The sequence below is a fragment of the Streptomyces sp. NPDC006296 genome, assembly GCF_040613235.1.
GTDB lineage: Bacteria > Actinomycetota > Actinomycetes > Streptomycetales > Streptomycetaceae > Streptomyces.
The window spans coordinates 56185-113018 of sequence record NZ_JBEXRT010000017.1 but is presented as its reverse complement, the minus strand read 5'-3'; the positions used below and the strand labels follow the sequence as shown (position 1 = coordinate 113018).

53 protein-coding genes, 4 tRNA genes and 1 pseudogene (2 of these 58 only partly in view) are annotated in these 56834 nt (G+C 71.7%); 22 read left to right on the top strand and 36 right to left on the bottom strand.

The window, feature by feature from the left end; genetic code table 11:
- The 8 genes from rpoB to ABZ172_RS14740 form a co-directional block, all read right to left on the bottom strand.
- Positions 1 to 1238 carry the beginning of a DNA-directed RNA polymerase subunit beta gene (gene rpoB / locus ABZ172_RS14775; protein ID WP_356883906.1) on the bottom strand. 2248 nt of this gene lie to the left of the window's left edge, so only the first 1238 of its 3486 coding nucleotides appear in the window; it begins with the start codon at positions 1236 to 1238; the stop codon falls past the left edge of the window.
- A gap of 611 nt (positions 1239 to 1849) precedes the next feature.
- The gene (gene rplL, locus ABZ172_RS14770; RefSeq protein ID WP_356883904.1) at positions 1850 to 2233 is read right to left on the bottom strand and encodes a 50S ribosomal protein L7/L12; all 384 of its coding nucleotides are present in this window, start codon (positions 2231 to 2233) and stop codon (positions 1850 to 1852) included.
- An 83-nt stretch (positions 2234 to 2316) separates the two neighbouring features.
- On the bottom strand, positions 2317 to 2874 hold the full coding sequence (rplJ, locus tag ABZ172_RS14765) for a 50S ribosomal protein L10 (RefSeq protein WP_147959041.1): 558 nt from the start codon (positions 2872 to 2874) through the stop codon (positions 2317 to 2319).
- Between the two features lie 391 nt (positions 2875 to 3265).
- A complete protein-coding gene (rplA, locus tag ABZ172_RS14760; RefSeq protein WP_014154604.1) occupies positions 3266 to 3988 on the bottom strand; it encodes a 50S ribosomal protein L1 in 723 nt (240 codons plus the stop codon).
- 82 nt (positions 3989 to 4070) lie between these two features.
- Positions 4071 to 4505 carry a 50S ribosomal protein L11 gene (gene rplK / locus ABZ172_RS14755; RefSeq protein WP_018550660.1) on the bottom strand — a complete coding sequence of 145 codons (435 nt, stop codon included), beginning with the start codon at positions 4503 to 4505 and terminating at the stop codon, positions 4071 to 4073.
- Positions 4506 to 4684: 179 nt separating this feature from the next.
- Positions 4685 to 5590, bottom strand: coding sequence for a transcription termination/antitermination protein NusG (nusG, locus tag ABZ172_RS14750; protein ID WP_356883901.1), 906 nt, complete (start codon positions 5588 to 5590; stop codon positions 4685 to 4687).
- Between the two features lie 74 nt (positions 5591 to 5664).
- Entirely contained in the window at positions 5665 to 5952 is a 288-nt protein-coding gene (gene secE, locus ABZ172_RS14745; RefSeq protein WP_356883899.1) for a preprotein translocase subunit SecE, read from the bottom strand.
- Between the two features lie 106 nt (positions 5953 to 6058).
- Positions 6059 to 6131: transfer RNA gene (locus ABZ172_RS14740), tRNA-Trp, on the bottom strand.
- Between the two features lie 214 nt (positions 6132 to 6345).
- On the opposite strand from ABZ172_RS14740, the gene ABZ172_RS14735 reads away from it, so the two are divergent.
- Both ABZ172_RS14735 and ABZ172_RS14730 read left to right on the top strand, forming a co-directional pair.
- Positions 6346 to 7572 (top strand): pyridoxal phosphate-dependent aminotransferase, encoded by a 1227-nt coding sequence (locus ABZ172_RS14735; RefSeq protein WP_356883897.1) that lies wholly within the window; start codon positions 6346 to 6348, stop codon positions 7570 to 7572.
- 129 nt (positions 7573 to 7701) lie between these two features.
- Positions 7702 to 8715 (top strand): adenosine deaminase, encoded by a 1014-nt coding sequence (locus tag ABZ172_RS14730; protein WP_356883895.1) that lies wholly within the window; start codon positions 7702 to 7704, stop codon positions 8713 to 8715.
- Between the two features lie 151 nt (positions 8716 to 8866).
- On the opposite strand, the pseudogene ABZ172_RS14725 reads toward ABZ172_RS14730, so the two are convergent.
- The 6 genes and pseudogenes from ABZ172_RS14725 to ABZ172_RS14700 form a co-directional block, all read right to left on the bottom strand.
- Positions 8867 to 9937 (bottom strand): annotated as a pseudogene (locus ABZ172_RS14725) (UDP-N-acetylmuramate dehydrogenase); the annotation flags it as partial.
- A 299-nt stretch (positions 9938 to 10236) separates the two neighbouring features.
- A complete protein-coding gene (locus tag ABZ172_RS14720; protein WP_356883893.1) occupies positions 10237 to 10665 on the bottom strand; it encodes a MaoC family dehydratase in 429 nt (142 codons plus the stop codon).
- On the bottom strand, positions 10665 to 11117 hold the full coding sequence (locus ABZ172_RS14715; RefSeq protein ID WP_356883891.1) for a MaoC family dehydratase N-terminal domain-containing protein: 453 nt from the start codon (positions 11115 to 11117) through the stop codon (positions 10665 to 10667). Before ABZ172_RS14715 ends, ABZ172_RS14720 begins: the two co-directional genes overlap by 1 nt.
- Before the next feature lie 112 nt (positions 11118 to 11229).
- The gene (rpmG, locus tag ABZ172_RS14710) at positions 11230 to 11394 is read right to left on the bottom strand and encodes a 50S ribosomal protein L33 (RefSeq protein ID WP_003956487.1); all 165 of its coding nucleotides are present in this window, start codon (positions 11392 to 11394) and stop codon (positions 11230 to 11232) included.
- Positions 11395 to 11483: 89 nt separating this feature from the next.
- Positions 11484 to 11556: transfer RNA gene (locus ABZ172_RS14705), tRNA-Met, on the bottom strand.
- A 45-nt stretch (positions 11557 to 11601) separates the two neighbouring features.
- A tRNA-Thr gene (locus ABZ172_RS14700) sits at positions 11602 to 11674 on the bottom strand.
- A gap of 466 nt (positions 11675 to 12140) precedes the next feature.
- On the opposite strand from ABZ172_RS14700, the gene ABZ172_RS14695 reads away from it, so the two are divergent.
- From ABZ172_RS14695 to ABZ172_RS14675, 5 genes are all read left to right on the top strand, one after another.
- Complete coding sequence (locus tag ABZ172_RS14695) at positions 12141 to 13418, top strand: hydrolase (protein ID WP_356883889.1); 1278 nt, start codon at positions 12141 to 12143, stop codon at positions 13416 to 13418.
- Positions 13419 to 13452: 34 nt separating this feature from the next.
- A complete protein-coding gene (locus ABZ172_RS14690; RefSeq protein ID WP_356883887.1) occupies positions 13453 to 14109 on the top strand; it encodes an SDR family oxidoreductase in 657 nt (218 codons plus the stop codon).
- A 232-nt stretch (positions 14110 to 14341) separates the two neighbouring features.
- Complete coding sequence (locus ABZ172_RS14685) at positions 14342 to 15565, top strand: MFS transporter (RefSeq protein ID WP_356883885.1); 1224 nt, start codon at positions 14342 to 14344, stop codon at positions 15563 to 15565.
- Positions 15566 to 15648: 83 nt separating this feature from the next.
- Positions 15649 to 15906, top strand: a complete 258-nt coding sequence (locus ABZ172_RS14680; protein WP_356883883.1) for a hypothetical protein — start codon at positions 15649 to 15651, stop codon at positions 15904 to 15906.
- Positions 15903 to 16076 (top strand): hypothetical protein, encoded by a 174-nt coding sequence (locus ABZ172_RS14675; RefSeq protein ID WP_356883881.1) that lies wholly within the window; start codon positions 15903 to 15905, stop codon positions 16074 to 16076. The genes ABZ172_RS14680 and ABZ172_RS14675 overlap by 4 nt, the downstream gene beginning before the upstream one ends.
- A 134-nt stretch (positions 16077 to 16210) precedes the next feature.
- On the opposite strand, the gene ABZ172_RS14670 is transcribed toward ABZ172_RS14675, so the two are convergent.
- A tRNA-Tyr gene (locus ABZ172_RS14670) sits at positions 16211 to 16292 on the bottom strand.
- 165 nt (positions 16293 to 16457) lie between these two features.
- On the opposite strand from ABZ172_RS14670, the gene ABZ172_RS14665 reads away from it, so the two are divergent.
- Positions 16458 to 16946 carry a YajQ family cyclic di-GMP-binding protein gene (locus ABZ172_RS14665; RefSeq protein ID WP_014154639.1) on the top strand — a complete coding sequence of 163 codons (489 nt, stop codon included), beginning with the start codon at positions 16458 to 16460 and terminating at the stop codon, positions 16944 to 16946.
- Positions 16947 to 17044: 98 nt separating this feature from the next.
- Here ABZ172_RS14665 and ABZ172_RS14660 read toward each other — a convergent pair whose 3' ends face one another.
- From ABZ172_RS14660 to ABZ172_RS14595, 14 genes are all read right to left on the bottom strand, one after another.
- On the bottom strand, positions 17045 to 17317 hold the full coding sequence (locus ABZ172_RS14660; protein WP_356883878.1) for a GlsB/YeaQ/YmgE family stress response membrane protein: 273 nt from the start codon (positions 17315 to 17317) through the stop codon (positions 17045 to 17047).
- Between the two features lie 144 nt (positions 17318 to 17461).
- Positions 17462 to 17854: a YccF domain-containing protein gene (locus ABZ172_RS14655; protein WP_356883876.1), complete on the bottom strand. Its 393-nt coding sequence runs from the start codon at positions 17852 to 17854 to the stop codon at positions 17462 to 17464.
- Positions 17851 to 18714: a zinc metalloprotease HtpX gene (gene htpX / locus ABZ172_RS14650; RefSeq protein ID WP_356883874.1), complete on the bottom strand. Its 864-nt coding sequence runs from the start codon at positions 18712 to 18714 to the stop codon at positions 17851 to 17853. The genes ABZ172_RS14655 and htpX overlap by 4 nt, the downstream gene beginning before the upstream one ends.
- 241 nt (positions 18715 to 18955) lie before the next feature.
- Entirely contained in the window at positions 18956 to 19420 is a 465-nt protein-coding gene (gene mscL / locus ABZ172_RS14645; protein ID WP_356883872.1) for a large conductance mechanosensitive channel protein MscL, read from the bottom strand.
- Between the two features lie 119 nt (positions 19421 to 19539).
- Positions 19540 to 21075, bottom strand: coding sequence for an NADH-quinone oxidoreductase subunit N (locus ABZ172_RS14640; RefSeq protein WP_356883870.1), 1536 nt, complete (start codon positions 21073 to 21075; stop codon positions 19540 to 19542).
- The gene (locus ABZ172_RS14635) at positions 21072 to 22643 is read right to left on the bottom strand and encodes an NADH-quinone oxidoreductase subunit M (protein WP_356883939.1); all 1572 of its coding nucleotides are present in this window, start codon (positions 22641 to 22643) and stop codon (positions 21072 to 21074) included. The genes ABZ172_RS14640 and ABZ172_RS14635 overlap by 4 nt, the downstream gene beginning before the upstream one ends.
- A gap of 27 nt (positions 22644 to 22670) precedes the next feature.
- Entirely contained in the window at positions 22671 to 24671 is a 2001-nt protein-coding gene (locus ABZ172_RS14630) for an NADH-quinone oxidoreductase subunit L (RefSeq protein ID WP_356883868.1), read from the bottom strand.
- The gene (gene nuoK / locus ABZ172_RS14625) at positions 24668 to 25090 is read right to left on the bottom strand and encodes an NADH-quinone oxidoreductase subunit NuoK (RefSeq protein WP_356883866.1); all 423 of its coding nucleotides are present in this window, start codon (positions 25088 to 25090) and stop codon (positions 24668 to 24670) included. The genes ABZ172_RS14630 and nuoK overlap by 4 nt, the downstream gene beginning before the upstream one ends.
- On the bottom strand, positions 25090 to 25830 hold the full coding sequence (locus ABZ172_RS14620; RefSeq protein ID WP_356883864.1) for an NADH-quinone oxidoreductase subunit J: 741 nt from the start codon (positions 25828 to 25830) through the stop codon (positions 25090 to 25092). Before ABZ172_RS14620 ends, nuoK begins: the two co-directional genes overlap by 1 nt.
- On the bottom strand, positions 25827 to 26501 hold the full coding sequence (locus tag ABZ172_RS14615; protein WP_356883862.1) for an NADH-quinone oxidoreductase subunit I: 675 nt from the start codon (positions 26499 to 26501) through the stop codon (positions 25827 to 25829). Before ABZ172_RS14615 ends, ABZ172_RS14620 begins: the two co-directional genes overlap by 4 nt.
- Positions 26501 to 27469, bottom strand: a complete 969-nt coding sequence (locus ABZ172_RS14610; protein WP_356883860.1) for a complex I subunit 1 family protein — start codon at positions 27467 to 27469, stop codon at positions 26501 to 26503. Before ABZ172_RS14610 ends, ABZ172_RS14615 begins: the two co-directional genes overlap by 1 nt.
- On the bottom strand, positions 27466 to 29322 hold the full coding sequence (locus tag ABZ172_RS14605; RefSeq protein ID WP_356883858.1) for an NADH-quinone oxidoreductase subunit C: 1857 nt from the start codon (positions 29320 to 29322) through the stop codon (positions 27466 to 27468). Before ABZ172_RS14605 ends, ABZ172_RS14610 begins: the two co-directional genes overlap by 4 nt.
- Positions 29319 to 29954, bottom strand: coding sequence for an NADH-quinone oxidoreductase subunit B family protein (locus ABZ172_RS14600; RefSeq protein ID WP_356883856.1), 636 nt, complete (start codon positions 29952 to 29954; stop codon positions 29319 to 29321). Before ABZ172_RS14600 ends, ABZ172_RS14605 begins: the two co-directional genes overlap by 4 nt.
- A complete protein-coding gene (locus ABZ172_RS14595) occupies positions 29945 to 30346 on the bottom strand; it encodes an NADH-quinone oxidoreductase subunit A (protein WP_356883852.1) in 402 nt (133 codons plus the stop codon). The genes ABZ172_RS14600 and ABZ172_RS14595 overlap by 10 nt, the downstream gene beginning before the upstream one ends.
- A gap of 204 nt (positions 30347 to 30550) precedes the next feature.
- Between ABZ172_RS14595 and ABZ172_RS14590 the strand changes: the two genes are divergently transcribed.
- From ABZ172_RS14590 to ABZ172_RS14570, 5 genes are all read left to right on the top strand, one after another.
- Positions 30551 to 31750 carry a sensor domain-containing protein gene (locus ABZ172_RS14590; protein ID WP_356883850.1) on the top strand — a complete coding sequence of 400 codons (1200 nt, stop codon included), beginning with the start codon at positions 30551 to 30553 and terminating at the stop codon, positions 31748 to 31750.
- A gap of 375 nt (positions 31751 to 32125) precedes the next feature.
- Positions 32126 to 33478 carry a sensor domain-containing protein gene (locus ABZ172_RS14585; RefSeq protein ID WP_356883848.1) on the top strand — a complete coding sequence of 451 codons (1353 nt, stop codon included), beginning with the start codon at positions 32126 to 32128 and terminating at the stop codon, positions 33476 to 33478.
- Positions 33479 to 33861: 383 nt separating this feature from the next.
- Positions 33862 to 34521, top strand: coding sequence for a response regulator transcription factor (locus ABZ172_RS14580; protein ID WP_356883937.1), 660 nt, complete (start codon positions 33862 to 33864; stop codon positions 34519 to 34521).
- Positions 34522 to 34791: 270 nt separating this feature from the next.
- On the top strand, positions 34792 to 36747 hold the full coding sequence (locus ABZ172_RS14575; protein ID WP_356883846.1) for a 2-oxoacid:acceptor oxidoreductase subunit alpha: 1956 nt from the start codon (positions 34792 to 34794) through the stop codon (positions 36745 to 36747).
- Positions 36740 to 37804: a 2-oxoacid:ferredoxin oxidoreductase subunit beta gene (locus tag ABZ172_RS14570; protein WP_356883844.1), complete on the top strand. Its 1065-nt coding sequence runs from the start codon at positions 36740 to 36742 to the stop codon at positions 37802 to 37804. The genes ABZ172_RS14575 and ABZ172_RS14570 overlap by 8 nt, the downstream gene beginning before the upstream one ends.
- A gap of 7 nt (positions 37805 to 37811) precedes the next feature.
- Here ABZ172_RS14570 and ABZ172_RS14565 read toward each other — a convergent pair whose 3' ends face one another.
- Positions 37812 to 38219: a helix-turn-helix domain-containing protein gene (locus ABZ172_RS14565; RefSeq protein ID WP_356883842.1), complete on the bottom strand. Its 408-nt coding sequence runs from the start codon at positions 38217 to 38219 to the stop codon at positions 37812 to 37814.
- A gap of 137 nt (positions 38220 to 38356) precedes the next feature.
- On the opposite strand from ABZ172_RS14565, the gene ABZ172_RS14560 reads away from it, so the two are divergent.
- The 5 genes from ABZ172_RS14560 (at position 38357) to ABZ172_RS14540 (ending at position 42632) form a co-directional block, all read left to right on the top strand.
- Complete coding sequence (locus ABZ172_RS14560; RefSeq protein ID WP_356883840.1) at positions 38357 to 39217, top strand: SDR family oxidoreductase; 861 nt, start codon at positions 38357 to 38359, stop codon at positions 39215 to 39217.
- Positions 39218 to 39367: 150 nt separating this feature from the next.
- Complete coding sequence (rarD, locus tag ABZ172_RS14555; RefSeq protein ID WP_356883838.1) at positions 39368 to 40357, top strand: EamA family transporter RarD; 990 nt, start codon at positions 39368 to 39370, stop codon at positions 40355 to 40357.
- 193 nt (positions 40358 to 40550) lie between these two features.
- Positions 40551 to 41000: a hypothetical protein gene (locus ABZ172_RS14550; protein WP_356883836.1), complete on the top strand. Its 450-nt coding sequence runs from the start codon at positions 40551 to 40553 to the stop codon at positions 40998 to 41000.
- 109 nt (positions 41001 to 41109) lie between these two features.
- Positions 41110 to 41559: a VOC family protein gene (locus tag ABZ172_RS14545; protein ID WP_356883834.1), complete on the top strand. Its 450-nt coding sequence runs from the start codon at positions 41110 to 41112 to the stop codon at positions 41557 to 41559.
- A 263-nt stretch (positions 41560 to 41822) separates the two neighbouring features.
- A complete protein-coding gene (locus ABZ172_RS14540) occupies positions 41823 to 42632 on the top strand; it encodes an HAD family hydrolase (RefSeq protein WP_356883832.1) in 810 nt (269 codons plus the stop codon).
- Between the two features lie 156 nt (positions 42633 to 42788).
- On the opposite strand, the gene ABZ172_RS14535 is transcribed toward ABZ172_RS14540, so the two are convergent.
- The 3 genes from ABZ172_RS14535 to ABZ172_RS14525 form a co-directional block, all read right to left on the bottom strand.
- Positions 42789 to 43433 (bottom strand): TetR/AcrR family transcriptional regulator, encoded by a 645-nt coding sequence (locus tag ABZ172_RS14535; protein WP_356883830.1) that lies wholly within the window; start codon positions 43431 to 43433, stop codon positions 42789 to 42791.
- Positions 43434 to 43810: 377 nt separating this feature from the next.
- Positions 43811 to 45055 carry a DUF2092 domain-containing protein gene (locus ABZ172_RS14530; protein WP_356883828.1) on the bottom strand — a complete coding sequence of 415 codons (1245 nt, stop codon included), beginning with the start codon at positions 45053 to 45055 and terminating at the stop codon, positions 43811 to 43813.
- A gap of 256 nt (positions 45056 to 45311) precedes the next feature.
- Complete coding sequence (locus ABZ172_RS14525) at positions 45312 to 46322, bottom strand: polyprenyl synthetase family protein (protein WP_356883826.1); 1011 nt, start codon at positions 46320 to 46322, stop codon at positions 45312 to 45314.
- 156 nt (positions 46323 to 46478) lie between these two features.
- Between ABZ172_RS14525 and ABZ172_RS14520 the strand changes: the two genes are divergently transcribed.
- The 4 genes from ABZ172_RS14520 to ABZ172_RS14505 all read left to right on the top strand — a co-directional run bounded on the left by ABZ172_RS14520 (position 46479) and on the right by ABZ172_RS14505 (position 52029).
- Positions 46479 to 47978: an oligopeptide:H+ symporter gene (locus ABZ172_RS14520; protein WP_356883824.1), complete on the top strand. Its 1500-nt coding sequence runs from the start codon at positions 46479 to 46481 to the stop codon at positions 47976 to 47978.
- Between the two features lie 9 nt (positions 47979 to 47987).
- Positions 47988 to 50012 carry a CocE/NonD family hydrolase gene (locus tag ABZ172_RS14515; protein ID WP_356883822.1) on the top strand — a complete coding sequence of 675 codons (2025 nt, stop codon included), beginning with the start codon at positions 47988 to 47990 and terminating at the stop codon, positions 50010 to 50012.
- A 110-nt stretch (positions 50013 to 50122) separates the two neighbouring features.
- Positions 50123 to 51349, top strand: coding sequence for a fumarylacetoacetase (fahA, locus tag ABZ172_RS14510; protein WP_356883820.1), 1227 nt, complete (start codon positions 50123 to 50125; stop codon positions 51347 to 51349).
- The gene (locus ABZ172_RS14505) at positions 51346 to 52029 is read left to right on the top strand and encodes a GPP34 family phosphoprotein (RefSeq protein ID WP_356883818.1); all 684 of its coding nucleotides are present in this window, start codon (positions 51346 to 51348) and stop codon (positions 52027 to 52029) included. Before fahA ends, ABZ172_RS14505 begins: the two co-directional genes overlap by 4 nt.
- 47 nt (positions 52030 to 52076) lie before the next feature.
- Here the strand turns inward: ABZ172_RS14505 and recQ are convergent, their stop codons facing one another.
- From recQ to ABZ172_RS14490, 3 genes are all read right to left on the bottom strand, one after another.
- Positions 52077 to 54089 (bottom strand): DNA helicase RecQ, encoded by a 2013-nt coding sequence (recQ, locus tag ABZ172_RS14500; RefSeq protein ID WP_356883816.1) that lies wholly within the window; start codon positions 54087 to 54089, stop codon positions 52077 to 52079.
- Between the two features lie 148 nt (positions 54090 to 54237).
- Positions 54238 to 55902 (bottom strand): NADH-quinone oxidoreductase subunit NuoN, encoded by a 1665-nt coding sequence (nuoN, locus tag ABZ172_RS14495; RefSeq protein WP_356883814.1) that lies wholly within the window; start codon positions 55900 to 55902, stop codon positions 54238 to 54240.
- On the bottom strand, positions 55899 to 56834 hold the 3' portion of the coding sequence (locus ABZ172_RS14490) for an NADH-quinone oxidoreductase subunit M (RefSeq protein ID WP_356883812.1). It continues 675 nt past the right edge of the window; 936 of the gene's 1611 nt are visible here — the last part of the coding sequence; its start codon lies beyond the right edge, outside the window — the gene reads right to left on this strand; its stop codon occupies positions 55899 to 55901. Before ABZ172_RS14490 ends, nuoN begins: the two co-directional genes overlap by 4 nt.

Here is a 56834-nt window from a genome sequence, read left to right as displayed (position 1 = left end):
ATGGAGGCGACGACCGGCCGGATGTTGATCAGGGTCTGCGGCGTGATCGCCTCGACGTCCTGGGTGGTCATGCGCTCGCGCACGACACGCTCCATACGGGCGAGACCCGTGCGGACCTGGTTCTGGATCAGCTCACCGACGTTGCGGATACGGCGGTTGCCGAAGTGGTCGATGTCGTCGGTCTCGACCATGATCGAGCGGCCGGACTCGCCGACCGTCTCGGTCTCGCCGGCGTGCAGCTTCACCAGGTACTTGATGGTGGCGATGATGTCGTCGCTGGTGAGGACACCGGCGTCGAGCGGCTCGTCGGCGCCGAGCTTCTTGTTCACCTTGTAGCGGCCGACCTTCGCGAGGTCGTAGCGCTTGGGGTTGAAGTAGAGGTTCTCGAGCAGCGTCTGAGCGGCCTCGCGCGTGGGCGGCTCGCCCGGACGCAGCTTGCGGTAGATGTCGAGCAGCGCGTCGTCCTGGCCCTGGGTGTGGTCCTTCTCCAGGGTGGCGCGCATGGACTCGTACTCGCCGAACTCCTCGAGGATCTGCTCGGTGGTCCAGCCGAGCGCCTTCAGGAGGACGGTGACGGACTGCTTGCGCTTGCGGTCGATGCGGACACCGACCATGTCGCGCTTGTCGATCTCCATCTCCAGCCAGGCACCCCGGGACGGGATGATCTTGGCGGAGAAGATGTCCTTGTCGGACGTCTTGTCGATGGAGGAGTCGAAGTAGACACCCGGCGAACGCACGAGCTGCGACACGACGACACGCTCGGTGCCGTTGATGACGAAGGTGCCCTTGTTGGTCATGAGCGGGAAGTCGCCCATGAAGACCGTCTGGGACTTGATCTCGCCGGTCTCGTTGTTGGTGAACTCGGCGGTGACGAAGAGCGGGGCCGCGAAGGTGAAGTCGCGCTCCTTGCACTCGTCGATCGAGTTCTTCGGGGGCTCGAAGCGGTGGTCGCGGAACGTGAGCGACATCGACCCGGAGAAGTCCTCGATCGGAGAGATCTCCTCGAAGATCTCCTCCAGGCCGGACTTGGTGGGGACGTCTCGTCCGCTGTCCAGAGCAGCCTCGACGCGAGCCTTCCAGGCGGCGTTGCCGAGGAGCCAGTCGAAGCTCTCGGTCTGCAGCGCGAGGAGGTTCGGAACCTCGAGGGGCTCCTTGATCTTTGCAAAAGAGATGCGCAGCGGGGCGGTGCTGGCACCGTTGTTCGTATTCGAGGTCGAGGCGTTGCGCGAGGCGGCCAAGAGGGGGTCCTTCCGAGGGCTCGGACTCACTACGCGCGTACCGGCCCCAAGCCGCACACGGAGACAGAGATCCCAAGGTCAGGGACGGTCCGGCCATCGGTGCTAAGCGTGGGCATGCCCCTGGTGACGGGCAGGAGGCAGCTAACAGGCAGCGCAAAGGGTCAGTGTAGCCAAGCGGCACACTGATGTCCAGTCGGGGTTCTCAGAGACCCACGTTGCTCTCAACAGCTGTTCTCAACACCTATGAATAGCCCTCGCGCGGGGTGCGCTCTTCTTTACTGCCCTCTTCGCTCTCGATCCATGCCTCGGATGCGGATCGAGATGACGACGCGTCCTGAGAATTGCGCGCCGCGTGCGGTTCGTCAAGGCCCCGAGGGCCCCGGCGGACGGCCGGCGGTCTTCACCTGCGCCCGGAGGACGCCGGTTGACGCCTCGTGGCGCCCCCGGAGAAACGCACGGCGAAGATCACCCTACTCGTCGCACGGCGAAGATCAAGGCAGCCTCTCGGGGCATGCCGAAGGGCGACCACCCGGATGGGTGATCGCCCTCGGCTGAGGTCACTCGGCGCCTACGGCGTGAGCGTCCTCGGGTGAGTCAGACGACTCGTGAGGTCACTTGACCTCGACGGAGGCGCCGGCGCCCTTGAGGGACTCGGCAGCCTTCTCGGCGGCCTCCTTGGCGACCTTCTCGAGGACGGGCTTCGGGGCGCCGTCGACGAGGTCCTTGGCCTCCTTGAGACCCAGCGAGGTCAGCTCACGCACGACCTTGATGACCTGGATCTTCTTGTCACCGGCGGCGGTGAGGACGACGTCGAACTCGTCCTGCTCCTCGACGGCCTCGGCGGCCGGGCCGGCGCCCGCGGGACCGGCGACGGCGACCGCGGCGGCGGCGGTGACGTCGAACTTCTCCTCGAACGCCTTAACGAACTCGGAGAGCTCGATGAGGGTGAGCTCCTCGAACTGGGCGAGCAGGTCTTCCTGGCTGAGCTTCGCCATGATGGCGTCCTTCCACTATTCGGCAGGTGCCGGATGTATATGTCGGCGGGCGTACGTGGAGCCCGCTGGACCGCTGAGCGAAATTACTCGGCAGCCTCGGCGGGAGCCGGAGTACCGGCACCGCCCTGCTCGGCCTTCTTGGCGCGAAGCGCTTCCGCGGTGCGGACGAACTTCGACGGCAGAGCCTGGAAGAGCTGCGCAGTCTGCGTCTGCTTGCCCTTCATGGCACCGGCCAGCTTGGCGAGCAGAACCTCGCGGGACTCGAGGTCCGCGAGCTTCTTGATCTCATCGGCGGACAGCGCCTTACCGTCAAGGACACCGCCCTTGATGATGAGGTTCGGGTTGTCCTTGGCGAAGTCACGAAGACCCTTCGCCGACTCCACCGGGTCACCGGTGATGAAGGCAACCGCCGTCGGGCCTGCGAACAGGTCGTCCAGCGTGTCGATCCCGGCCTCGTTGGCCGCAATCTTGGTCAGCGTGTTCTTCACCACGGCGTACTGGGCGTTCTCACCGAGCGAACGACGCAGCGTCTTGAGCTGCGCCACGGTGAGACCCCGGTACTCGGTCAGCACGGCGGCGTTCGAGCTGCGGAACTGGTCCGTCAGCTCGGCTACCGCGGCAGCCTTGTCGGGCCTTGCCATGAGCGTCGGCCTCCTTCCGGGTGATGAGGACCGCTCAGAAGGGGCCGGGAAAGACGAAACGCCCCGGCACAAGTGCCAGGGCGCGGCTCGACCGGACGAAGTCCGGGAGCGTTCCACAGTCACCTGCGCAGGTCGTCCGGTCTAGCGGAACCTTCGGTCACCGTCCCCCTTGCGAGAACACGGCGACGACCAGCGGTCTTTGGCTTCTTCACGAGAGTACGCGACCGGGGCCGCCGGGAGCAAATCCGTCCCGGTCCGGCCCCCGCGAGAGGTTTGGACCCCTCGCCGGCGGGTCACGCCCGGCGTACGAGGACGGGCCCCGCAGCCTTCCGAAGAAGGCTGCGGGGCCCGTCCCGCTGCCGTGACGCGGCTACCTGCTGAGCACGGGGGCTCAGACGGCGGCCGGGTCCTCCTCGACGAGGAGGTTGCGCACGCGGTTGGCGTCCAGCGGGATGCCGGGGCCCATCGTCGTGCTCATGGTCGCCTTCTTGATGAAGCGACCCTTCGCGGCGGACGGCTTCAGGCGGAGGATCTCCTCCAGGGCCGCGCCGTAGTTCTCGACCAGCTTCGTGTCATCGAAAGAGGTCTTTCCGATGATGAAGTGCAGGTTCGAGTGCTTGTCGACGCGGAACTCGATCTTTCCGCCCTTGATGTCGTTGACGGCCTTCACGACATCGGGGGTGACGGTGCCGGTCTTCGGGTTCGGCATCAGACCACGCGGACCGAGCACGCGGCCCAGGCGGCCGACCTTGCCCATGAGGTCCGGCGTGGCGACGACGGCGTCGAAGTCCAGACGGCCCTTCGCCACCTCGTCGATGAGCTCGTCGGCGCCGACGATGTCGGCGCCCGCGGCTTCCGCGGCCGCAGCACGGTCACCGGTCGCGAAGACCAGGACCCGGGCGGTCTTGCCGGTGCCGTGCGGGAGGTTCACGGTGCCACGGACCATCTGGTCGGCCTTGCGAGGGTCGACACCCAGGCAGAACGCGACCTCGACGGTGCCGTCGAACTTGGTGGCGGCGGTGTCCTTGGCGAGACGGACGGCCTCGAGCGGGGCGTAGGTGCGCTCCCGGTCGATCTTCGCGTCCGCAGCGCGGAGGTTCTTGCTGCGCTTCACATCTACTCCTGTGGTTTTCAGAGTGTGGAGTCGTGGTGCGGACCAGCGCTTGGTCCTACCACTGTGGGGCTACGGGGCTGACTCAGCCTTCGACCGTGATGCCCATGGAACGGGCGGTGCCAGCGATGATCTTCGACGCGGCGTCGAGGTCGTTGGCGTTCAGGTCGGGGAGCTTGGTCGTGGCGATCTCGCGGACCTGGTCGGCCGTGAGCTTGGCGACCTTGGTCTTGTGCGGCTCGCCGGAGCCCTTGTCCACACCCGCGGCCTTGAGGATCAGCTTGGCGGCCGGCGGAGTCTTGGTGATGAAGGTGAAGGAGCGGTCCTCGTAGACCGTGATCTCCACCGGCACGACCATGCCACGCTGCGACTCGGTCGCGGCGTTGTAGGCCTTGCAGAACTCCATGATGTTGACGCCGTGCTGGCCCAGTGCGGGGCCGACCGGCGGGGCCGGGTTGGCCGCACCGGCGTTGATCTGGAGCTTGATAAGCCCCGTGACCTTCTTCTTCTTGGGAGGCATTGCTCTCTCCGGGTCCTAGTGAGAGTGTTTCGCCGCCGTTCCGGTCATCCGGACGGAGGCATACCGCGCAACGATAACGGGTATAGCTGCGCGACCAAAAACCGAGCAGGTCAGACCGGCTGCGAAGCCGGTCTGACCTGCTCGGTAGGCATGTGTCCAGGAACTGGCGGTGAAGCCGGTCAGTTCTTCTGGATCTGGTCGAAGCTGAGCTCGACCGGGGTCTCGCGACCGAAGATCTCGACGAGGCCCTTGACCTTCTTCGAGTCGGGGTTGATCTCGTTGATCGTGGCCTGGAGGGTCGCGAAGGGGCCGTCGGTGACGGTGACCGAGTCGCCCACCTCGAAGTCCAGGACCTGCACCTCGACCTTGCGGGCCGGTGCCGGCTTGCCCTCGGCCTCGGCCGCCTCGCGGGCCGCCTTCTCCTCGGCCTCGGGGGCGAGCATCTTGACGATCTCGTCCAGGGTCAGCGGGTACGGGTCGTAGGCGTTGCCCACGAAGCCGGTGACGCCCGGCGTGTTCCGCACGACGCCCCAGGACTCGTTCGTCAGGTCCATGCGTACCAGGACGTATCCCGGGAGCTTGTTCTGCCGGACGTTCTTCCGCTCACCGTTCTTGATCTGGACGATCTCTTCTTCAGGCACCTCGGCCTGGTAGATGAAGTCCTCGACGTTGAGCGAGACGGCGCGCTGCTCCAGGTTGGCCTTCACGCGCTTCTCGTAACCGGCGTACGTGTGGATGACGTACCACTCGCCGGGGAGTCCGCGCAGCTCGTCGCGCAGGGCGGCGACGGCGTCGACGGGGGCGGCCGGCTCGGCCTCCTCCTCGGACCCGTCGGCCTCGGCGTCCTCGTCGGCCTCGGACTCGGCTTCGTCGTCGGCGGCGTCGGACTCCGCGGTCTCAGCGGCCTCGTCGGACTCGGCGCGCACGGCGTCCTGCTCGGCGGGCTCGCCCGCGGCGGCGTCAGCAGCGTCGACCTGGTCCGGGGCCACGGCGTCCGCCGCCTCGACGATGTCGAGCTCGTCCTCGGCGGACTCGACGGCGCTCGCCTTGCGCTCGGCGTCGTCGTTCAGGTTCGGGTCAGACACGATGGCTGCTTCTTCCTGGATACATATGGGTGGAACATGCGAAAGGGGCGCCGAAGAGGCGCCCTCCGCGGGGATCAGCCGAAGACGTACTTGATGACCCGCGCAAATCCGAAGTCAATCACGGTGACGAGACCGATCATGACGACCACGAACATGATCACGACGGTCGTGTACGTGGTCAGCTGGCTGCGCGTGGGCCAGACGACCTTGCGGAGCTCGGCGACGATCTGGCGGTAGAACAGCGCGAGACGGCCCAGGGGGCCCTTCTTTCCGCGCTTGCCGCCCTTCCGGGCCTTCTTCTTCGACTCGGGGGCTTCGTCCTCGGCATCAGGCATGTCGATGGAGCCCACGGCGTCCGTCACGCTACTCACCTGATTCCGGGTCATGGCCGTGCCGCGCCCGGTGGAGCCGCACGGCGGTGCATTGAAGTACGTACATGCGCACACATCCTGGCGAAGGAGTGTGTAGCAGGGCCGGAGGGACTTGAACCCCCAACCGCTGGTTTTGGAGACCAGTGCTCTACCAATTGAGCTACGACCCTTTGTGGTTTCCACCAACCTACCGCATCCTCCCCGGTGAGCCGGGTGGGAAAACGGTGCGGCTGATGAAGGCCAACGACAGGTGAGTGTACGTGCTCAGCGGCGCCGCGTCGAACAGACCACAACCGACCGGTCCTGTCCGCATGCTGTCCGAGTCCTGTCCGGTCCTTGAAACCCCTGTGCTCGGGGCTTTTCCGGTCTGCAAGCATGGGGGGCATGAGCGCTGCAACTTCTCCGTCCGAGCGCCGGGTCTCGGCCCGCATCGGTGCCATCTCCGAGTCCGCCACCCTCGCCGTCGACGCCAAGGCGAAGGCCCTCAAGGCCGCCGGGCGTCCGGTGATCGGCTTCGGCGCCGGTGAACCCGACTTCCCGACCCCCGGATACATCGTCGACGCCGCGGTCGAGGCCTGCCGCAACCCGAAGTACCACCGCTACACCCCGGCCGGCGGGCTCCCCGAGCTCAAGGCCGCCATCGCGGAGAAGACCCTGCGCGACTCCGGCTACGAGGTCGACGCGTCCCAGATCCTGGTGACCAACGGCGGCAAGCAGGCCATCTACGAGGCCTTCGCCGCGATCCTCGACCCGGGCGACGAGGTCATCGTGCCCGCTCCCTACTGGACCACCTACCCGGAGTCCATCCGTCTCGCCGGCGGTGTCCCGGTCGAGGTCGTCGCCGACGAGACCACCGGCTACCGGGTCTCGGTCGAGCAGCTGGAGGCGGCGCGCACCGAGCGCACCAAGGTCGTCCTGTTCGTCTCCCCGTCGAACCCGACCGGCGCCGTCTACAGCGAGGCCGACACCGAGGCCATCGGGCGCTGGGCCGTGGAGCACGGCCTCTGGGTGATGACCGACGAGATCTACGAGCACCTGGTCTACGGCGGGGCGGCCGCCGCCTCGCTCCCCGCGGTCGTGCCCGAGCTGCGCGACAAGTGCATCGTGGTCAACGGCGTCGCCAAGACGTACGCCATGACCGGCTGGCGGGTCGGCTGGATCATCGGCCCCAAGGACATCGTGAAGGCCGCGACCAACCTGCAGTCGCACGCCACCTCCAACGTCAGCAACGTCGCGCAGGTCGCTGCGCTGGCCGCCGTGTCGGGCCCGCTGGACGCGGTCGCCGAGATGCGGACCGCCTTCGACCGCCGCCGCCGGACGATCGTGCGCATGCTCAACGAGATCGACGGCGTGTTCTGCCCCGAGCCCGAGGGCGCGTTCTACGCCTACCCGTCGGTGAAGGAGCTGCTCGGCAAGGAGATCCGGGGCAAGCGCCCGGCGGACTCCGCCGAGCTCGCGGCGCTCATCCTGGACGAGGCCGAGGTCGCCGTGGTCCCGGGTGAGGCGTTCGGCACCCCGGGTTACCTGCGGCTGTCCTACGCGCTGGGCGACGACGACCTCGTCGAGGGCGTCTCGCGGCTCCAGAAGCTGCTGGGCGAGGCCCGCGACTGACGCGAGGCCCGCGCACGCGAACGAGAGGACGCCCCCCGGCCGCGGCCGGGGGGCGTCTTTTCGTTCGAGGGGTAACTCACACGGGGATCCCGCTTCCGCGACACCCTCCGCATGCGGCAAGATCTTCCGATGGAGCGTGACGTACGGCGGTTGCCCAAGGCCCATCTGCACCTGCACTTCACCGGTTCGATGCGGCCCACCACCCTGCTCGAACTGGCGGACAAGTACGGGGTGCGCCTGCCCGAGGCGCTGACCGGCGGTGAGCCGCCCAGACTGCGGGCCACCGACGAGCGCGGCTGGTTCCGCTTCCAGCGCCTGTACGACATCGCGCGGTCCTGCCTCCGCTCGCCGGAGGACATCCAGCGGCTGGTGCTGGAGACCGCCATGGAGGACGTCGCGGACGGCTCCGGGTGGCTGGAGATCCAGGTCGACCCCACCTCGTACGCCCCGCTGCTCGGCGGGCTGATCCCGGCGATCGAGATCATCCTGGACGCCGTGGACCGTGCGGCCCGGGAGACCGGGCTCGGGATCCGGGTGGTCATCGCGGCGAACCGGATGAAGCACCCGCTGGACGCCCGGACGCTGGCCAGGCTCGCCGTGCGGTACGCGGACCGGGGGGTCATCGGTTTCGGTCTCTCCAACGACGAGCGCCGCGGGATGGCCCGTGACTTCGACCGCGCCTTCGCCATCGCCCGCGAGGGCGGTCTGATCGCCGCTCCGCACGGCGGCGAGCTCTCCGGCCCGTCCAGCGTCCGGGACTGCCTGGACGACCTCGACGCGGCCCGGATCGGGCACGGTGTCCGGGCGGCGGAGGATCCCCGGCTGCTGAGCAGGCTCGCGGAGCGGGGCGTGACCTGCGAGGTCTGCCCGGCCTCCAACGTGGCGCTCGGCGTCTACGAGAAGCCCGCCGATGTACCCCTGCGCACTCTGTTCGAGGCCGGCGTGCCGATGGCGCTGGGCGCGGACGACCCGCTGCTCTTCGGTTCCCGGCTGGCCGCGCAGTACGACCTCGTCCGCCGGCACCACGGCTTCACCGACGAGGAACTCGCCGAGCTGGCCCGGCAGTCGGTGCGGGGGTCGGTGGCGCCGGCCGAGGTGCGGGAGAAGCTGCTGGGCGGCATCGACGCGTGGCTGACCGTCTGACGCCGCCCGGCGGGGCGTGCGCGAGGGCTACAGGCCGGGCCTGGCCTGCCCCGTAGCCCCTGGTCCGGGGCGTCCCGGGCCGCCTGGCTCCGGCGGGGCGGCACCGCTCCGGCAGGGCCCGGCCGCGTCCACGGTGCCCCGGGCCGCGCTCCTACAGGCTGACGCCGACCGTCACCGGTTCGTTGACGAGCGTGACCCCGAAGGCCTCGTGGACCCCGGCGACGACCTCGCGGGCCAGCGCCAGCAGGTCCTCCGTGGTCGCGCCGCCCCGGTTGGTGAGGGCGAGCGTGTGCTTCGTGGAGATGCGGGCGGGGCCCGTGCCGTAGCCCTTGGTGAAGCCCGCCTTGTCGATGAGCCAGGCCGCCGAGGTCTTCGTCCGGCCGTCGCCCGCGGGGAAGGCCGGGGGCGGCACGTCCGCGCCGAGGCGCTCGGCCGCGCGGACGAGGAAGGCCGCGTGCTGGGCCTCGTCGAGGATCGGGTTGGTGAAGAAGGACCCGGCCGACCAGGTGTCGTGGTCCTCCGGGTCGAGCACCATGCCCTTGCCCGCCCGCAGCCGCAGGACGGTCTCCCGGGCGGAGGCGAGGGGCACCCGGTCACCCTGCTCGACGCCCATGGCCCGGGCGGTCTCGGGGTAGCGCAGGGGCGCGGACATCCCGTCCGCGTTCTCCAGGGCGAACCGCACGCGGAGCACGACGTAGCGCTCGGGGTCGGTCTTGAAGCGGCTGTGCCGGTAGGAGAAGGCGCAGTCCTCGGCGGTGAGGGTGACGGTCTCCCGGGTGTGCCGGTCGTAGGCGACGACCTCGGTGATGACCGAGGAGACCTCCTGCCCGTAGGCGCCGACGTTCTGGATCGGTGTCGCCCCGGCGGATCCGGGGATCCCGGCGAGGCATTCGATCCCGGCCAGTCCCGCCTCGACCGTGCGGGCGACGGCGTCGGTCCAGACCTCGCCGGCGGCCAGTTCGAGCGAGGTGCCGGAGAGTTCGTGGCCCGTGGTCGCGATGCGCAGGGCCGTCCCGTCGAAGCCCTTGTCGCCGATGACGAGGTTGGAGCCGCCACCGATGACCAGGAGCGGGGTGCCGCTGTCGTCGGCCTCGCGCACGGCGGCGATCACCTCCGCGTCGGTGGTGGCCGTCACGAGGCGGCCGGCCGGGCCGCCGAGCCGGAAGGTGGTCAGGGGGGCGAGGGGGGCGTCGTGGAGTTCCTGCACGGGGACAAGAGTACGGTCCGCGGCCGTGCGGGCCCGGCGGGGCCACGGAGCGCACCGCCGGGACCGCGGCCGGGCGGGCACCCGTCGGGGCGTACCGCGCCGGTGGGGTCCCGGAGCGCGGGAGCCTCGGACGGGACGTGCCGAGCCGGGTGGGGCCCCGGAACGCCCCGTCGAAACCGCGGCCGCATGCGCATGCGCATGCGCATGCGGCGGGGCGTACCGCGCCGGGGTGGGGCCCGGGAACGCGCGGAGGGCGCCCTCCCGGGGAGAGCGCCCTGCGGCCGTGTGCCTGCGGCGGTGCGCAGGGCCGGGTGTCAGGCCAGGCGGACGACGGCGCGGGCCATGCCCAGCACCTTCTTGCCGTCGCTCATCGCCGTCAGGTCGACCCGCACGAGGTGGTCGTCCAGCTTCGCGGCGACCTTGCCGCTGACCTCGATCAGGGCCCCGGTGTCGTCGTCGGGCACGATGACCGGCTTGGTGAAGCGGACGCCGTACTCGACGACCGCGCCCGGGTCGCCGGCCCAGTCGGTGACCACCCTGATCGCCTCGGCCATGGTGAACATGCCGTGTGCGATCACGTCCGGCAGACCGACCTCGCGCGCGAACCTCTCGTTCCAGTGGATCGGGTTGAAGTCCCCGGAGGCGCCCGCGTACTGCACCAGGGTCGCCCGCTGCACGGGGAACGACTGCGCGGGCAGTTCCGTACCGACCTCGACCGCTCCGTATGCGATGGTCGCCGTCATCACGCCTCCTCGGCGGCGCGCGCCACCAGCTTCGTCCACGCGGTCACGACGTGCTCACCGGTCTCGTCGCGCACCTCGCCCCGGATGTCCAGGAAGTCGTTGCCCGCCATCGACTTGATGGCCTCGATGGTCGAGGTGACCGTCAGCCGGTCCCCCGCACGCACCGGGCGCACATGCGCGAACTTCTGGTCCCCGTGCACCACCCGGCTGTAGTCCAGCCCCAGCTGCGGGTCCTGGATCACCTGGCCCGCGGCCTTGAACGTGATCGAGAACACGAAGGTGGGCGGGGCGATCACGTCCGGGTGCCCCAACGCCTTGGCGGCTTCCGGGTCGACGTAGGCGGGGTTGGTGTCACCCACCGCCTCCGCGAACTCCCGGATCTTCTCCCGGCCGACCTCGTACGCCGGGGTGGGCGGATAGGTCCGCCCCACGAAGGACTGGTCGAGCGCCATGAGCCCGGTACCTCCTGGTGAAATGTCGAATAGGCCGAAGAACGGCCCGAGCCACCACATAAAACGACACGAGGCCGCCCCCAGTGGGGACGGCCTCGTGTACGAGCCTGTTTCAGCGCGTTTCGCGGTGCGCGGTGTGCGAGTTGCAGCGCGGGCAGTGCTTCTTCATCTCAAGACGGTCCGGGTTGTTACGCCGGTTCTTCTTGGTGATGTAGTTCCGCTCCTTGCACTCCACGCAGGCCAGCGTGATCTTCGGGCGGACGTCGGTGGCAGCCACGTGAGTGCTCCTTGGACGGACGGATGGACGGATGAACGCATAAAAGAGTAGCCGATCGAAGGACCGACCCCACAATCGGCTACCGTTAGTAGCGGTGACCGGACTTGAACCGGTGACACAGCGATTATGAGCCGCTTGCTCTACCGACTGAGCTACACCGCTTTGATGCCGGGATCCCCCGCCGAAGCGGAGTCACCCGATCACCAGAGCCCCAATGCGGAATCGAACCGCAGACCTTCTCCTTACCATGGAGACGCTCTACCGACTGAGCTATTGGGGCGAGCGAGGAAGACATTACACGGTCGGTCGCCGATCGCCCAAATCCGTTTCCACCGCCTCCTCCGGGCCCTCCCGGACCCCCGGACGGGCCTTGCGGCCGGCTCTCTCCCGGGGCCCCTGATCAGGCCCTTGATCAGCCCGTACGCCGACTCCGCCGACCGCCTCACGGGCCTCGCCGGCACCCTTCCGCACACCCGCCCCGCGGGGCCGTATTCGTACGACTAATCCGGCGCCTCCCGGAGCCGGCCGGACCCGCGCCCGGGTTCCTCCGGGCGTCCCCGCCGGGCACGCGACGACGGCCCGGCGTCCCGCCGCGCCGCCGGAGCGTCCGGACACGTTCCGTGTGCGGGGCCGCCCCGCCGTGCGGCACCCCGCCCCCGGCGCCGCGCTGGTCCACGCGGGGCGCCGGGACAGCCCGTAAGCTCGGCGCACTCTGCATGAACGTGTATTCCTCCAGGAGCGGCGCGATGCCCGAAGGTACCGGTGACGCGTCCTCGCTCCTCCTCCGCGGAGCACGGCTGGCCGACGGACGCGTCGTCGACGTGCGGACCGCCGGACCGCTCATCGAGTCGGTCGGGACGGCGGGCAGCCTGACCGCCCGGGGAACCGGCCTGGACCTGCGCGGTCACCTCCTGCTGCCCGCCCCGGCCGAGCCCCACGCCCACGCGGACACCGCGCTCACCGGGACGGCGATGGCCGGCGCGGCGGTGGCGGACGGGGCGGGCGGCGGTACGGCGGGCACCGGCGGGGGCCCGCCGTCGTACCGGCCCGAGGACGTCCGGCGCCGCGCCACCGAGGCCGCCCTCCTCCAGCTGAGCCACGGGGCCACTGCGCTGCGCGCCCATGTGCGGGTCGGCGGCGCGGCGGGCCTGGGTGCGCTGGACGGGGTCCTGGCGGCCGGCCGTTCCCTGCGCGGGCTGACCGAACTGACCATCGTGGCCGTCCCCGGGGTCCTCACCGGTGTCGCGGGCGCCGACGGCCTCGCCGCGCTCCGGGACGCCGTGGAGAGGGGAGCGCACGTGGTCGGCGGCCGCCCGGACACCGACCCCGATCCGGCCGGCCACGCCGAGGCGGTGCTGCGCCTCGCGGCCGGCCTCGGCCGTCCGGTCGACCTGCACACGGACGGCGACGACCCGGACCGCGTGGATCTGTGGGCGGCCATGGCCGGCGGGTTCGGCCACGGCGTCTGCCTCGGCCCCTGTGCGGGCCTCTCGCGGCTTCCCGTGGGCCGGGCCGCCCGCACCGCCGAGCGGCTCGCCGCCGCGGCCGTGACCGTCGTCTGCCTCCCCCAGGGCGGCTGCTCCTGCTCCGGGCTCCGCGGGACCCCGCCCGTGGAGCTGCTGCGCGCCGCCGGTGTCCGGGTGACCGCGGGCGGCGGGGCGCTGCGCGACCGCTCCAACCCCGTCGGGCGCGGGGACCCCCTGGAGGCGGCGTACCTGCTGGCCTCGCAGCAGGGCCTCGCCCCCGAGAGCGCCTACGAGGCCGTCTCGGGCGCCGCCAGGGCCGCGCTGGGCCTGCCCGCGGTGCGTGTCGAGGCCGGGTTCCCCGCCGAGCTCCTCGCCGTACGCGGCGACACGCTGGCCGGGGCGCTGTCCCTGGCGTACAGCAGGATCGTCGTACACCGGGGACGTGTGGTGGCGCGGACCAGCGCCGTGCGGGAGTACCGCGACGCCGGGGCCGCGGCGGCCGCCCTCGACCTCCCTCGCCAGGGGCGGGTCGGTTCGGGCCGCGAGGGCGGGCCCTGAGCGGGAGCGGGCGCCTCGGCGTACGGTCGGGAGCATGCGCATTGTCATTGCAGGTGGACATGGTCAGATCGCGCTGCGGCTGGAGCGGCTGCTCGCCGCGCGCGGTGACGAGGCGGTGGGCGTCATCCGCAACCCGCAGCAGAGCGAGGAACTGCGGGCGGCGGGCGCCGAACCCGTCGTCCTCGACCTCGAATCGGCGTCCGTCGAGGAGACGGCGGAGGTGCTGCGCGGAGCCGACGCTGTGGTCTTCGCGGCCGGCGCAGGCCCGGCCAGCGGCTCGGCGCGCAAGGACACGGTGGATCGCGGGGCGGCCGTGCTCTTCGCGGACGCGGCGGAACGGGCGGGCGTACGGCGCTACGTCGTGGTGTCCTCCATGGGCGCCGACCCGGAGCACCGGGGCGACGAGGTCTTCGACGTCTATCAGCGGGCCAAGGGCGAGGCGGACGCGTACGTGCGGTCGAGGGACGGCCTCGACTGGACGATCCTGCGCCCCGGGATGCTGATGAACGATGCCGGCACCGGCCGGATCACGCTCGCCGCATCGACGGGCCGCGGCCCGATCCCCCGTGACGACGTGGCGGCGGTGCTGATGGAGCTGCTGGACACCCCGGCGACGGCGGGTCTGACGCTGGAACTCATCAGCGGGAACAAGCAGGTGACGGTCGCGGTGAAGGACATCGCGGGGAACTGAGCCGGGCCGCCCGTGTCCGTCGGGTGGGCGGTTCGGGCGTGCGGTTCGGCCGTGCGGTGGGCGCCCCGCGTGAGCGCGGGGCGTCCGGCGGGCGCCCCGTGTCATGAGCGCGGGGCGCCCGGTCCGGTCCCGGCGGTGCAAGGCGGTCCGCTCCCCCGGTGCAAGGCGGTCCGGGCCCGGCGGCGCGAGGCGGTCCGGGCCCGTGACGGGTCTGCGGGATAGCGTCGCCGGTATGGACGGTGACGCAGCCCGCCGAGGCTGGCTCCCCTGCTTGCTCAGCGGGGCGGTGTTCGCCGTATGCATGGCGGGGACCACCCTGCCGACCCCGCTCTACGGCCTCTACCAGGACAAGTTCGGGTTCTCCGAGCTGACGGTGACCGTGGTCTACGCCGTGTACGCCTTCGGCGTCATCGGGGTGCTGCTGCTGGTGGGTAACGCCTCCGACGCGGTGGGCAGACGCCCGGTGCTGTTCTGGGGACTGGCCTGCGCGGCGGTCGGCGCCGTCTGCTTCCTGTCCGCCACCGCCCTGGGCTGGCTCTTCGCGGGACGGCTCCTGTCGGGCCTGTCGGCCGGGCTGTTCACCGGGGCGGCCACCGCGTACGTCATGGAGCTGGCACCCCGCGGGGGATCTTCCCGGGCGTCGCTCGTGGCCACGGCGGCCAACATGGGCGGTCTGGGCTGCGGGCCGCTGCTCGCCGGGATCCTGGCGCAGTACGCCCCCTGGCCGCTGTATCTGCCGTTCGCCGTGCACCTGGTGCTGCTCGCGGTGTCGGCGGCCGTTCTGGTGGGCCTGCGGGAGACCGTGCGCGAGCGGCGTCCGCTGAGCACCGTGCGGCCGCAGCGGCCGGCGCTGCCGCCCGCCGTCAGGGCGGTGTTCGGGCCGGCGGCGCTCGCCTCCTTCGTGGGCTTCGCGCTGTTCGGGGTGTTCACCTCGGTCAGCCCGGCGTTCCTGTCGGAGTTCCTGGACGTGGACGACCGGGCGGTGAGCGGGCTGATCGTCGCGCTGGCCTTCTTCGCCTCGATCGCCGGGCAGGCGGCGGTCGGCCGGATCGGCGAGCGGCGGTCGCTGCCGCTCGGCTGTGCGGGCCTCCTCGGCGGACTGGGGCTGCTCGCGGGGGCGTTGTGGTGGCAGTGGCTTCCCCTGGTGGTGCTGAGCGCACTCCTCGGCGGCGCCGGTCAGGGGCTGGCCTTCCGGGCGGCGCTGTCCCAGGTGGCCGCCGCTTCGCCCGCGCACCGGCGGGCGGCGGTGATCTCGACGCTGTTCGTGGTGGCGTACACGGGCATCTCGCTGCCGGTGATCGGCGTGGGCGTCCTGTCGGGCCGGATCGGCCTCCAGGACGCGGGACTGGTCTTCATCGCCTGCATGGCGGTCCTGGTCACCGGTGCGGGGATCTACCTGCTGCGACGGCCCTCACCGTCGTCCGGCGGGCCCACCGCGTCGGGCACCGCTCCCTGAGGCCGTGAAGTCCGCCCCGCACACCGGGGCGGCGCATCACACACAAACACCACAAAAGGGATTCGGGCCGCTAAGGTCGCCGGGTGAGCCGAACCGAGGAAACCTCCGAGGGCGCAGGGCCGTTCACGACCCGGGTGACCTGGCCCCTCGGCGACGGGAGCACGGCGGTCTGGGAGTCACGGGCGGCCCGCAGGCGCGGCCGCCTCTCCGTGCGGGCGGTCGGCGAGCCGAGGGCCCGCCACCGCAGCGCCGGCACCGTGCCCCTGGGGCGCCTCCGCGGGCTGAACACCCTGCTCGCGACTGCGTTCACGGTCGGCGGCGGGCTGTTCGTGTGTTCGTGACGGGGGCCGCGGTGGCCCGGTTCGGCCCGCACGACGCGTCGGGCGCCTGGATCTGTTTCGTCGGCGGCCTGTTCTTCACCACGGGCGGCTGTGCGTCCCTGCTCCAGGCGATCGACGCTCCGCCCCGCTTCGTCGCCGGAGGAATGCTCCGGTTCTTCGAGCACTCCTGAACTCCCCCGCACCGACGAGCCCACCCCCGCCGGCCCCGCGTCTCGACCGGACGGAACCCGAAGAGACCGTCACCACACGACGAAAGAGGGTCCGTACCCAGCATGTCTGCTGGGTACGGACCCTCTTGTTCCTGTGGCGGCGCCAGGGTTCGAACCTGGGTAGGCTGAGCCGGCAGATTTACAGTCTGCTCCCTTTGGCCACTCGGGCACACCGCCTGGAACGACGCGTCGGACCCCCGTGAAGGGCTCCTTGGCGACGACGTAAACGATACCCGATACCCGGGGGTGCTACGCCACCCGGTTGATCAGCACCGGGTACGGGTGCGGGTGGCTAGGCTTTGTGCTGTACCCCCACGCACACGACGCAAGGAGCCACACGTCATGGCCGACTCCAGTTTCGACATCGTCTCGAAGGTCGAGCGGCAGGAGGTCGACAACGCCCTCAACCAGGCCGCGAAGGAGATCTCCCAGCGCTACGACTTCAAGGGCACGGGTGCGTCGATCTCCTGGTCCGGCGAGAAGATCCTGATGGAGGCGAACGGCGAGGAGCGGGTCAAGGCGATCCTCGACATCTTCCAGTCCAAGCTGATCAAGCGCGGGATCTCCCTGAAGTCGCTGGACGCGGGTGAGCCGCAGCTGTCCGGCAAGGAGTACAAGATCTTCGCCACGATCGAGGAGGGCATCTCCCAGGAGAACGCCAAGAAGGTGGCGAAGATCATCCGGGACGAGGGCCCGAAGGGTGTCAAGGCGCAGGTCCAGGGCGAGGAGCTGCGGGTCAGCTCCAAGAGCCGGGACGACCTGCAGGCGGTGCAGGCGCTGATCAAGGGCAAGGACCTCGACTTCGCGGTGCAGTTCGCCAACTACCGGTAGGGCGTCCGCTGCCCTGTGCAGCGGTTCGCGGGCGGGGCGGGGCGTGCCGGGTGGCACGGCCCGCCCCGTTGCCGTGTGCGGACGGTCGGGGACTCGGGTCAGCGGCGTTCGCGGGAGTTGCCGAAGAGCAGCCGGTAGGCGATCAGCAGGACCAGGGACCCGGCGATGGCGGCCACCCAGGTGGCCGTGTCGTAGAAGTCCGCGCTGATGGGGCGGTCCAGGAACTGGGAGGACAACCAGCCGCCCAGGAAGGCCCCCACGATCCCGATGAGGGTCGTGCCGACGATGCCACCGGGGTCGCGGCCCGGCAGAAGAAACTTGGCTATGGCTCCGGCCAGCAGGCCGAGGATGATCCAACTGATGATGCTCATGTTCGCGTTCCTACCCGTCACTTGTTCCTGCAAGCCAAGACGCCTGCACGGACGGGTAGGTTGCGGCACGGCCGCACGCCCCGGGCCGGCCCGTCGTCATCGACGGGCGCAGGGGGGCGGCTGCGGCACCTCGCCGGACGGCCCTCAGCGGGTGGCGAACGGCTGGTCCGTGCGGACGATCTCCTTGCCGAAGGGCATCAGCGAGACGGGGATGAGCTTGAAGTTCGCGAGGCCCAGCGGGATTCCGATGATCGTGACGCACAGGGCGATGCCGGTGAAGATGTGGCCGAGGGCGAGCCACCAGCCGGCCAGGATCACCCAGAGGACGTTGCCGATGAGCGAGCCGCCTCCGGCGTCGCGGCGGTCCACGACGGTGTAGCCGAAGGGCCAGAGGGCGTAGATGCCGATGCGGAACGCGGCCACGCCGAAGGGGATGCCGATGATCGTGATGCAGAGCAGGAGTCCCGCGGCCATGTAACCGAGGAACATCCAGAGCCCGCACAGGACCAGCCATATGACGTTCAGGATTGTTTTCACGGTCGATACCCTGCCATCTGCTCGAGTCGGGCGATGCGATCGGCCATGGGCGGGTGGGTGGCGAACATCTTGGACATGCCCTGGCCGGGACGGAACGGGTTCGCGATCATCATGTGACTCGCGGTCTCGATCCGCGGTTCGGGGGGGAGCGGCAGCTGCTTGGTCCCGGCGTCGAGCTTGCGCAGGGCGGACGCCAGGGCGAGGGGGTCTCCGGTGAGCTGGGCCCCGGACGCGTCGGCCTGGTACTCGCGGGAGCGGCTCACGGCGAGCTGGATCACGGAGGCGGCGAGCGGGCCGAGGATCATGATGAGCAGCATTCCGAGGAGGCCGGGGCCGTCGTCGTCGTCGGACCGGCCCACGGGGATGAGCCAGGCGAAGTTGACCAGGAACATGACGACCGAGGCGAGGGCGCCCGCGACGGACGAGATGAGGATGTCGCGGTTGTAGACGTGGCTGAGCTCGTGTCCCAGGACCCCGCGCAGCTCGCGTTCGTCGAGGATCTGGAGGATTCCCTCGGTGCAGCACACGGCGGCGTTGCGCGGGTTCCGGCCGGTGGCGAAGGCGTTGGGTGCCTGGGTCGGCGAGATGTAGAGCCGGGGCATGGGCTGGCGGGCCGCCGTCGAGAGCTCCCGCACGGTGCGGTACAGCTGCGGTGCTTCGAATTCGCTGACCGGGCGTGCCCGCATGGCGCGCAGGGCCAGCTTGTCGCTGTTCCAGTACGCGTAGGCGTTGGTCGCGAGTGCGACGAGGACGGCCACGACGAGGCCGGTCCGTCCGAAGAAGCTGCCGATGACGATGATGAGGGCCGAGAGGCCCCCGAGGAGTACAGCGGTTTTCAGCCCGTTGTGCCGGCGGTGCACGGTACGCCCTCCTAAGCGGTGCAGCAGGGGAACCCTTGCTCGGTGGTGCTCCACTCCCCCAGTGGAGCCTCCCGTACTGGTCAACGCGAGGCGAAGGTGGCTAGTTCCCTTGTGCGAGGTGGCCGGGTGCACGGGGCGGCGCGGCTCGGGCGCACAGGCAGAAGGGGCGGATCCGGTCGGATCCGCCCCTGGGCCGTTCGGGTGGCCTGTCGGCCGCGGGGTGGGTTCCCGCGGCGGTGGGTCAGCGCTGTGCGGGCAGTCCCGCGAGGGCGCGGGCCTCCGCGTCGGGCTCGACGTCGCTGGTGCAGTGCGCGCAGCGGGTGGCGACGGCGGGGATCTCGGTGAAGCAGCGGGGGCAGTCGCGCAGGGCCGCCTTGATGTCCGCCTTCTCCTCCTCCTCCTTGGCCGTGAAGCGGTTCTGGACCTTGGCCATGGGCACGACGACCAGGAAGTAGAGGACGGCCGCGGTGATGAGGAAGGCGATGGCGGCGCTGATGAAGAGGCCGTAGGGGAATTTCACGCCGTCGACGGTGTACGAGGCCTTGCTGAAGTCGCCGGTGCCCCGTGTGAAGAGGCCGATCAGCGGCACGATGAAGGCGTTGCTGAAGCCGGTGACGACGGCGGTGAAGGCGGCTCCCACGGCGAGGCCGATGGCCATGGAGATGACGTTCCCGCGGAGGATGAAGTCCTTGAACCCGTTCAGCACCGCTCTGGCTCCTCTGTGCTCTTCTTCGTGCGTTCTCGGCGTGCGTGCTCGGTCACGTGACGCGTGCAGGCACGACCATGCCCTGTGTGCGGGCCCGCGGGCAAACCGATCAGGGGCGGTCAGAAGAGGCTGACGGCGGCGAAACGGAGGATGAGCTGGGGGGCGCCGGACAGGGTGATCCCGGCTACGGCGGTGAGGGCGATCGCCAGGGTGAGCGGGGCGGGGACGCGGTGTCCGGGTGCCCGGGGCGCGGTCCCGTCCGCTGTGCCCGTCTCCGGGGTCCTGAAGAGCAGGGCGGTCCACCGGAGGTAGTAGGAGAGCGCGATCACCACGTTGACGGCCATGACGACGGCGAGCCAGCCGAGCCCGGCGTCGACCGCCGCCGAGAAGACGGTGACCTTGGCGAAGAGGCCGATGACGCCGGGCGGCAGGCCGGCCAGGCAGAGCAGGAAGAAGCCCAGGGCGAGCGCGGCGAGGGGGCGGGTGGCGTGGAGGCCGCGGTAGTCGTCGATGCGGTTGCCGGGGTGGGTGCGGGCGACGAGGGCGGCGACCGCGAAGGCCCCGAGGTTCACCACGGCGTACATCAGTGCGTAGGCGACGGTGGAGCCGATCCGTTCGTCGCCGGAGTACGCGGCGGCGGCGATCGGGACGAGGAGGTAGCCGGCCTGGCCGACGGACGACCAGGCGAGGAGGCGGACGGCACTGCGGGCACGGGCGGCGGACTGCCGGAGTGCGGCGACGTTGCCGACGGTCATGGTGAGCGCGGCGAGGACGGCCAGGGCGGGCCCCCAGACGTCGGCGTACGACGGGAAGCCGATCACCGTGACCAGGACGAGGCCGGAGAAGCCGACCGCCTTGCCGACGACCGAGAGGTAGGCGGCGATGGGGAGGGGCGCCCCCACGTAGGTGTCGGGGACCCAGAAGTGGAACGGTGCCGCGGCCGTCTTGAAGGCGAAGCCGACGAGGGTGAGGGCGACTCCGGCTCCGGCGAGTGCGGTGAACCTGCCCGGTACGTCGTCGAGGCGGGACGCGAGCTCCGTGAGGTGGAGGGTCCCGGTGGTCGCGTAGACGAAGCTGACGCCCAGGAGCATGACGGCGGTGGCGACGACCGAGGAGAGGAAGAACTTCAGGGCCGCCTCGGAGGAGCGCCGGTCGCCGCGCTTGATCCCGACGAGCGCGAACGCGGGGAGCGAGGCGACTTCGAGGGCGACGACGAGGGTGGCGAGGTCCCGGGCCGCGGGCAGCAGCGCGGCGCCCGCGGCGGAGGACAGCAGCAGGAACCAGAATTCGCCCGCGGGGAGCTTGCGCGTGTCGCCGATCGAGAGCAGCGCGGTGAGGAGTGCTCCGCCGAGGACGAGGGCCTGGATGACGAGGGCGAAGGGGTCGGCGGTGTAGCTGCAGGCCCGTGACCCCTCGGTGAGGCAGAAGGTGGAGCGGTCTCCGGCACGCAGCGGGAGGAGCGTCGCGAGGGCGGCCAGCAGCCCCGCGACGGCGCCGAGGCCCAGCAGCGGTTTGTGCCGCTCGCCGGTGAACAGGTCGGCGACGAGGACGAGCAGGGCCACGGCCGCCGTGATGACGGGGGGTGCGATCGCGAGCCAGTCGACGGACTGGACGAGGCTCGCCGCCCCGGTTGCGCTGTCGGCTGCCACGGTCACGACTTGCCTCCTGCGAGGAGCTTCTGCACGGCCGGGTCGGTGAGGCCGAGGAGGACGGCGGGCCAGAGTCCGGCGAGGACGGTCAGGGCGGCGAGCGGGGTCCAGGCGGCGAGTTCGTGGCGCTGGATGTCGGCGATCGGCTGCGGGTGCCCGCCGGCCCGGTGCGGCCGCCCGCCGTCCTCGCCCATGCAGACCCGGCGCACCACGATCAGCATGTACGCGGCCGTGAGCAGGGTGCCGAGGGCGCCGATGGACATGAAGGTGAGGAAGGCGGGGCGGCTGAGACCCTCGGCGGGGTCGAACGCGCCGAACAGCGTGAGCATCTCGCCCCAGAACCCGGCGAGGCCGGGGAGTCCGAGGGAGGCGACGGCGGCGAAGGCGAGGAGGCCGCCGAGCCGGGGTGCGCGGCCGTAGAGGGCGGCCCCGGTGGCTCCCGACAGGGTGTCGAGGTCCGCGGTGCCGTAGCGGTCCTTGACGGCGCCGACGAGGAAGAACAGCAGTCCGGTGATGAGGCCGTGGGCGATGTTGGCGAAGAGCGCGCCGTTCACCCCGGTGGGGGTCATGGTCGCGATGCCGAGGAGCACGAAGCCCATGTGGCCGACCGAGGAGTAGGCGATCAGGCGTTTGAGGTCGCCCTTGGCGCCGGGCCGGGCGAGGGCCAGGCAGGCGAGGGAGCCGTAGACGATCCCGACGACCGCGAACGCCGCGAGGTACGGCGCGAAGGTCTGCATCCCGTCGGGCGTGACGGGGAGCAGGATGCGGACGAACCCGTACGTGCCCATCTTCAGCAGGACGCCGGCGAGGAGGACGGAGCCGACGGTCGGGGCCGCGGTGTGGGCGTCGGGCAGCCAGCTGTGCAGGGGCCACATCGGGGTCTTCACCGCCAGCCCGACGCCGACCGCCAGGACGGCGATGACCTGCACGGACGTGGTGAGGCCGCGGCCGTTGTCAGTGGCGAGTGCCACCATGTCGAAGGTGCCGCTCTCCAGTCCGATGAGGAGCAGCCCCAGCAGCATGATCACGGAGCCGAGCAGCGTGTAGAGGATGAACTTCCAGGCGGCGGGCTGCTTCCGGTCGCCGCCCCAGCGGGCGATGAGGAAGTACATCGGGATGAGGACCATCTCGAAGGCCAGGAAGAACAGCAGCAGGTCGAGGACGGCGAAGGTCGCGAGGGTGCCGGACTCGAGGAGGAGGACAAGGGCGACGAAGGCCTTCGGGGAGGGGCCCGCGGGGAGCTTGAAGTAGCTGAAGAGCGCGCAGAGGAAGGTCAGCAGCGCGGTCAGGACGAGAAGGGGGAGCGAGATGCCGTCGGTGCCGAGGTGGATCCGGACGTCGAGTGCCGGGATCCAGCTGATGTCCGTGGTGGCCTGCATCCTCGACGGGTGGTCGTGGTCGAATCCCGCGGCGAGGACGAGCGCGGCGAGGAGCACGGCGCCGGTGACGGTCACACCGTGCCGGAGCACGGCCTGGTCGGGGTTCCTGCCCTTGAGCCCGGGAGGGGCCGGCAGGAGCGCGGCGACCGCGCCGAGGAGCGGGGCGACGACGACGAACGCCAGAAGGAACTGCATCACGGATGCGCTGATATCGAACACGGCTCACGCCCCGGCGTAGACGTTGGCAAGGACGACGGCGGCGATCGCCAGGACGAGGGTTCCGGCGAGCAGTGCGCCGAGGTAGGTCTGCACGTTGCCGGTCTGGGCGCGGCGGACCAGCGTGCCGAGTCCGCGGACGACGGCGCCCGAGCCGTTCACGTAGGTGTCGACGACCTCGCGGTCCAGGAAGCGGACCAGTCGTGCGGCGGCCGCCGTGGGGCGGACGAACAGTGCCGTGTACAGGGCGTCGAGGTGGAAGCCGGTGACCGCGTGGCGGTGCAGCGGTCCCAGCAGGAGCCTGCCGGGGTCCGTCGGGTCGGGGGCGTCCGCGATGGTGCCGTAGGCCGCGGTGTGCGAGGTCATCGCCTCGGCCTCCACGAGGGCGGGTTCGGCGTCGGGGTGGGCGGCGACCGCGCCGACCGGGGGCCGGTCGGCGAGCGCCGTGGTGTGGCGCCACGCCCCGTAGGTGACGAGTCCGCCGACGAGTCCGACGCCGGTGGAGAGGACGGCGGTGGTGAGGGAGGGGGCGAGGCTGTGTCCGTCGAACCAGTCGACGAGGACGCCGGCGGTGAGACCGAAGGCGATCGTGGGGACGGCCAGGACCCAGAGGACGGAGGTCATCGCGACGGGCTGCCTGCCGTGGTCGGGGGCCTCGGGGCCGCGTCCCCGGAAGGCGAGGAGCCAGAGCCGGGTGGCGTAGGCGGCGGTGAGGACGGCGGCGGCGAGTCCGGCGACGAGCACCGTCCAGCCGGCGGCCGCGGGGGCGATGTCGCGGTCCCCGAAGGCGGTGTGCTCCGCGGCGACGAGCACGGCCTCCTTGGAGAAGAAGCCGGCGAACGGAGGGATGGCGGCCAGCGCGAGGAGCGCGACGGTCATCGTCCAGTAGGCGTCGGGGATGCGCCTGGCCAGCCCGCTCATGCGGGACATGGCGGCGAGTGAGTTGGTGCCCGCAGCGTGGATGACCACGCCGGCCGCGAGGAAGAGGACGGCCTTGAACGCACCGTGCGAGAGGAGGTGGAAGACGGCGGCGCCGCGGTCGCCGACGGCCAGGGCGCCGGACATGTAGCCGAGCTGGCCGATGGTCGAGTAGGCGAGCACGCGCTTGATGTCGTCCTGGGCCAGGGCGGCGAGGCCGGAGCCGATCATGGTGACGGCGGCCATCACGGCGAGGACGACGAGGGCGGCACCGGAGGAGGCGAAGACGGGGAGGAGCCGGGCAACGAAGTAGATCCCGGCGGCGACCATCGTCGCGGCGTGGATGAGCGCGGAGACGGGGGTGGGGCCGGCCATCGCGTCGGGCAGCCAGGTGTGCAGCGGGAACTGCGCGGACTTGCCGGCCACTCCGGCGAGGAGCAGCAGCGCGATGAGGGTGGGGTGGTCGAGCCCGCCGTTGCCGACCGCGGCCAGGATGCCGGTGATGCGGAAGGTGCCGGTGTCCGCGGCGAGCGCGAACAGGCCGATGAGGAAGGGGACGTCACCGAGTTTGGTGACGAGGAAGGCCTTGAGGGAGGCCGCGCGTGCCTCGGGTGTCTCCCAGTAGTGGCCGACCAGGAAGTACGAGCAGATGCCCATGATCTCCCAGCCGACCAGGAGCACCATGAGGTCGCCGGAGTAGACGACGAGCAGCATCGCGGAGGTGAAGAGGGAGACGAGGGCCGCGTACGAGGGGTAGCGGGCGTCGTTCTTGAGGTAGGCCGTCGAGTAGACCTGGACGCAGGTGGCGACGAGCCCGACGAGCACGGCGACGAGGACGGCGAAGCCGTCCAGGTGCAGCGCCAGGTCGATCGGGACCGAGCCGGTGGGGGTGAGCCGGGTCGAGGCGTCGATGGGCCGGCCGCCGCCCTGGCGTGCGGCGACGAGGACGGCGAGCACGGCGGCGGCGAGGGTCGGCAGCACCGCGAGGGGCCGGACGAAGCCGGGCGCGGTGCGGCCCAGGAGGAGCCCCGCGACGGCTCCGAGGAAGGGGAGGAGGGGGACGAGGACGGCGAGGGTCGTGGTGGTCACGCGGTGGCCTCTGCCTTCTTTGCCTTCCCTGCCGGAGCAGTGGCCTGGTCTGCGGTGGTGCCCAGGGCGGCGCCGTCGGCGCCGTCGTCATCGGGGAGCGTCTCGGCCTCGTCGGTCTCCGCGGTGTCGCGGAGGCGGTCGATGTCCGCACTGCCGCGGTTGCGGTGGACCGCAAGGACGATCGCGAGGCCGATGCCGATCTCGGCCGCGGCGATGGCGATTGTGAATAGGGTCAGGGCCTGCCCCGCGTGGAGGGCGTCACGGAGCCAGACGTCGAAGGCGACCAGGTTGAGGTTGACGGCGTTGAGCATGAGCTCGACGGACATCAGGACGAGGATCGCGTTGCGGCGGGCGAGCACCCCGTACAGCCCGGTGCAGAAGAGGAGGACGGCGAGGACGGCGGGATAGGCGAGGTGCATCAGCTCTTGTCCTCCCGGTCGGGGGCCGACGGTTCGGTGCGGCCCGCACCGCCCTGGGGGGTGTCACCGGGCCGGCGGTCTTCACCGGACCGGCGGTCCTGGCGGGCGTCACCGGGCCGGTCCGCGTGGCGGTCCTCGCGGGCCCGGCTGCCGGACGGACCCGTGCCGTGGAGGCGGGCCTGGCGGGCCCTGCTGTCGTCACGGTCCTTGCGGGACAGGACGATCGCGCCGACGAGGGCGGCGAGCAGCAGGACCGAGAGGGCCTCGAAGGGGAGCACCCAGTTCCGGAAGAGGAACTCCCCGGAGGCCTTGGTGGAGCCCTGGGCCGGGCCGTCCAGATCGATCCAGGTCGTACGGAAGGCGTCCACGACGACCCAGACGAGGGCGGCGGCCGAGGCGGCGGCCGCACCGAGGGCCACCCACCGGTGGCCCGAATCGGCGTCCGGGGAGCGGCCGATGGGCGCCCGGGTGAGCATCAGCCCGAAGAGGAGGAGGACCACGACGGAACCGACGTAGATCAGGACCTGCACCCAGGCGATGAACTCGGCGGTGAGCAGGAGGTACTCGACCGCGATACCGCCGAGCGCCACGACCAGCCAGAGCGCGGCGTGCACGAGCTGCTTGGTCGTGACGGTGACGACGGCCGCGCCGAGGGTGACGATCCCGACCAGCAGGAAGGCGATCTCGACGCCGGTCGGTGAGAGGAAGCCGGGGTGACCGGCGGTGGCCGAGAGGATCACTCCTGACCCTCCTGCTCGGCTGCCTGCTCCGAGCGGCCTTCCGGCGACTCCTCCCGGGCCTCAGTGGTCTCCCGCGCGGCCCGCGCCTGAGCCTCCTGGGCCGTCCGAGCTTCCTGGGCCTCCTGGGCCGCTTGCGCTTCCTGGGCTTCCTGGGCCTGGAGCTTGTCGGCCGTCTTGCGGGCGGCGGCGATCTCCTTCGGCTCCTCGGCCCGGGGGTCGAGCGCGGGCGGTTCGGGAACGGTCCACATCCATTCGCGGAGCTTGTCGCGCTCATGGGTCAGCTCGTGGATGTCCGTCTCCGCGTACTCGAACTCGGGCGACCAGAACAGCGCGTCGAAAGGACAGACCTCGATGCAGATACCGCAGTACATGCACAGGGCGAAGTCGATCGCGAAGCGGTCCAGGACGTTGCGGCTGCGCTCGCGGCCTCCGGGGGCGGCCGGTGGCACCGTCTCCTTGTGGGAGTCGATGTAGATGCACCAGTCCGGGCACTCCCGGGCGCAGAGCATGCAGACCGTGCAGTTCTCCTCGAACAGGCCGATGACACCCCGGGTGCGGGGCGGCAGTTCGGGCTGGACGTCCGGGTACTGCGCGGTGACCGTGCGCTTGGTCATGGTCCGCAGCGTGACGGCGAGGCCCTTGGCCAGGCCTGAGCCGGGGATCGGGGGCACTAGTTGATCGCCACCTTCACGATGCCGGTGAGCGCGATCTGCGCCAGGGCGAGGGGGATGAGTGTGGTCCAGGCGAGCTTCTGCAGCTGGTCCTCACGCAGGCGGGGGTAGGTGACCCGGAGCCAGATGACGACGAACGCGAGCACGCCGGTCTTGAGCAGGGTCCAGACCCAGCCGAGCCCGTCCTCGCCGAACGGCCCGTGCCATCCGCCGAGGAAGAGGACGGTCGTCAGACCGCAGAGGACGACGATGCCGGCGTACTCGGCGAGCAGGAACAGGGCGAAGCGCAGTCCCGTGTACTCGGTGTACGCGCCGAAGATGATCTCGGAGTCGGCGACCGGCATGTCGAAGGGCGGGCGCTGGAGTTCGGCCAGCCCCGCCACGAAGAAGACCAGGGCGCCGACGATCTGCCAGGGCAGCCACCACCACGTGAAGGCGTTGAGGATGCCGGGGAGCGAGACGGTGCCGGCGGCCATGGCCACGGACGCGGCGGCCAGCAGCATCGGCAGTTCGTAGGCGAGCAGCTGCGCGGCGGTCCGGAGACCGCCGAGGAGCGAGAACTTGTTGGCCGAGGCCCAGCCCGCCATCAGCGAGCCGAGCACGCCGACGCCCATGACGGCCAGGACGAAGAAGATGCCCGCGTCGACGACCTGCCCGACCGCGCCCTCGCCGGGGCCGATGGGGATGACGAGGATCACGAGGAGGTACGGGAGCAGGGCGACGGCAGGGGCCAGCTGGAAGACGCGGCGGTCCGCGTCGGCGGGTACGACGTCTTCCTTCTGCGCGAACTTCACCCCGTCCGCGACGAGCTGGGCCCAGCCGTGGAAACCGCCCGCGTACATGGGACCGAGGCGGCCCTGCATGTGGGCCATCACCTTGTGCTCGGCCTGCCCCACGACGAGCGGCAGCACCATGAACACGGCAAAGACGATGACGAGGCGGAGGGCGACGTCGAGTACGTCGTTCACGCGGTATCGCCTCCGGCGGATCGGTCGGGTCCGGGGGACTCCCGGGGAGAGCCGGGGTCGGCCTCGGAACCGGAGTCGGAGTCGGGTTCCGGGCCGGAGCCGCGATCAGCCTCGGAACCGGGGTCGGCCTCGGAACCGGGGTCGGAGTCGGGTTCGGAGTCGGCTCCGCGCTCGGGCGCGCGACCGGTCTCCGGCTCGGACGCCGACGACCGCTCCTGTGCGCGACCGCCGGTCTCGGACACCGGCGAGGGCCCCGACGGCTGCTGCTGCTCGTACACCGACCCGGGGCCGGAGGCCGACGACTCGTCCGCCGAAGACCCGGACGGCTGGTCCTGCTCGGCCACCTGGGAGGGCCCCGACGGCTGCTCCTGCTCGGCCACAGACCCGGGCTCGGAGCCCGACGACCGGTCCGGCGAGGGCCCCGACCCGGGCTCGGGGCCCGACGGCTCGTCAGGCCCGGGCTCGGGGCCCGACGGCTCGTCAGGCCCGGGCTCGGGGCCCGACGGCTCGTCCGGCCCGGGCTCCGACGGCTGCTCCGACTCGGGTACCGGCACGGCCCCCTCCGGCTGACCGGAGCCGGGACCGGGATCAGGACCGGGTTCAGCTTCAGTCGGCTCGCCGGGCTCGGCCGGGGCGGGCCGTTCGGCGGTCGGCCGGGGCGTGCTCGGCTTCGGTGCCGCCTGCTTCCGGGTGTCCTCGAAGGCGGGCTGGGCGTCGTGCCAGGGCGCGTCCGCACTGCCTGCCGCGCCCTTCGCACGAGCCGCGTCGCCACCCCGCGCGGCGCCGGCGCCCGTCGGTCGGGCGTCCGTCGCCCCGGCTCCCGTCGTGCCCTCGCCCGTCGCACCGGCCGGAGGCGCGGAGGCAGGAGACGCGGAGGCAGGAGAGTCGGCGGCCTGAGGCGCGGAGGCAGACGAGTCGGCGGCCGGGGGCGTGGTGGCCGAAGGGGTACCGGCCTGCGATCCGGCGGCCGGAGGCGTTGCCGCGGGAGCGTCGGCGTCGGGGGCCGTGGGGGCGGGCGTCGTCCCGGCGGTCTGGCTCGCCGAGCCCTGCGAGGCGCTGCGGCTGCGGCGCGGCGGGGCCGTCTGCGGGGGCTGCGGGGTCTGTGCAGTCCCCGGGGGCGGGGCCGTCTGCGGGGGCTGGGCGGTCTGCGGGGTCTCCGCCGCGTCCGGACGCTGCGCCGCGGAGCCCTCGCTCGCACTGCGCGCCCGGCGCACCGGGCGGTCGCCCGCCGCGCGTGCCCCGCGGGCGGGGCGGGCCGGGGCGGGCGGGAGCTGTCCCTTGAGCGGGCCCCACTCGTTGGGATCGGGCACCCCGGGCGGAAGCATGGTGCGCCGCTTGGGTCCGCCGTGTTCCGACTCGCCCGGTTCCTTGGCTCCGGGCCAGGCCTTGGCGACCCGGGCCGCCAGGACGAAGTCCTTGCGCAGCGGGTGGCCCTCGAAGCTGTCGGGCAGCAGCAGCGGCACCAGGTGGGGGTGGTCCTCGAAGGCGACGCCGAACATCTCGTACGTCTCGCGCTCGTGCCAGGCAGCGCCCGCGTAGACGCCGACGGCGGTGGGCAGGGTGGCGGCCTCGTGCGGGACGGTCGTACGGAGCAGCAGGCGCCGGACCGTTCCGCCGCCGAGGGCGACGACATGGGCGCAGACGCGGAAGCCGGTGCCCGGTTCGTCGACGGCGCTCAGCCAGTCGAAATAGGTGCAGCCCAGCTCGTCGCGGGCCGTTTCGAGGGCGCCGATCCAGGCGGCGGCGGGCACGTCGACGGTGAGCAGGTCGTAGGCGTGCGCGGCGGTGGCGTCCGCGCCGAAGACGTCGGTGACGGCGTCGGGCAGCCGGTCGAAGGTGTCCGAGGCGGTCACGGCCGCTCCTCCCCCGGCGTCTTCGGGGCTGCCACGAGGCCGCTGCGCAGCGCCGCCGTCGAGGGCCTGGGCGTGTCCCCGGTGGTGTACCGCTCGGCGAGCGACTCGCGGGAGATCTTCTCCTGGAGCTTGAGGATTCCCTGGAGGAGGGCCTCGGGCCGGGGCGGGCAGCCGGGGACGTACACGTCGACGGGGATGATCTGGTCGACGCCCTTCGTCACGGAGTACGAGTCCCAGTAGGGTCCGCCGCAGTTGGAACAGGCGCCGAAGGAGATGACGTACTTCGGTTCGGGCATCTGCTCGTAGAGCCGCTTCACGGCCGGGGCCATCTTGTCCGTGACCGTGCCGGACACGACCATCAGGTCGGCCTGCCGGGGCCCGGGGGCGAACGGGATGACGCCGAGCCGGATGAAGTCGTGCCGCGCCATGGAGGCCGCGATGAATTCGATGGCGCAGCAGGCGAGTCCGAAGTTGAAGACCCACAGGCTGTAGCGGCGGCCCCAGTTGAGGACCACCTTCATCGGTTCGGGTGCGAGCCGGGACAGCACCCCGAGCCGCTTCGGCTCGGGCAGCTTCGTCGGGTCAGGCAGCGACACGGGGGGTTCGGGGTTCGGCCGGCTCGTCACGTCCATTCGAGGACGCCCTTCTTCCATGCGTAGAGCAGTCCCACGGCCAGGAAACCGAGGAAGATGAACATCTCGACCAGCGTCGTCGCTCCGTATCCCGGGGCCGCGAACACCGTCGCCCACGGGAACAGGAAGATCGAGTCGACGGCGAAGATCACGTACAGGAAGGCGTACACGTAATAGCGAACCTGGGTGTGGGCCCAGCCCTCTCCCACGGGGTCGACGCCGCACTCGTACGTCAGGAGTTTCTCCGGCGTCGGGACCACGGGCCTCAGCAGCCGGCCGGCCCCGAAGGCGACGGCGACGAACAGCACGCCCACCAGGGCGAGCAGTCCGACCACTGAGTAGCTCTGGAAGTAGTCCGACGCGGCAACGGTCGGTCCCGGCACGTCCGCCACGTCCGCCCCTCGCTCCCTCAACCTGTTCGACGGTCTGTACGCACGGGAGTCTAGGCCCTGTTAAAGAGACGGTAAGCAGCCCCGTGGCAGAACGGGTGGGGCGGGAGGTGCCCGGGGTGGCACGGCGCGAGGTGGGGTTATCCCTACTCGACCCCACCCACGAACCCCATGGCGCGGCCCGTTCCGGCCCGGCACGCTGGTGCCATGACCATGAGCCCCTCCCTGCCGGACGACGACCGTCCGCCGCCCGTGCGCTTCGCCTTCGACCGGTGGACGTGGAAGGAGATCGCGCATCTCCTGGCCGATCTGCCGATGGCCCTCGCCGGGTTCGTGTACACCGTGCTGCTGGTCGGCGTCGGCGCCGGGCTCTCCGTCACGGTGATCGGCCTGCCGCTGCTCGCCCTGGGGCTGCAGGGTGCGCGCGGGTTCGGGAGGGCGGAGCGCGGGCGGGCGCGGCGTCTGCTCGGGATGCGGATCGAGGAGCCCAGTCCCGTGGCGCGGAGCCGGCGGGGCCGGGGTTTCTTCCCGTGGCTGTGGGCGGGGCTGAAGGACCCGGTGGGGTGGCGGACGTTGCTGTACTCGTTCGTCCGGCTGCCGTGGGGGGTGGCGACGTTCGCGGTGACGCTGGTGGGCCTGCTCGTCCTGTGGCCGGTTCTCCCGCACATCGCACGCGGTCTGGCGAACGCGGACCGGGCGATGGTGCGGGGCCTGCTCTCGCCCTCCGACGAACTGGAGCGCAGGATCGCCGAGCTGGAGTCGGACCGGGGCGTGGTCGTGGACACCGCCGCCGCCGACCTGCGCCGCATCGAACGCGACCTCCACGACGGCGCCCAGGCCCGACTCGTCGCCCTCGCCATGGGCCTGGGACTGGCGAAGGAAAAACTCGACCACGACCCCGAAGCAGCCGCCCGCATGGTCGACGAAGCCCACGGCGAGGTCAAGATCGCCCTCCAGGAACTCCGCGACCTCGCCCGCGGCATCCACCCCGCCGTCCTCACCGACCGCGGACTCGACGCCGCACTCTCCGCCATCGCCTCCCGCTGCACCGTCCCCGTGACCGTGTCGGTGACGCTGCCGGGCCGGCCGGCCGAGGCCATCGAGGGCATCGCCTACTTCACCGTCTCCGAACTCCTCCAGAACGTCAGCAAACACAGCCGTGCTCGTGCCGCCTCGGTCGACGTGTGGCGCTCCGGGGACCGGCTGATGCTCCGGGTCGCCGACGACGGACGCGGCGGGGCCCGGCTGGACGGCGGCACCGGTATGTCGGGACTGGCGGAGCGACTGGGGGCGGTCGACGGGCTGTTCGTCCTGGACTCCCCCGAAGGCGGCCCGACCACGGTCACCGCGGAGCTGCCGTGGCGCGACCGCGTGGGCACCGGGACCGAGCGGGTCGGCACGGCGTGAACCGGCCGGACCAGGGCCCCCGGCCGTCCGCCGGCACGGAACCTTCCGGCTCGCCGCCCGGGCGTGTCCCGGGGCCGGGCGGACCCGTGCGCCCGGCAGTCCGGCAGGGGCACCGAGGGTAGGGAAAACCCCCGCAGGATACGGAGACCGCCCTCATGGTGCGGAGGTCCCCGGCGCAGCAGTCTTGAGGCACCGGCCGCCGGACCGGCACGAAGCACCCATCTGACGCACCGGTGGGAAGAGCCCGCACGGCCCGGCACGGAGCACACGCCCGACCGGCCGGCGGGGAGCACCCGCCCACACCGACCGCGGGGAACACCCGCCTCCCAGAACCCGCGGGAACACCCGCTCTCGAGAAACGGACGGACGCCACTGATGGCCACGGCATACGGACCGGACACGCGGGACCGCCTCGCGTCCGGCAGGAGCGCGGGGGGTCGTCCCCCGACGAAGCACGTCCTCCCCGCGGTGCTGCGCGCGCCCTTCGAGGCGCGTACCTGGCGCGAGCTCGGCCATGTGCTCCTCGGCCTGCCGATCAGCGTGGTGCTGTTCTGCTGCGCCGTGACGATGGTGTCGCTGGGGCTGGGCACGCTGATCACCTTCCTCGGCGTTCCGGTGCTCGCGGCCGGTCTGGCGGTGTGCCGCGGTTTCGGCGCGCTGGAGCGGGCCCGGGCGCGCGCACTGCTGCGGCTGGAGGTCGCGGATCCCGCGCCGGTGCGCGGGGAGGGCGGCTTCCTGTCCTGGGTCGGCGCCGTGCTGAAGAGCGGGGTGTCCTGGCGGCACCTGCTCTACGCGGTGCTGCACCTGCCCTGGGCGGTTTTCGCGTTCGTCGTCGCGGTGAGTTTCTCGGCGTACGGCTGGGCCGCGTTCACCTATCCGCTGTGGCACTGGGTCTTCCCGGCGTACGTGGGCGTCGACGGCATCCAGCTGTACGGCGACCGGACGCATCAGGTCTACCTGGACTCCCCCTTCGAGCTGGCGGTGACCAGCGGGGTCGGCCTGGGTCTCGTCCTGGTCACCCCGTGGATCGTCCGCGGCCTGGTGGCGGTGGACCGGGTCATGGTCCTGGGGCTGCTCGGTCCCTCACGGCTGGCGACCCGGGTCTCCGAGCTGGAGTCGGACCGGGGTGTGGTCGTCGACACCGCCGCCGCCGACCTGCGCCGCATCGAACGCGACCTCCACGACGGCGCCCAGGCCCGACTCGTCGCCCTCGCCATGGACCTGGGACTCGCCAAGGAAAAACTCGACCACGACCCCGAAGCAGCCGCCCGCATGGTCGACGAAGCCCACGGCGAGGTCAAGATCGCACTCCAGGAACTCCGCGACCTCGCCCGCGGCATCCACCCCGCCGTCCTCACCGACCGCGGACTCGACGCCGCACTCTCCGCCATCGCCTCCCGCTGCACCGTCCCCGTCGACGTCGTGGTCGACCTGGACGCACGCCCCGCCCAGGCCATCGAGGGCATCGCCTACTTCACCGTCTCCGAACTCCTCCAGAACGTCAGCAGACACGCTCGCGCCACCCGTGCGTCGGTCGACGTGTGGCGGACCGCCGACCGGCTGATGCTCCAGGTCACCGACGACGGACGCGGCGGGGCCGGGGGTTCGGCGGGCGGCGGGCTGGCCGGACTGGCGGAGCGGCTGGACGCGGTGGACGGCGTCCTCGTCGTCGAGTCCCCGGCCGGCGGCCCGACGACGGTCACGGCCGAACTGCCCTGGCGGGGCTGAGGCCCCGGCTCCGCGCCCGGACGGAGCCGCCCCGCGCACGGGCCACGCACAAGCAGCCCCGCGCACCGGCCGGGCCCGGGCCCGTACAACCCGCCCCGCGCACCGGCCGGACGCGGGCCCCGTACAAGCAGCCCCGCACCAGCCGGTCTTCCGGTGCCCCGGACGCCGTCACGGCGCCCGGGGCACCGCGGTGCGTCCGGCCGTACCGGAACCGCCGGTCCACGGCCCACCGGGGCCCCGACCCTGGAATGCTGGACCCGTACGCGGTGCGCGCGGGACGTGCAGCAGGACACCGGGACCGCCGGGGCCGACACCCGGTTCGCCGACAACACCGGGACCGCCGGAAGACCGACAGTGGGGGACGCAAGGCCGTGAAGGAAAGAGTGCGGGTCGTCATCGCCGAGGACTCGGTGCTGCTCCGGGAGGGACTCACCCGGCTGCTGACCGATCTCGGTCACGACGTCGTCGCGGGGGTCGGGGACGCGGAGGCGCTGCTCAGGACGGTGAGCGAGCTCGCGGGGCAGGACGCGCTGCCGGACGTGGTGGTCGCCGATGTGCGGATGCCGCCGACCCACACCGACGAGGGGGTGCGGGCGGCGGTGCGGCTGCGCAAGGACCATCCGGAGGTGGGGGTGCTGGTCCTGTCGCAGTACGTCGAGGAGCGGTACGCCACCGAGCTGCTCGCCGGCAGCAGTCGCGGCGTGGGCTACCTCCTGAAGGACCGGGTCGCCGAGGTCAGGGAGTTCGTGGACGCCGTGGTGCGGGTCGCGCGCGGCGGGACCGCCCTGGACCCCGAGGTGGTGGCGCAGCTGCTGGGCCGCAGCCGCAAGCAGGACGTGCTGGCGGGGCTCACGCCGCGCGAGCGGGAGGTCCTCGGTCTGATGGCCGAGGGGCGGACGAATTCGGCCGTGGCCCGGCAGCTGGTCGTCAGTGACGGAGCGGTCGAGAAGCACGTCAGCAACATCTTCCTGAAACTCGGCCTGTCCCCCAGCGACGGTGATCACCGGCGCGTTCTCGCCGTTCTCACTTATCTGAACTCGTGACAGAGCGGCGATCCATCTGTGATCATCTGAATGATCCACCCGCAGTCGGACGATTCCACGGACCGGGACGAAAGGAGGGGCACCACGGGGATTCGTGCAGCGGCTGAGGGGGTCCGGGAAATGTGGCGGAGCGTGACGCATTCACGGGTCGGAAACGCGTCCGCCCTATGACCGGTCCGAGGAAGGCGACCCTTACAGAAGTAGGGTGGGGCCTGGACCGCCGGCGGGTCGGCCGGTCCCGAGCCGCCGCCCCGAGGGAGGTCCAGTTCAGTGACCAGCCAGGTCAGTAGCCCAGCCGGAAAGTCCGATGAGGCCAGCGAGGCTGTCGTCGGGGAGCAGCGCGCCCCGCACGTGGTCGGTGCGGGTGCCGCCGAGAAGGAAATCCGCCGTCTGGACCGGGTGATCATTCGTTTCGCGGGTGACTCCGGTGACGGTATGCAGTTGACGGGCGACCGGTTCACGTCGGAGACGGCGTCGTTCGGGAACGATCTGTCGACGCTGCCCAACTTCCCGGCCGAGATCCGGGCGCCCGCCGGGACGCTGCCGGGGGTGTCGTCGTTCCAGCTGCATTTCGCGGACCACGACATCCTGACGCCGGGCGACGCACCGAACGTACTGGTCGCGATGAATCCCGCGGCGCTGAAGGCGAATATCGCCGACGTGCCGCGCGGGGCGGACATCATCGTGAACACGGACGAGTTCACGAAGCGCCCGATGGCGAAGGTGGGATACGCCGAATCACCTCTGGAGGACGGTTCTCTGGAGGCGTACAACGTACATCCGGTGCCTTTGACGACATTGACGATCGAGGCGTTGAAGGAGTTCGGGCTTTCCCGCAAGGAGGCCGAGCGGTCGAAGAACATGTTCGCGCTCGGGCTGCTGTCCTGGATGTACAACCGTCCGACGGAGGGGACGGAGTCGTTCCTCCGGTCGAAGTTCGCGAAGAAGCCGGACATCGCGGAAGCGAATGTGGCGGCCTTCCGTGCGGGCTGGAATTTCGGTGAGACGACGGAGGATTTCGCGGTCTCCTACGAGGTCGCTCCCGCGTCGCAGGCTTTTCCGACGGGCACCTACCGCAATATCTCGGGGAATCTCGCACTGTCCTACGGATTGATCGCCGCGGGCCGGCAGGCGGACCTTCCGGTGTATCTGGGTTCGTATCCGATCACGCCGGCGTCGGACATCCTTCATGAGCTCAGCAAGCACAAGAACTTCGGTGTGCGCACCTTCCAGGCGGAGGACGAGATCGCCGGGATCGGGGCGGCGCTGGGGGCGGCGTTCGGCGGTTCACTGGGTGTGACGACGACGTCGGGGCCGGGTGTGGCCCTGAAGTCGGAGACGATCGGCCTGGCGGTGTCGCTGGAGCTGCCGCTGCTGATCATCGACATCCAGCGCGGCGGGCCGTCCACCGGTCTGCCGACCAAGACCGAGCAGGCCGACCTGCTCCAGGCGATGTACGGCCGCAACGGTGAGGCGCCGGTCCCGATCGTGGCGCCGAGGACCCCGGCGGACTGCTTCGACGCCGCGCTGGACGCGGCCCGGATCGCGCTGACCTACCGCACCCCGGTCTTCCTGCTCTCGGACGGGTACCTCGCGAACGGCTCCGAGCCGTGGCGGATCCCGGAGACCGACAGCCTCCCCGACCTGCGGACCCGGTTCGCCACCGGACCGAACCACGAACTCGCCGACGGCACCGAGGTGTTCTGGCCGTACAAGCGGGACCCGGAGACGCTGGCCCGTCCCTGGGCGGTGCCGGGCACCCCGGGTCTGGAGCACCGGATCGGCGGGATCGAGAAGCAGGACGGCACGGGGAACATCTCCTACGATCCGGCGAACCACGACTTCATGGTCCGCACCCGCCAGGCGAAGATCGCCGGCATCCGCGTCCCCGATCTGGAGGTCGACGACCCGGCCGGCGCCACCACCCTGGTCCTGGGCTGGGGTTCGACGTACGGGCCGATCACCGCGGCGGTGCGCCGGCTCCGCGCGGCCGGCGAGGTGATCGCGCAGGCGCACCTGCGCCACCTCAACCCCTTCCCGAGGAATCTCGGTGAGGTGCTGCGGCGTTACGACAAGGTCGTCGTCCCGGAGATGAACCTCGGTCAGCTCGCCCTGCTGCTGCGGGCCGAGTACCTCGTGGACGCGCAGAGCTTCAACCAGGTCAACGGAATGCCCTTCAAGGCCGAGCAGCTCGCCACAGCCCTCAAGGAGGCCATCGGTGCCTGACGCACACGCCAACGAACTCCTCCAGCTGGTCCCCGGAGCCGAGGGCAAGCAGTCCATGAAGGACTTCAAGTCCGACCAGGAGGTGCGCTGGTGCCCGGGCTGCGGTGACTACGCGGTCCTGGCGGCGGTGCAGGGCTTCATGCCCGAGCTGGGCCTGGCCAGGGAGAACATCACGTTCGTCTCCGGGATCGGCTGCTCGTCCCGCTTCCCGTACTACATGAACACCTACGGGATGCACTCCATCCACGGCCGTGCCCCCTCCATCGCCACCGGGCTGGCGACCTCCCGCCGCGACCTGTCCGTCTGGGTCGTCACGGGTGACGGCGACGCGCTGTCGATCGGCGGGAACCACCTGATCCACGCCCTGCGCCGCAATGTGAACCTCAAGATCCTGCTGTTCAACAACCGGATCTACGGGCTCACCAAGGGGCAGTACAGTCCCACCTCCGAGGTCGGCAAGATCACCAAGTCGACGCCGATGGGATCCCTCGACGCCCCGTTCAACCCGGTCTCGCTCGCCCTGGGCGCCGAAGCCACCTTCGTCGCGCGCACGGTGGACTCCGACCGCAAGCACCTCACGAGCGTGCTGCGGGCGGCGGCCGACCACCCGGGCACCGCGCTGGTGGAGATCTACCAGAACTGCAACATCTTCAACGACGGCGCCTTCGAGGTGCTGAAGGACAAGGAGCGGGCCGAGGAGGCGGTGATCCGCCTGGAACACGGCAAGCCGATCCTCTTCGGGGCCGAGGGGTCCAAGGGGGTCGTGCGCGATCCCCTCACCGGGGACCTGGCCGTCGTGGCGGTCACCGAGGAGAACCGGTCGCAGGTCCTCGTCCACGACGCCCACAACCCCAGCCCCACGACCGCGTTCGCGCTGTCCCGGCTGGCCGACGCCGACACCCTGCACCACACCCCCATCGGGGTCCTGCGCAGTGTGGAGCGCCCGGTCTACGACTCCCTCATGTCCGACCAGCTCGACGCCGCGATCGAGCAGCACGGCAAGGGTGACCTGAGCACCCTGCTCGCCGGGAACGACACCTGGACCGTGGTCGGCTGATCCGCCGTCATCCCTGCGCGACGGGGCCCGGAGCCGGCCGGCTCCGGGCCCCGTCGTACTCCTCGCGGGCACGCTCCACCGCGTCCAGCCGCCGCTCCGTCCACCGGGCGAGGCCCCAGACCTGCTCCGCGGCCTCCCGGCCGAGCGGGGTGAGCGAGTAGTCCACCCGGGGCGGGATCACGGCCTTGGCGTCCCGGTCCACGAAGCCGTCCCGTTCCAGCGTCTGCAGGGTCTGGGCGAGCATCTTCTCGCTGACCCCGCCCACCTCGCGGCGCAGCTCGCCGAAGCGGTACGAGCGCTCCAGGAGCGCGGCGAGCACCAGCACGCCCCAGCGGCTGGTGACGTGTTCCAGGACCAGCCGGGAGGGGCACATCGGCTGGTTGACGCTCGGGATCCGGACGCTGCTCACGCTCATACCAGTAGCTTACTTCAAAGTGGGTACTTTCGTATCGACAGTGCACTTCTTAGGGTGAGTGAGAAGAGTTCGGAAACCCACGGACGCGGGAACAGCGCCACGGCCGGCCGTCCGGCCGGCGGACCAGGAGGAAACCCATGAGCATCGTCGTCACCGGAGCCACCGGCCATCTCGGCCGCCTCGTCGTCGAGAGGCTGCTCGCCACCGTGCCCGCCGGGTCGGTCGCCGCGGTCGTCCGCGACCGGGAGAAGGCCGCGGCGCTCGCCGCCCGGGGTGTGGAGCTGCGGGTCGCCGACTACGACCGGCCCGAGACGCTGGAGGGCGTGTTCCGGGCGGGTGACCGCGTGCTGCTGATCTCGGCCAACGAGGTCGGCCGGCGCCTCCCCCAGCACACCGCCGTGATCGAGGCGGCCGGGGCGGCGGGGGTGGCCCAGCTCGCGTACACGGGCGTGCTGGGCGGCCCCGCGGCGGACTTCCGGCTCGCCGACGAGCACAAGGCGACCGAGCAGCTGATCCTCGACTCCGGCCTCCCGCACACCTTCCTGCGGAACGGCTGGTACACCGAGAACTACACCGAGAACCTGGCCCCCGTCCTGGAGCACGGCGTCGTCGTCGCGAACGCGGGCGAGGGGCGCGTCGCCTCCGCCACCCGGGCGGACTACGCGGACGCGGCGGCCGCCGTGCTGACGGGCGACGGGCACCTGGGTGCGGCGTACGAGCTGAGCGGCGACGTGGCCTGGTCGCTGGCGGAGTACGCCGCCGTGGTGGCCGAGGCGACCGGCAAGGAGATCACCTACACGAACGTGCCGGCCCAGGTGCACCAGGAGATCCTCACCGGGGCCGGGCTGCCCGAGGCCTTCGCCGCGATCCTCGTCGACGTGGACGAGGCCATCGCCCGCGGGGCGCTCGCCGGGACCAGCGGCGACCTGGCCCGCCTGATCGGCCGGCCCACGACCCCGCTGGCGGACACCGTGGCCGAGGCGGTCGCGGCCGCCTGAACACACCGCCCGGACGCGCCGGCCCCCGCCCGGACGGGCACCCGGGACCTGTCACGAGCGTCTCCGTGAGACGGCAATGACAGGGGGCCCTTCCGGCGCTACCGTCGTGCAGTCGGCCGATCGCCGACGCCAGGAGCGCCGGGAGGGCCCGTGAAGGGGAAGAACGAGCAGCGGGCAGGCCTGCTGTACGGAATCGGGGCGTACGGGATGTGGGGGCTCGTCCCCGTCTTCTGGCCACTGCTCGAACCGTCGGGCGCGGTGGAGATCCTCGCCCACCGCATGGTGTGGTCCCTGGCGGTCGTCGGCATCGCCCTGTTGGTGCTGCGCCGCTGGGCGTGGATCGGCGAGCTGATACGGCAGCCCCGGCGCCTGGCCCTGATCGCGGCCGCCGCGACGGTGATCGCCGTCAACTGGGGCCTCTACATCTGGTCCGTGAACAACGGCCATGTCGTCGAGGCGTCGCTCGGCTACTTCATCAATCCGCTGGTCACGATCGCCCTGGGCGTGCTGCTGCTCGGTGAGCGGCTGAGGCCGGCTCAGTGGGTCGCGGTGGCCACCGGTTTCGCCGCGGTGCTCGTGCTGGCGATCGGATACGGGCAGCCGCCGTGGATCTCGCTCGCGCTGGCGTTCTCGTTCGCGACGTACGGCCTGGCGAAGAAGAAGGTCAACATGGGCGGCCTGGAGTCGCTGGCCGCCGAGACCGCGGTGCTGTTCCTGCCGGCGCTCGGCTTCCTGCTGTGGCTGGGGGCGAGCGGCCGGGCGACCTTCCTGGCCGGGGGCGCGGGTCACGGGGCGCTCCTCGCCGCGACCGGGCTCGTGACCGCGATCCCGCTCGTCTGCTTCGGGGCGGCGGCGATCCGCGTCCCGCTGTCCGTCCTCGGCCTGCTGCAGTATCTGGCGCCGGTGTTCCAGTTCGCGCTCGGCATCCTGTACTTCCACGAGGCGATGCCGCCGGAGCGCTGGGCCGGTTTCGCACTGGTCTGGGTGGCGCTGATCGTGCTGACCTGGGACGCGCTGCGCACGGCGCGGCGCACGAGGGCAGCGGCCCTGCGGCTGGCCGTGCGCGCCGCGGAGGCCGTGGCCCCCCTCGCGACCGCCTCCGCTTCGGAACCGGACACGAACAACCCGGTCGCCAAGTAGCCGGGGCGGGCCCGCCCGCGCGGCGTACCCCGCCGCCACGGCCGCCCGGCACCCCGCGGGACCGCTCCGGGGACGTACGGCCCCGGAGCCCGGACCGCGGTGTCCGCGGGTGCCGGGCGCGGTGCGGGAGGGCGGCCCGATGTGTGGGGCAGGCGTGGTGGACGGCACCCGCAAAGGCTGATTGAGTGCCCGGATGGGGACGGTCCTGAAGGGCATGAGGCACGTTCAGTGGCACGAGCTGCGCCATGCCCGGGGCTCCGCGTCCCAGGTTCCCGGGATGCTGTCCCGCATCGCCTGGGGCGACAGCGAGTCGGCCGAGGACGCGCTGAGCGATCTGGGGCGGTGGATCTGCGCCCCGGCCGTGTTCGACGCGACGGTGGCCGCGGTGCCCTTCCTGTGGGAGCTCGCCGCCATGGAGACCGTGAAGGACCGTGCGGGGGTGCTCGGCCTGCTGGGCACCATCCTCGCCCGCGGCCACGCGCACCGTCCGGAGTGGACCAGGGACGCGCACCTCGCGGTCCTGGCCGGGCTGGCGACGGCCGAGCTGCTGGCCGCGGACCGCGACCCGGCCGTGAGCGCCGCGGCCGGAGTGCTCCTCAGCACCGGCGGCGGCCACACCTGCACGGCCTGCCCGCCCCGGTGATCGGCGCACCGGTGCCGGGCGGAAGGACGCAGGGCCGACCGGTGCCGGGCGGGACGGTGGCGGCGCGCCCGTTGCCGCGGCGTTCGTACAACCAGTACAAACGGTTTTCATGACTCTGCACTGGAAGGTCGTCATCGACGCCCACGACCCGCACGCCCAGGCCGACTTCTGGGCCGAGGCCCTCGGTTACGTCGTCGAGGACCACAGCGCCCTGATCGGGGAACTGCTCCGCGCGGGCGCCGTGACCGAGGCGGCCACCCTCGAGCCCCACGGGCATCGCGCCTGGCGCGACCTCGCCGCGGTGCGGCACCCGGACGACCCGTACGAGGAGAGAAGCGGCACCGGCCTCGGACGCCGGCTGCTCTTCCAGCGCGTGCCGGAGCCCAAGACGGTGAAGAACCGCCTCCACCTGGATGTGCACACGGACCCCGGGCAGCGCGAGGCGGAGACGGAACGGCTGGTGGGCCTGGGCGCCGGGGTCCTGCGGACCGTCGAGGAACAGGGCGGATCGTGGCAGGTGCTGCTGGACCCGGAGGGCAACGAGTTCTGCGTGCACTGAGGTCCGGCGGGCCGCCCGGACACGGAACCGGCCCGGACGCTCCGCACACGGGACGGGTCAGGGCCTTCCGGCGGCGCGGGCCCGGTGTTCCGGCGACGGCGGCCCGGTGTTCCGGCGACGGCGGCGGGTCCCGAAGTCGCCGCGGCGCGGCCCCGGCGTCCCGGCGGAGACGGCGGGTCCCTGCCTTCCGGCGGCGCGGTGCGGTGCCGTGGCCGTCGTCGTGCGCCCGCCGCGGGCGCCGGGACAGTCCTTAGGCTGACCCCATGTTCACGTCACCCGCCGCACACACCCTCGTCGCCACGGATCTGGACGGCACGCTGCTGCGTTCCGACGACACCGTGAGCCCGCGCTCCCGCGCGGCCCTCGCCCGCGCCGCCTCGGCCGGAGCGCGGCATCTGATCGTCACGGGACGGCCGGTGCCCGGCATACGCGCGCTGCTCACGGACCTCGGTTACGACGGCCTCGCGGTCTGCGGACAGGGCGCGCAGGTGTACGACGCCGGGGCGGCGCGGATGCTGAGCTCGGTGACGCTGGACCGGGACCTGGCCGACACCGCGCTCGGCAAGATCGAGGCCGAGGTGGGGCAGGTGTTCGCCGCCGTGGACCAGGACGGCCCCGGGGGCCTGACCCTCATCGAGCCGGGATACCGGATGCCGCACCCCTCCCTGCCCGCGCAGCGCACCGGACGGCGTGCGGAGCTGTGGGCCGCGCCGGTCGTCAAGGTCCTGATACGCCACCCCTCGCTCGGCGACGACGAGCTGGCCTCGGCCGCCCGCGGCGCGGTGGGTGACCTGGCGTCGGTCACGATGGCGGGACCCGGGACGGTGGAGCTGGCCCCCCACGGCGTGGACAAGGGCACCGGGATCACGCTGGCGGCCGGGCTGATGGGCCTGGACCCCGCCGGAGCGGTGGCCTTCGGGGACATGCCTAACGACCTGCCGATGTTCCGCCTCTCGGGACACCGGGTGGCGATGGCCGGCGCGCACCCGGAACTGCGGGCGGAGGCCGACGAGATCACCCTCTCGAACGAGGAGGACGGCGTCGCGGTGGTCCTGGAGCGGCTGTTCGCCTGAGGACCGTCCGGCCCACGCGCCCGGCGCGCGTCTCCCCCGGCGCGCGTCTCCCCCGGCGCGCGTCTCCCCCGGCGGGCGGACGCACGGCCGGGGGGCGGGCCCGCCCGACTGGCCGGACCCGCGTGCGGAGGTCCCGCCGGGGGCGGGCACGGCGGCTCAGCCGGACGCGGGGGTCGGCGCGGGCACGGTGCTCCCGCCGTTCTCCGGGGGCCGCCCGTCCCCGGCGGACAGCGACCGCAGCACATGGTCCACCAGTGCGGCGACGGTGGCCTCGTCCTGGGCCGGTTTCCGCAGCACGTGGCGGTAGTAGACCGGCCCGTAGAGCAGCTCCACCGCGAGCGGGAGGTCGGCCCCCGCCGGAATCTGCCCCTGCTCCTGGGCGCGGCGCAGCCGCGCCACGGCCGCCTCGACGCGCGGACCGACGAGCTGTTCGCGCACGGCTCTCGCGAGGTCGTCGTCGTGGTGCATCTCCGACAGGATCCCGGCGTAGGCGGGGCCGTAGGGCGGGGTCGAGATCAGTCTCACGAGACCGTTGACGTGGGTGCGCAGATCGGCGGCGATCTCACCGGTGTCGACGAACGGGGTGGCGCCGACGAGCATGTCGGCGAAGGCCTCCAGCGTCACCGCACCCTTGGACGGCCACCAGCGGTAGATCGTCTTCTTGCTCACGCCGGCGCGGGCGGCGATCGCCTCGACCGTGACCCGCCCGTACCCCTTCTCCGTACAGAGCTCCAGGGCGGCGTCCAGCGTCGCCCGTCGTGACCGCTCGCTGCGACGCAGAGAACTCGGCGATGTGATCATTCGGTGAGCATAGGGGGATTCTGCCCACCGCTTGTTGACAGGTCGTCGCCAAAAGTCGAACAATGACGAAGCTGGAAACGGAACGTACCGTGTCGTGACGTTCCGTACAGCATACCGTTCGTGCCGTTCGTGCCGCGACGAGCCGATCGGGGGACGGCTCGACCGGCCGACGGTACGGACGCCGGTGCCGGACTCCCGGGCGCCCCTCCCCTCGGACACCGGTCCCCTTCACGTCCCTTCGCGCCGGGCCGCGCCGTGCCGCGGAGCCGGACACCCGCCTGCACAGCAGCCGCCCGGGCCGCCGTCACGCGCGCCGCCCCGCCGTACGGAGCGTACGGCGGGGCGGCGGGTGTGCGAGGTGTCGTGCGAGGTGCGTCCTACTTGGCGTTGTCGGCCGCCTTCACCAGGGTCTCCTGGGTGACCGCGCCGACGTAGACCTTGCCGTCCTCCGTCAGCAGGGCGTTGACCAGCCGCGTCTTGAAGACCGTGCCCGAGCCGAAGTCGCCGGTGACCTTGTCGCCCAGGGCGTCCATGAACTGCTGCGCCGGTGCGCCGCCGGAGCCCTGGCCGGTCAGGCCCGCCGCACCCGGGGCCTCGATCGCGGCGACGGAGGTCCAGCCCTTGCCGATGACGTCGAGGCCCTTGAAGTCCTCCAGCGCGCCGAGGTCCTTCTGGGCCGTGTCCGCCGCGCCGTTCTTGTCCGCCGCGCCGTTCTTCTCCGCCTCGGCCTTCAGCTCGTCGGCCTCGGTCACCTTGGCGCCCTTGGGCGGGGTGAAGGAGAAGGACGAGGCGTCGGGCTTCGAGAAGTCGACCCGGGTGAAGCCCGCGTCGACCGCGGCCTTGCCCCCGCTGCTCGGGGCCAGCGTGAACTTCAGCGGCACGCCGGTCGAGGCGTCGACCGCCACGGTGACCGAGCCGACCGTGGAGCCGGACTGCTTCGGCTTGATCACGAGCTTGTAGGCGTCCCGCCCGGCCACCTGGGCCGTGCCGTCGACCGTCACGGACGTGGTGTCGTCCGCGGCGGCGAGGGCCTCCTCGGCGAGCTCCTTCGGGGTGCCGGGCATGTCCTTCGGCGCCTTGTGCTTGCCCGCCGCGTCACCCGCGCGCTCCTGCCCGCCGGAATCCGCGTGGTAGACCTCGTTGCTCTTGCTGTCGTGGCCCCAGACGTCGTCCCCGTGGTGGACGAGGGTGTACTCCGCGCCCTCGTCGACGATCGTGAGGCGCTGCTTGTCGGGGCCGTCGACCGCGACCCGGAGCGTGTGGGTCCCGGAGGCGAGCTCCATCAGCTTGGCGTCGGGGGACGCGTCCGACGCCCCCGCCCCGTTGTCCGGCGCGAAGGAGTCCGCGAGTCCGCCGAGCGAGGGGATGCCGAGGTCGGTGCTGACCTTCACCGTGCCGGAGAGCTGCTCCTCGTCCGACGCGGCGATCTTCTCGATGAGTTCCTGTGCGGTGATGTCCGGCAGATCCGGGTCGCCGGAGTTCGCGAGCGCCGGGACGAGTCCGATCGTCGCCGCCGCCACCCCCGCCACCGCGATCGGGACGATGTAGCGCGCCTTCTTCCGGCGGCCCACGACAGTGCCCGTGGCCTCGCCGTTGGTCTCCGCGCTGTCGTTCGGTGCCATGTGTGCTCTACCTCCGTGGTCGGCGGCTGCCGTCGCGTTGCACTCGGCCACTCCCCGGCCGCCCTTCTCACCCGATGTGGTCAGGAGTGGTTCTTCTCCATCTGACCAAATAGCGCGGAGACAAGCGTCAGTCCCCGGGAGCAACTGTGCGTACCTCTCCGGGATGACCCGAGCGGAAGTCCCTTAGGGGTCCGCCGAGTCCCGCCGGACGGCCCCCTCGGGGGACCGGCGGGGACGGGTGGGGCCGGACGGGGGGTCAGCCGGCCCGGTGCACCACGGCGTCGCACAGCTCCTCGAGTGCGGCCTTGGCGTAGCACTCGGGCAGCGGTGCCAGCGTGGCCCGCGCCTCCTGGGCGTAGCGGACGGTGTCGCGGCGTGCCTGTTCGAGCGCGGGGTGGGCGCGGAGCCGCCGCAGCGCCTCGGCGAGCCGGGCGTCGTCGGCGAGGTCGCCGTCGAGCAGTTCCACGAGCTCCGTGTCCTCCGGGGCGCCCCCGGCCGCGGCCCGCGCGCGCAGGTGGAGGACCGGCAGAGTGGGGATGCCCTCCCGCAGGTCGGTGCCGGGCGTCTTGCCCGACTCGTGGGAGTCGCTGGCGATGTCCAGGACGTCGTCGGCGAGCTGGAAGGCGATGCCGAGGCGCTCGCCGTACTGGGTGAGAATGTCGACGACCGACGCGTCGGCCCCCGCCATCAGGGCGCCGAACCGGCCGGCCACGGCGACCAGCGACCCGGTCTTGCCGCCCAGCACGTCCATGTAGTGGTCGACCGGGTCGCGCCCGTCGCGCGGGCCCGCGGTCTCCAGGATCTGGCCGGTGACCAGCCGCTCGAAGGCCTCCGCCTGGATGCGGACGGCCTGCGGCCCGAGGTCGGCCAGGATGTGCGAGGCGCGGGCGAAGAGGAAGTCGCCCGTCAGGACGGCGACGGAGTTGCCCCAGCGGGTGTTGGCGCTCTCCACCCCGCGGCGCACGTCCGCCTCGTCCATCACGTCGTCGTGGTACAGGGTCGCCAGGTGCGTCAGCTCGACGACGACGGCGGAGGGGACGACACCGGGCGCCTCGGGGTCGCCGAACTGGGACGCGAGCATCACGAGCAGCGGCCGGAAACGTTTGCCCCCCGCGCTGACGAGGTGCTGCGCGGCCTCCGTGATGAACGGGACCTCGCTCTTGGTGGCGGCCAGCAGCCCCGCCTCGACAGCGGCCAAACCGGTCTGGACATCGGCCTCAAGAGCCTGGTCCCGCACGCTCAGTCCGAACGGCCCGACGACGGTCACGAGGGGATCTCCTGTCTGCTGACGATCACACGGAATGTCGATGTGTCGCTGTCCTCACTCAAGTCAGCGTATCCGGTCCCCTTTGGATCACCGTGGGCGCCTTCCCGCCACCGCCGGTATGTTCGACATCAGCTCATACGATCAGGAGTTGTCCTTTTGTCCCACACCGCGACCGACACCGATCCGACCCAGCCGCCGCCCGGAGACGATCACGCCTTCTTCGGCCAGCCACGGGGCCTGATGACCCTGTCCGGACTGGAGGTCTGGGAGCGCTTCTCGTTCCTCGGGATGCAGGCCATCCTGGTCCTCTTCTTCGCCGACACGGTCGCCGACGGCGGCCTGGGCATGGACCCGGGCACCGCCGCGTCGGTGTCCGCCGCCTACGGCACCCTGGTCTACCTGGTGTCCGTCGCGGGCGGCTGGCTGGCCGACCGGATCCTCGGCTCGTACCGCGCCGTCCTGTACGGCGGCGTCCTCATCGCCTGCGGCCACTACGCCATGGCCGTGCCCACGGCCACGATGACCTGGGTCGGCCTCGGCCTGATCAGCGCGGGCACGGGGCTCCTCAAGCCCAACGTGGCCTCGATGGTCGGCAAGCTCTACGGCACCGAGGACAGCCGCCGCGACGCGGGCTTCGCGCTCTACTACATGGGCATCAACATCGGCGCGTTCGCCGGCCCGCTGGTCACCGGCTGGCTCGGTGAGCACGCGAGCTGGCACTGGGGCTTCTCGGCCGCCGCCTTCGGCATGACGCTCGGCCTGATCCAGTACGTCGCCGGACGGCGTCACCTGGCCGGCCGAAAGCACGCGGCGGAGTACGCCCTCGCCCCCGGGCCGATGCGCAGGGCCGTGCTGACGATCGCGGCCGGAGCCGTGGTGGCCGGGCTGGTGGCGACGGCCCTGGCACTGGCCGGATGGCTCACGATGGACCGCTTCGTCGACGTGCTGACCCTCGTCTCGGTGGTCGCGCCCGTCGCCTACTTCGCCGTGATGTTCAGGAGCCCCCGGGTCACCCCGGAGGAGCGCGGCAGGCTCCGGCCGTACGTCGTGCTGTTCCTGGCGTCCGTCGTCTTCAACTTCATCCTGTTCCAGGCCTACTCGACCATGATCCTGCTCGCCTCGACGAACGCCCGTACGGAGATCTTCGGCTTCCACTTCCCGGCGAGCTGGTACGCCTCCGCTCTGGGCGCCTTCGAGGTGGCGCTGGCGCCCGTCGTGGCCGCCGTGTGGGCCAGGATGGGCCCGCGCCAGCCGCACGCCTCGAACAAGATCGCGATCGGGGTGGTCCTCGGCGGGCTGTCCTTCCTGCTCATGGTGCTCCCCACCTCGGGGCACGCCGACGGGACCTACGCGATGGCCGCCTGGTGGATCGTCGGCTCCTACCTGCTGCTCGGCCTCGGTGACGTCCTGCTGGAGACCTCCGGCATGTCCGCCACCACGAAGCTCGCCCCCAAGGCGTTCGCCAGCCAGACGATGGCCCTCTGGTTCCTGTCCCTGGCCCTCGCCAACGGCATCCAGGCACAGATCGTGAAGCTCTACGGCCAGGTGTCCAATCCTGCCTACTTCGGTGTCAATGGCGCCATCGCGGTGGCGGCCGGTCTGGCCGTCATCGCCGCCGCTCCCTGGCTCAGGCGCACCATGCACCCCGTCCACTGAGGTACCGCCATGCGCATCCGCACCGATTTCCCGTACGAGGTCACCCACGAGGACCTCTACATCCCCCTCGGCGGGGACAGCTCCGGGGCCGGCGGCTCCGGGGGAGGCACGCAGCTGTACGCCCGGATCTGGCGTCCGGTCACCGACCGCCCGGTGCCCGCGCTGCTGGAGTACCTGCCCTACCGGCTCAGCGACTGGACGGCGCCGCGCGACTGGCAGCGCCACCCCTGGTACGCGGGCCACGGCTACGCCTCCGTACGCGTCGACGTGCGCGGGCACGGCAACAGCGAGGGCATGCCGGGCGACGAGTACGACGCGACGGAGCTCGCCGACGGGGTCGCCGTCGTGAACTGGCTGGCCCGGCAGGAGTGGTGCTCGGGCCGGGTCGGCATGTTCGGCATCTCCTGGGGCGGCTTCAACTCGCTCCAGATCGCGGCGCTCGCACCCGAGCCCCTGAAGGCGGTCGTGACCGTCTGCTCGGCCGACGACCGCTACGACAACGACGTCCACTACATGGGCGGCTCCGTCCTCGGGGTGGACATGCACGCCTGGGCCTCCACCATGCTGGCCTTCGTCTCGCGCCCCCCGGACCCGGCGGACGTCGGCGACGACTGGCGGGACATGTGGCTGCGGCGGCTGGAGAAGGTCGAGCCGCTCGTCCACACCTGGCTGGCCCACCAGACCCGGGACGCCTACTGGAAGCACGGCAGCGTCTGCGAGGACTACGGCGCGATCCGGGCGAAGGTCCTGGCGGTGGGCGGCTGGCACGACCCGTACCGCGACACCGTGCTCAGACTCGTCGAGCACCTGGACCCCGGGCAGGTGCGCGGACTGATCGGCCCCTGGTCGCACCAGTACCCGGACCGCGGGCTGCCGCCGGGGCCGGCGATCGGCTTCCTCCAGGAGACGCTGCGCTGGTGGGACCAGCACCTCAAGGACGAGGACACCGGGGTGATGGACGAACCCCTGCTGCGGTCCTGGATCAGCGGGTCCCATCCCCCGGCCACGGTCTACGAGACGCTGCCCGGCCGCTGGGTCGGCGACGCCACCTGGCCGTCCGGGCACGTCACCCCGGTGGCGTACGCCCTCACCGGCGGGCCGCAGCGGGTCCGCTCGCCGCAGCAGACCGGGCTGGACGCCGGCCGGTTCTTCCCGTTCGGCAACGACGCGGACCTGCCGCCCGACCAGCGGGACGAGGACGCCAAGTCGGTGTGCTTCGAGTTCCCCGTGGAGGACGCCCCCGTGGAGATCCTCGGCCGGCCGCGGGTGCGGCTCCGCATCCGGATGGACGTGCCGCGCGGCCAGGCGATCGCACGGCTCTGCGACGTGGCACCGGACGGCTCCTCCACCCTGGTCACCCGCGGCGTCCTGAACCTGGCCACCCGCCACGGACGCGACCGTGCCGAGGACTGGCCCGTCGGCGCGACCGAGGACGTGACCTTCGAGCTGAACGGCATCGGGCACACCTTCCCGCCCGGGCACCGGATCAGGCTCGCCGTCTCGTCCTCGTACTGGCCGTGGATCTGGCCGCAGGCGGGGTCCGACGGCTTCACGCTGGAGGCCGACGGCAGCCTCGTCGAGCTCCCGGTGCGCCGGCACACCGAGGACCCCGCGATCGCCTTCGGCCCGCCGGAGCAGGCGGAGCCGCTCGGCGTCGTGTACCCGGCCACGCTCGACGAGCAGCGCCCGGAGCGCCTGGTGGTCCGGGACGTCGCGAAGGGCGAGTGGCGCCTGGAGGTCGATCCGCGGTACGGCGGCACGCGGGTCTACCCGGACGGCCTGGAGTTCACCGAGGACGCCCTGGAGACGTACACCGTCCAGCAGGACGACCCGCTGTCGGCCCGGGCGCGTTCGGACTGGACGATCAGGCTGCACCGGCCGGAGCTGTCCTGGGACGTGCGCGTCGAGACCCGCTCCGAGCTGAGCGCGGACGCGGACGACTTCATCGCCTCCAACGAGGTGGTGTGCCGGGACGGGGACGAGATCGTCTTCCACCGGACCTGGGAGAAGCGAATCCCGCGGACGGCCGGCTGACCAGGGTTATCGCGTAACTTTCCGGGCATTACGCCTACTTGAGGTTCCGCCGCCGACCGGCGACGCCGACGTACCGTGTTCCTCAAGCGACTGGAAAGGGGCAGCGACTGATGCCCGAGCAAGGCAGCCCGCTCGATCTGGCCGAGGGCGATCCCTTCGGTCCGCACAACCTTCCGTACGGAGTGTTCTCCACCCCGGAGCACCCCGAGCGAAGGGTCGGGGTCCGCATCGGCGGACATGTGCTGGACGCCGGGGCGGCGGCGCAGGCACTCGGCTCGCCGTACGCCAGACTGCTGGCGCAGCCGAGCCTGACCCCGCTGCTGGCGGCCGGGCGCACCGCGTGGCGGGACGTCCGGCGGGCACTCACGGCGTGGGTGACGGTGCCGTCCCACCGCCCGCAGCTGGAGCCGCTGCTGCACCCGCTCGACACGGTGACCCTGCACCTGCCGTACGAGGTCGCGGACTACGTCGACTTCTACGCCAGCGAGCACCACGCCACCAACGTGGGCAGGATCTTCCGTCCCGACGGCGCGGCCCTCACCCCCAACTGGAAGCACCTGCCGATCGGTTACCACGGGCGGGCCGGCACGGTCGTCGTCTCCGGCACGGACGTGGTGCGCCCCTCGGGACAGCGCAAGGCGCCGTCCGACCCCGAGCCGGTCTTCGGGCCCTCGGTGAAGCTGGACATCGAGGCCGAGGTCGGCTTCGTCGTGGGCGTCCCCTCGGAGCAGGGCTCCCCCGTGGTGCTCGGCGACTTCCGGGAGCACGTCTTCGGGCTGTCCCTGCTGAACGACTGGTCGGCGCGGGACATCCAGGCGTGGGAGTACGTGCCGCTGGGTCCGTTCCTCGGCAAGTCCTTCGCCACCTCGGTGTCGGCGTGGGTGACCCCGCTGGAGGCCCTGGACGCGGCCCGTACCGCCCCGCCGGCCCGTGACGCCGCGCTGCTGCCGTACCTGGAGGACGCGGACGACGAGGAGCCCGGCGGCTTCGACATCCGGATCTCGGTGGAGATCAACGGACAGACCGTCTCCGCACCGCCGTTCGCCTCGATGTACTGGACGGCGGCCCAGCAGCTGGCCCAGATGACGGTCAACGGCGCCTCGCTGCGCACCGGCGACCTCTACGCCTCGGGCACCGTCAGCGGTGCGGAACCCGATCAGCGGGGCTCCCTGCTCGAACTCACCTGGAACGGCCGCGATCCGCTGGAGCTGACCGAGGGCAAGCGGACCTTCCTGGAGGACGGGGACACCGTCACCCTGACCGCCTGGGCCCCCGGTCCGCACGGCACCCGGGTCGGACTCGGCGAGGTCACCGGACGAATCACGGCGAAGCCGTGAACGACACCGGACTCACCCTGCCCGAGGAACTCCTGCTGCTCGCCCTGGACCCCGAGCGCGGCAAACCGTACTGCCGGAGCCGGTTCCTGGAGTACGGCGTCGCCGGTGCGGTCCTGGCGGAGCTGGAGCTCCAGGGCCGGATCGCCGAGGAGCGCGGACGGGTGGTGGCCGTGAACCCGCTCGATCCGCCCGACCCGCTGCTCGCGGTGTTCCTCCGCAGCTTCCCGCCCCCGGGCAAGGGAGGGTTCCGCTCCGGGGTCTCCGCCCGGCGCTGGGTGCGCCGGACCGGCCGGGAGGCCGCGGGGATGTATCTGGACGCCCTGGTGAAGCGCGGTGTCCTGCGCAGGGAGACCCGCCGCTTCCTCGGCCTGCTCCCCTACCACCGCCATCCGGCGGGCCCCGCCTCCCCGGCGGAGGGGGTGCGGCAGCGCTTCGAGACGTCCCGCGCGGCGGGCCTCCCCGACCGGCGGGAGCGGCTGCTGGCGGCCCTGGGGGCGGCGGTGCTGCTGCCGTCGGTGGTGCGGGGCGGCGACCGCAGGACACGGGCGGCGGCACGGGCGCTGGCCCGCCAGGAGTGGCCGGCGCAGGCCGTGCACCGCAATGTGCGCCAGGACAGGACGGCCCAGGCGGGCGGCGACGGTGGAGGCGGGGGCGGCGGCGGTGGAGGCGGCGGGGAGTGACCCCGCCGGCCGGCCGGGCCGCTCCCTCCGGAGGTCCCGCCCGGGGATCAGTCGAACTCCGGGGGCTCCTCGTCCCAGCCGAACTCCGGGTCCGCGTCCGGGGCCTGTGACGCCGGCCGCCGGTCCGCCGGTGCGGATGCCCGGACGGGTGCGGGAGCCTCCGGGGCGGCAGCCTGCGGCGCTTCGTGCGCGGCAGCCTCCGGCGGCACGGCCTCCGGGGCGTCCAGCCCCGCCAGCACCTCCAGGACCCCTTCGCCGTAGGTCGCCAGCTTCTTCTCGCCCAGCCCGCTGACCCCGCCCAGCTCGGCGAGGGAGCCGGGGCGCAGTGCCGCGATCTCCCGCAGGGTCGCGTCGTGGAAGATCACGTACGCCGGGAGGCCCAGCTCCTTGGCCCGGGCGCCGCGCCAGGCGCGCAGCGCCTCGAAGACCGGGACGGACTCGGCGGGCAGGTCCACCGGTGCGGCCTTGCTCCTGCGCTCGCCGCTCGATGACGACCGGGTCGTGGGCCGCTTCGGCTCCTTGCGGAGCATCACCTCGCGCTCCCTGCCGAGCACCGCGCCGCTCGCCTCCGTCAGCACCAGCGTGCCGTACTCGCCCTCGACGGCCAGCAGCCCCTGGGCCAGCAGCTGGCGCACCACGCCCCGCCACTCCGCCTCGGCCAGTTCCTCGCCGATGCCGAAGACCGAGAGCTGGTCGTGGTCGAACTGGATGACCTTCGCCGACCTGCGGCCCAGCAGGATGTCGATGATCTGGCCGGCGCCGAACTTCTGGTTCCGCTCCCGCTTCAGCCGCACCACGGTGGACAGCAGCTTCTGCGCGACCACCGTGCCGTCCCAGGTCTCCGGCGGGGTGAGGCAGGTGTCGCAGTTGCCGCAGCTCTGCTCGCCGGGCTCCTGGCCGAAGTACGTCAGGAGCTGGGCACGGCGGCACTGCACCGTCTCGCAGAGCGCCAGCATCGAGTCGAGGTGCGAGGCGGCGCGGCGGCGGAACGCCTCGTCGCCCTCGCCGCCCTGGATCAGCTTGCGCTGCTGCACGACGTCCTGGAGCCCGTACGCCATCCAGGCCGTGGACGGCGCCCCGTCACGGCCCGCGCGGCCGGTCTCCTGGTAGTACCCCTCGACGGACTTGGGCAGGTCCAGGTGGGCGACGAAGCGCACGTCCGGCTTGTCGATGCCCATGCCGAAGGCGATGGTCGCGACGACGACGAGACCCTCCTCGCGCAGGAAGCGCGACTGGTGGGCGGCGCGCGTCCCGGCGTCCAGGCCCGCGTGGTACGGCACGGCCTCGACGCCGTTGCGGCAGAGGTACTCGGCGGTCTTCTCGACGGAGTTCCGCGAGAGGCAGTAGACGATGCCCGCGTCGCCCGCGTGCTCGTCCTTCAGGAAGGTGAGCAGCTGCTTCTTCGGGTCGGCCTTCGGCACGATGCGGTACTGGATGTTCGGCCGGTCGAAGCTGGCCACGAAGTGCTTCGCTCCGGGCATGCCGAGCCGCTGGGTGATCTCGCGGTGCGTGGCCTCCGTCGCGGTGGCCGTCAGCGCGACACGGGGGACGTCGGGCCAGCGCTCGCCCAGCACGGACAGGGCCAGGTAGTCCGGGCGGAAGTCGTGGCCCCACTGGGCGACGCAGTGCGCCTCGTCGATGGCGAAGACGGAGATCTCGCCGCGGGCCAGCAGGGCGAGCGTCGAGTCCAGCCGCAGCCGCTCCGGGGCCAGGTACAGCACGTCGAGCTCACCGGCGACGAACTGCGCCTCCATCGAGCGGCGCTCGTCGAGGTCCTGCGTGGAGTTCATGAAGCCCGCGCGGACCCCGAGGGCGCGCAGGGCGTCCACCTGGTCCTGCATGAGGGCGATCAGCGGGGAGACGACGATGCCGGTGCCCGGCCTGACCAGGGCGGGGATCTGGTAGCACAGGGACTTGCCGCCACCGGTGGGCATGAGCACGACCGCGTCGCCGCCCCCGACGACATGGTCGATCACCGCGCCCTGCTCGCCGCGGAACGCCTCGTACCCGAACACCCGGTGCAGCGTCTGCTGCGCCGCGTTCTCGGTCGTCACACCCATCGTCCCGTTCCGCCCGTCCGTGCCGTCTGTGTCGTCCGTGCCGTCGCCCGGCCGTCGCGTCCACAGCAACCATAGGCGCCGCGTACGACAACGCCGGACGAGCGTGACTTCCCCTGCCCGTCCGGCGCCGTCGTGGTACAGCCGTGCGTCACCGCACGAACACTCCGGCCTGGCTCGCCAGGTCCAGGAAGTACTGCGGGGCCAGGCCGAGCACCAGGGTCACGGCGACGCCGACCGCGATCGTGGTCATCGTCAGCGGGGACGGGACGGCGACCGTGGGGCCGTCCGCCTTCGGCTCGCTGAAGAACATCAGGACGATGACCCGGATGTAGAAGAACGCGGCGATGGCGGAGGAGATCACACCGACCACGACGAGACCGCTCGCGCCGCCGTCCGCCGCCGCCTTGAAGACCGCGAACTTCCCGGAGAAGCCCGAGGTGAGCGGGATACCGGCGAAGGACAGCAGGAACACCGCGAAGACCGCCGCGGTCAGCGGCGAGCGCCGGCCGAGACCGGCCCACTTCGACAGGTGGGTCGCCTCGCCGCCCGCGTCCCGCACCAGGGTGACGACGGCGAACGCGCCGACGGTCACGAAGGAGTACACGCCCAGGTAGAAGAGGACGGACGAGATGCCCTCGGGGCTGGACGCGATGACACCGGCGAGGATGAAGCCCGCGTGCGCGATCGAGGAGTAGGCCAGGAGCCGCTTGATGTCGGTCTGGGTGATCGCGACGACCGCCCCGCCCAGCATCGTGACGATCGCGACGCCCCACATGACCGGCCGCAGGTCCCAGGTGAGCCCCGGCAGGACGACGTAGAGCAGGCGGAGCAGCGCGCCGAAGGCGGCGACCTTGGTGGCCGCGGCCATGAAGCCGGTGACCGGGGTCGGGGCGCCCTGGTAGACGTCCGGCGTCCACATGTGGAACGGGACCGCGCCGACCTTGAAGAGCAGGCCCATGAGGACCATCGCGCCGCCGATCAGCAGGAGTGCGTCGTTGCCCATCGTGCCGGCGAGCGCCGGGTCGATCTGCTGGACGCTGCCGTCGACGACGTTCGCGATGCCGGCGTACGCGACGGTGCCCGCGTATCCGTAGAGCAGGGCGATCCCGAAGAGCAGGAAGGCCGACGAGAAGGCGCCGAGCAGGAAGTACTTCACGGCCGCCTCCTGCGACATCAGCCGCTTGCGGCGGGCGACGGCGCACAGGAGGTAGAGCGGGAGGGAGAAGACCTCCAGCGCCACGAAGAGCGTCAGCAGGTCGTTGGCCGCCGGGAAGACCAGCATGCCGGCCACGGAGAAGAGGGCCAGCGGGAAGACCTCGGTGGTGGTGAATCCGGCCTTGACCGCGGCCTTCTCCCCGTCGCTGCCGGGCACCGACCCGGCCTGCGCGGCGAAGGAGTCCACCCGGTGGCCGTCCGGGGCCGGATCGAGGCGCCGCTCGGCGAACGTGAGGACGGAGACCATCGAGACGAGCAGGATGGTGCCCTGGAGGAACAGGGCGGGTCCGTCGACGGCGACCGCGCCCATCGCGGCGATGTGGGCGTTCTTCGTGGCGTACCCGTCGGCGGCGAGTCCGATCACCGCGGCGAACGCGGCGGCGATCGCGACGACCGTCAGGAACACCTGGGTGGTGTAGCGCGCCCGCCGCGGCAGGAAGGCCTCCACCAGGATCCCGAGGACGGCGGCACCGACCACGATCAGGACGGGTGCCAGCTGGGCGTACTCGATGGTCGGTGCGGTGAACCGGTCGCCCGGGGCGGCCGATGTCACCCCGCCCGCCGTCGTCCACAGGCTGTGGACAGCTGTTGCGCTCACTTGGCGGCCTCCACCTCGGGCTGGGGGTCCTTCTTCTGTACGTCGTGCATGGTGTGCTGGACCGCCGGGTTGACGACCTCGGTCAGCGGCTGCGGGAAGACCCCCAGGAAGATCAGCAGGGCGATCAGCGGCAGGGCGACCGCCAGCTCACGGACCTTGAGGTCGGGCATGCCGCCGATGCCCTCCCTGACCGGGCCCGTCATCGTCCGCTGGTAGAGGACCAGGACGTACAGCGCGGCGAGCACGATGCCGACGGTGGCGATGATGCCGACCACCGGGTACGCGCTGAACGCGCCGACCAGGACGAGGAACTCGCTGACGAACGGGGCGAGCCCGGGCAGCGAGAGGGTCGCCAGACCGCCGATGAGGAAGGTGCCCGCCAGGACGGGGGCGACCTTCTGCACCCCGCCGTAGTCGGAGATGAGCCGGGAGCCCCGCCGGGTGATCAGGAATCCGGCGACCAGCATCAGGGCGGCCGTCGACAGGCCGTGGTTGACCATGTAGAGCGTGGCGCCCGACTGGCCCTGGCTCGTCATCGCGAAGATGCCCAGCACGATGAAGCCGAAGTGCGAGATCGACGCGTAGGCGATGAGCCGCTTGATGTCGCGCTGGCCGACCGCGAGCAGGGCGCCGTAGACGATGGAGATCAGCGCCAGCACCAGGATCACCGGTGTGGCCCACTTGCTGGCCTCCGGGAACAGCTGGAGGCAGAAGCGGAGCATCGCGAAGGTGCCGACCTTGTCGACGACCGCGGTGATCAGGACGGCCACCGGGGTGGTCGCCTCCCCCATCGCGTTGGGCAGCCAGGTGTGCAGCGGCCACAGCGGGGCCTTCACCGCGAAGGCGAAGAAGAACCCGAGGAACAGCCACCGCTCGGTCGAGGTCGCCATCTCCAGCGAGCCGTTGGCCCGCGCCTCGGCGATCTCCGAGAG

Coding starts and splice junctions, on each gene's coding strand:
- fahA (WP_356883820.1), top strand. CDS start 50,123: ATGCCCGAGCAAGGCAGCCCGCTCGATCTGGCCGAGGGCGATCCCTTC.
- ABZ172_RS14545 (WP_356883834.1), top strand. CDS start 41,110: ATGACTCTGCACTGGAAGGTCGTCATCGACGCCCACGACCCGCACGCC.
- recQ (WP_356883816.1), bottom strand. CDS start 54,089: ATGGGTGTGACGACCGAGAACGCGGCGCAGCAGACGCTGCACCGGGTG.
- ABZ172_RS14515 (WP_356883822.1), top strand. CDS start 47,988: ATGCGCATCCGCACCGATTTCCCGTACGAGGTCACCCACGAGGACCTC.
- rplL (WP_356883904.1), bottom strand. CDS start 2,233: ATGGCGAAGCTCAGCCAGGAAGACCTGCTCGCCCAGTTCGAGGAGCTC.
- ABZ172_RS14560 (WP_356883840.1), top strand. CDS start 38,357: ATGAGCATCGTCGTCACCGGAGCCACCGGCCATCTCGGCCGCCTCGTC.
- ABZ172_RS14535 (WP_356883830.1), bottom strand. CDS start 43,433: ATGATCACATCGCCGAGTTCTCTGCGTCGCAGCGAGCGGTCACGACGG.
- ABZ172_RS14715 (WP_356883891.1), bottom strand. CDS start 11,117: ATGGCGCTCGACCAGTCCTTCGTGGGGCGGACCTATCCGCCCACCCCG.
- ABZ172_RS14540 (WP_356883832.1), top strand. CDS start 41,823: ATGTTCACGTCACCCGCCGCACACACCCTCGTCGCCACGGATCTGGAC.
- ABZ172_RS14585 (WP_356883848.1), top strand. CDS start 32,126: ATGGCCACGGCATACGGACCGGACACGCGGGACCGCCTCGCGTCCGGC.
- ABZ172_RS14665 (WP_014154639.1), top strand. CDS start 16,458: ATGGCCGACTCCAGTTTCGACATCGTCTCGAAGGTCGAGCGGCAGGAG.
- rplJ (WP_147959041.1), bottom strand. CDS start 2,874: ATGGCAAGGCCCGACAAGGCTGCCGCGGTAGCCGAGCTGACGGACCAG.
- ABZ172_RS14690 (WP_356883887.1), top strand. CDS start 13,453: ATGCGCATTGTCATTGCAGGTGGACATGGTCAGATCGCGCTGCGGCTG.
- ABZ172_RS14590 (WP_356883850.1), top strand. CDS start 30,551: ATGACCATGAGCCCCTCCCTGCCGGACGACGACCGTCCGCCGCCCGTG.
- ABZ172_RS14565 (WP_356883842.1), bottom strand. CDS start 38,219: ATGAGCGTGAGCAGCGTCCGGATCCCGAGCGTCAACCAGCCGATGTGC.
- ABZ172_RS14530 (WP_356883828.1), bottom strand. CDS start 45,055: ATGGCACCGAACGACAGCGCGGAGACCAACGGCGAGGCCACGGGCACT.
- ABZ172_RS14550 (WP_356883836.1), top strand. CDS start 40,551: ATGGGGACGGTCCTGAAGGGCATGAGGCACGTTCAGTGGCACGAGCTG.
- ABZ172_RS14685 (WP_356883885.1), top strand. CDS start 14,342: ATGGACGGTGACGCAGCCCGCCGAGGCTGGCTCCCCTGCTTGCTCAGC.
- ABZ172_RS14695 (WP_356883889.1), top strand. CDS start 12,141: ATGCCCGAAGGTACCGGTGACGCGTCCTCGCTCCTCCTCCGCGGAGCA.
- ABZ172_RS14635 (WP_356883939.1), bottom strand. CDS start 22,643: ATGCAGTTCCTTCTGGCGTTCGTCGTCGTCGCCCCGCTCCTCGGCGCG.
- nuoK (WP_356883866.1), bottom strand. CDS start 25,090: ATGCACCTCGCCTATCCCGCCGTCCTCGCCGTCCTCCTCTTCTGCACC.
- ABZ172_RS14660 (WP_356883878.1), bottom strand. CDS start 17,317: ATGAGCATCATCAGTTGGATCATCCTCGGCCTGCTGGCCGGAGCCATA.
- ABZ172_RS14600 (WP_356883856.1), bottom strand. CDS start 29,954: ATGGACGTGACGAGCCGGCCGAACCCCGAACCCCCCGTGTCGCTGCCT.
- rplK (WP_018550660.1), bottom strand. CDS start 4,505: ATGCCTCCCAAGAAGAAGAAGGTCACGGGGCTTATCAAGCTCCAGATC.
- ABZ172_RS14735 (WP_356883897.1), top strand. CDS start 6,346: ATGAGCGCTGCAACTTCTCCGTCCGAGCGCCGGGTCTCGGCCCGCATC.
- ABZ172_RS14730 (WP_356883895.1), top strand. CDS start 7,702: ATGGAGCGTGACGTACGGCGGTTGCCCAAGGCCCATCTGCACCTGCAC.
- ABZ172_RS14720 (WP_356883893.1), bottom strand. CDS start 10,665: ATGACGGCGACCATCGCATACGGAGCGGTCGAGGTCGGTACGGAACTG.